The 55,707-nt window shown below is 65.1% G+C and carries 53 protein-coding genes, 2 tRNA genes and 1 pseudogene (2 of these 56 cut by a window edge); 49 read left to right on the top strand and 7 right to left on the bottom strand.

Annotated elements, in window-relative coordinates:
* The 21 genes and pseudogenes from aroC to P7F68_RS03795 form a co-directional block, all read left to right on the top strand.
* On the top strand, nucleotides 1-338 hold the 3' portion of the coding sequence (gene aroC / locus P7F68_RS03695; protein WP_277830811.1) for a chorismate synthase. The gene continues 793 nt to the left of window position 1, outside the view; 338 of the gene's 1,131 nt are visible here — the last part of the coding sequence; the start codon falls outside the window, past its left edge; its stop codon occupies nucleotides 336-338.
* A 27-nt stretch (nucleotides 339-365) separates the two neighbouring features.
* Entirely contained in the window at nucleotides 366-1,526 is a 1,161-nt protein-coding gene (locus P7F68_RS03700; RefSeq protein ID WP_277830813.1) for an MFS transporter, read from the top strand.
* Nucleotides 1,527-1,539: 13 nt separating this feature from the next.
* Complete coding sequence (locus P7F68_RS03705) at nucleotides 1,540-2,355, top strand: M48 family metallopeptidase (protein WP_002923776.1); 816 nt, start codon at nucleotides 1,540-1,542, stop codon at nucleotides 2,353-2,355.
* 85 nt (nucleotides 2,356-2,440) lie between these two features.
* Nucleotides 2,441-3,850, top strand: coding sequence for a 3-isopropylmalate dehydratase large subunit (leuC, locus tag P7F68_RS03710; RefSeq protein ID WP_277830815.1), 1,410 nt, complete (start codon nucleotides 2,441-2,443; stop codon nucleotides 3,848-3,850).
* Between the two features lie 27 nt (nucleotides 3,851-3,877).
* Nucleotides 3,878-4,009: an entericidin A/B family lipoprotein gene (locus tag P7F68_RS03715; protein ID WP_002923779.1), complete on the top strand. Its 132-nt coding sequence runs from the start codon at nucleotides 3,878-3,880 to the stop codon at nucleotides 4,007-4,009.
* The gene (gene leuD / locus P7F68_RS03720; RefSeq protein ID WP_277830819.1) at nucleotides 4,009-4,647 is read left to right on the top strand and encodes a 3-isopropylmalate dehydratase small subunit; all 639 of its coding nucleotides are present in this window, start codon (nucleotides 4,009-4,011) and stop codon (nucleotides 4,645-4,647) included. The genes P7F68_RS03715 and leuD overlap by 1 nt, the downstream gene beginning before the upstream one ends.
* A 51-nt stretch (nucleotides 4,648-4,698) precedes the next feature.
* The gene (gene leuB / locus P7F68_RS03725; protein WP_002935761.1) at nucleotides 4,699-5,763 is read left to right on the top strand and encodes a 3-isopropylmalate dehydrogenase; all 1,065 of its coding nucleotides are present in this window, start codon (nucleotides 4,699-4,701) and stop codon (nucleotides 5,761-5,763) included.
* A 53-nt stretch (nucleotides 5,764-5,816) separates the two neighbouring features.
* Complete coding sequence (asd, locus tag P7F68_RS03730) at nucleotides 5,817-6,950, top strand: aspartate-semialdehyde dehydrogenase (RefSeq protein ID WP_002923783.1); 1,134 nt, start codon at nucleotides 5,817-5,819, stop codon at nucleotides 6,948-6,950.
* A gap of 259 nt (nucleotides 6,951-7,209) precedes the next feature.
* A pseudogene (locus P7F68_RS20010) lies at nucleotides 7,210-7,896 on the top strand (type IV pilus assembly protein FimV); the annotation flags it as partial.
* A gap of 2,229 nt (nucleotides 7,897-10,125) precedes the next feature.
* Nucleotides 10,126-10,392 carry a FimV C-terminal domain-containing protein gene (locus P7F68_RS20015; RefSeq protein WP_479683681.1) on the top strand — a complete coding sequence of 89 codons (267 nt, stop codon included), beginning with the start codon at nucleotides 10,126-10,128 and terminating at the stop codon, nucleotides 10,390-10,392.
* Between the two features lie 61 nt (nucleotides 10,393-10,453).
* Entirely contained in the window at nucleotides 10,454-11,098 is a 645-nt protein-coding gene (locus tag P7F68_RS03745) for a CbiQ family ECF transporter T component (protein WP_277830825.1), read from the top strand.
* Nucleotides 11,095-11,892 (top strand): tRNA pseudouridine(38-40) synthase TruA, encoded by a 798-nt coding sequence (gene truA / locus P7F68_RS03750; protein WP_277830827.1) that lies wholly within the window; start codon nucleotides 11,095-11,097, stop codon nucleotides 11,890-11,892. The genes P7F68_RS03745 and truA overlap by 4 nt, the downstream gene beginning before the upstream one ends.
* Entirely contained in the window at nucleotides 11,893-12,516 is a 624-nt protein-coding gene (locus P7F68_RS03755; RefSeq protein WP_002935756.1) for a phosphoribosylanthranilate isomerase, read from the top strand.
* Complete coding sequence (gene trpB, locus P7F68_RS03760) at nucleotides 12,503-13,714, top strand: tryptophan synthase subunit beta (protein ID WP_277830831.1); 1,212 nt, start codon at nucleotides 12,503-12,505, stop codon at nucleotides 13,712-13,714. Before P7F68_RS03755 ends, trpB begins: the two co-directional genes overlap by 14 nt.
* Before the next feature lie 42 nt (nucleotides 13,715-13,756).
* Entirely contained in the window at nucleotides 13,757-14,578 is an 822-nt protein-coding gene (trpA, locus tag P7F68_RS03765; protein ID WP_002923795.1) for a tryptophan synthase subunit alpha, read from the top strand.
* A complete protein-coding gene (gene accD, locus P7F68_RS03770; protein ID WP_002935755.1) occupies nucleotides 14,575-15,453 on the top strand; it encodes an acetyl-CoA carboxylase, carboxyltransferase subunit beta in 879 nt (292 codons plus the stop codon). The genes trpA and accD overlap by 4 nt, the downstream gene beginning before the upstream one ends.
* 8 nt (nucleotides 15,454-15,461) lie before the next feature.
* Entirely contained in the window at nucleotides 15,462-16,775 is a 1,314-nt protein-coding gene (gene folC, locus P7F68_RS03775) for a bifunctional tetrahydrofolate synthase/dihydrofolate synthase (protein WP_002923797.1), read from the top strand.
* Between the two features lie 10 nt (nucleotides 16,776-16,785).
* Complete coding sequence (locus P7F68_RS03780) at nucleotides 16,786-17,496, top strand: SPOR domain-containing protein (RefSeq protein ID WP_002935750.1); 711 nt, start codon at nucleotides 16,786-16,788, stop codon at nucleotides 17,494-17,496.
* A 9-nt stretch (nucleotides 17,497-17,505) separates the two neighbouring features.
* Entirely contained in the window at nucleotides 17,506-17,997 is a 492-nt protein-coding gene (locus P7F68_RS03785; RefSeq protein WP_002923799.1) for a CvpA family protein, read from the top strand.
* 10 nt (nucleotides 17,998-18,007) lie between these two features.
* Complete coding sequence (purF, locus tag P7F68_RS03790) at nucleotides 18,008-19,564, top strand: amidophosphoribosyltransferase (RefSeq protein ID WP_002923800.1); 1,557 nt, start codon at nucleotides 18,008-18,010, stop codon at nucleotides 19,562-19,564.
* Between the two features lie 51 nt (nucleotides 19,565-19,615).
* A complete protein-coding gene (locus tag P7F68_RS03795; RefSeq protein WP_002935748.1) occupies nucleotides 19,616-20,800 on the top strand; it encodes an O-succinylhomoserine sulfhydrylase in 1,185 nt (394 codons plus the stop codon).
* Between the two features lie 17 nt (nucleotides 20,801-20,817).
* Here the strand turns inward: P7F68_RS03795 and P7F68_RS03800 are convergent, their stop codons facing one another.
* From P7F68_RS03800 to P7F68_RS03810, 3 genes are all read right to left on the bottom strand, one after another.
* Entirely contained in the window at nucleotides 20,818-21,585 is a 768-nt protein-coding gene (locus P7F68_RS03800; protein ID WP_277831221.1) for a UDP-2,3-diacylglucosamine diphosphatase, read from the bottom strand.
* A gap of 68 nt (nucleotides 21,586-21,653) precedes the next feature.
* Nucleotides 21,654-22,148 (bottom strand): peptidylprolyl isomerase, encoded by a 495-nt coding sequence (locus P7F68_RS03805; RefSeq protein ID WP_002923803.1) that lies wholly within the window; start codon nucleotides 22,146-22,148, stop codon nucleotides 21,654-21,656.
* A 72-nt stretch (nucleotides 22,149-22,220) separates the two neighbouring features.
* Nucleotides 22,221-22,802: a peptidylprolyl isomerase gene (locus tag P7F68_RS03810; RefSeq protein WP_277830842.1), complete on the bottom strand. Its 582-nt coding sequence runs from the start codon at nucleotides 22,800-22,802 to the stop codon at nucleotides 22,221-22,223.
* A gap of 250 nt (nucleotides 22,803-23,052) precedes the next feature.
* Here P7F68_RS03810 and cysS point away from each other — a divergent pair, with 250 nt between their 5' ends.
* Nucleotides 23,053-24,438, top strand: a complete 1,386-nt coding sequence (cysS, locus tag P7F68_RS03815; RefSeq protein WP_002935743.1) for a cysteine--tRNA ligase — start codon at nucleotides 23,053-23,055, stop codon at nucleotides 24,436-24,438.
* Between the two features lie 113 nt (nucleotides 24,439-24,551).
* Here cysS and dnaJ read toward each other — a convergent pair whose 3' ends face one another.
* The 3 genes from dnaJ to grpE all read right to left on the bottom strand — a co-directional run bounded on the left by dnaJ (nucleotide 24,552) and on the right by grpE (nucleotide 28,380).
* Nucleotides 24,552-25,673, bottom strand: coding sequence for a molecular chaperone DnaJ (gene dnaJ / locus P7F68_RS03820; RefSeq protein WP_277830844.1), 1,122 nt, complete (start codon nucleotides 25,671-25,673; stop codon nucleotides 24,552-24,554).
* A gap of 96 nt (nucleotides 25,674-25,769) precedes the next feature.
* Nucleotides 25,770-27,698, bottom strand: a complete 1,929-nt coding sequence (dnaK, locus tag P7F68_RS03825) for a molecular chaperone DnaK (protein ID WP_277830846.1) — start codon at nucleotides 27,696-27,698, stop codon at nucleotides 25,770-25,772.
* Nucleotides 27,699-27,813: 115 nt separating this feature from the next.
* Nucleotides 27,814-28,380, bottom strand: a complete 567-nt coding sequence (grpE, locus tag P7F68_RS03830; RefSeq protein WP_002935740.1) for a nucleotide exchange factor GrpE — start codon at nucleotides 28,378-28,380, stop codon at nucleotides 27,814-27,816.
* Nucleotides 28,381-28,477: 97 nt separating this feature from the next.
* Here grpE and P7F68_RS03835 point away from each other — a divergent pair, with 97 nt between their 5' ends.
* The 27 genes from P7F68_RS03835 (at nucleotide 28,478) to P7F68_RS03965 (ending at nucleotide 54,203) form a co-directional block, all read left to right on the top strand.
* A complete protein-coding gene (locus tag P7F68_RS03835; RefSeq protein WP_002923814.1) occupies nucleotides 28,478-28,702 on the top strand; it encodes an oxidoreductase-like domain-containing protein in 225 nt (74 codons plus the stop codon).
* Nucleotides 28,703-28,801: 99 nt separating this feature from the next.
* The gene (gyrA, locus tag P7F68_RS03840) at nucleotides 28,802-31,465 is read left to right on the top strand and encodes a DNA gyrase subunit A (RefSeq protein ID WP_002935739.1); all 2,664 of its coding nucleotides are present in this window, start codon (nucleotides 28,802-28,804) and stop codon (nucleotides 31,463-31,465) included.
* Nucleotides 31,465-32,562: a 3-phosphoserine/phosphohydroxythreonine transaminase gene (gene serC / locus P7F68_RS03845; protein ID WP_277830854.1), complete on the top strand. Its 1,098-nt coding sequence runs from the start codon at nucleotides 31,465-31,467 to the stop codon at nucleotides 32,560-32,562. The genes gyrA and serC overlap by 1 nt, the downstream gene beginning before the upstream one ends.
* A 63-nt stretch (nucleotides 32,563-32,625) precedes the next feature.
* The gene (gene pheA / locus P7F68_RS03850) at nucleotides 32,626-33,693 is read left to right on the top strand and encodes a prephenate dehydratase (RefSeq protein ID WP_002923817.1); all 1,068 of its coding nucleotides are present in this window, start codon (nucleotides 32,626-32,628) and stop codon (nucleotides 33,691-33,693) included.
* A gap of 86 nt (nucleotides 33,694-33,779) precedes the next feature.
* Nucleotides 33,780-34,877, top strand: a complete 1,098-nt coding sequence (gene hisC / locus P7F68_RS03855) for a histidinol-phosphate transaminase (RefSeq protein WP_277831223.1) — start codon at nucleotides 33,780-33,782, stop codon at nucleotides 34,875-34,877.
* A gap of 14 nt (nucleotides 34,878-34,891) precedes the next feature.
* Nucleotides 34,892-35,779 (top strand): prephenate dehydrogenase, encoded by an 888-nt coding sequence (locus P7F68_RS03860; protein ID WP_002923819.1) that lies wholly within the window; start codon nucleotides 34,892-34,894, stop codon nucleotides 35,777-35,779.
* 130 nt (nucleotides 35,780-35,909) lie between these two features.
* A complete protein-coding gene (locus tag P7F68_RS03865) occupies nucleotides 35,910-37,850 on the top strand; it encodes a bifunctional 3-phosphoshikimate 1-carboxyvinyltransferase/cytidylate kinase (protein ID WP_277830859.1) in 1,941 nt (646 codons plus the stop codon).
* Nucleotides 37,851-37,952: 102 nt separating this feature from the next.
* Nucleotides 37,953-39,656: a 30S ribosomal protein S1 gene (gene rpsA / locus P7F68_RS03870; protein WP_277830861.1), complete on the top strand. Its 1,704-nt coding sequence runs from the start codon at nucleotides 37,953-37,955 to the stop codon at nucleotides 39,654-39,656.
* 11 nt (nucleotides 39,657-39,667) lie between these two features.
* Nucleotides 39,668-39,955 carry an integration host factor subunit beta gene (locus P7F68_RS03875; RefSeq protein WP_002923822.1) on the top strand — a complete coding sequence of 96 codons (288 nt, stop codon included), beginning with the start codon at nucleotides 39,668-39,670 and terminating at the stop codon, nucleotides 39,953-39,955.
* A gap of 87 nt (nucleotides 39,956-40,042) precedes the next feature.
* The gene (locus tag P7F68_RS03880) at nucleotides 40,043-40,351 is read left to right on the top strand and encodes a LapA family protein (RefSeq protein ID WP_002923824.1); all 309 of its coding nucleotides are present in this window, start codon (nucleotides 40,043-40,045) and stop codon (nucleotides 40,349-40,351) included.
* Nucleotides 40,352-40,357: 6 nt separating this feature from the next.
* Nucleotides 40,358-41,533, top strand: coding sequence for a lipopolysaccharide assembly protein LapB (gene lapB, locus P7F68_RS03885; protein ID WP_277830866.1), 1,176 nt, complete (start codon nucleotides 40,358-40,360; stop codon nucleotides 41,531-41,533).
* Nucleotides 41,534-41,603: 70 nt separating this feature from the next.
* Nucleotides 41,604-42,494 (top strand): cysteine synthase CysM, encoded by an 891-nt coding sequence (gene cysM / locus P7F68_RS03890; RefSeq protein ID WP_002935735.1) that lies wholly within the window; start codon nucleotides 41,604-41,606, stop codon nucleotides 42,492-42,494.
* Entirely contained in the window at nucleotides 42,478-44,541 is a 2,064-nt protein-coding gene (locus tag P7F68_RS03895; RefSeq protein ID WP_277830868.1) for a translocation/assembly module TamB domain-containing protein, read from the top strand. Before cysM ends, P7F68_RS03895 begins: the two co-directional genes overlap by 17 nt.
* Nucleotides 44,542-44,574: 33 nt before the next feature.
* Nucleotides 44,575-44,808, top strand: coding sequence for a hypothetical protein (locus P7F68_RS03900; protein WP_002935733.1), 234 nt, complete (start codon nucleotides 44,575-44,577; stop codon nucleotides 44,806-44,808).
* On the top strand, nucleotides 44,805-45,233 hold the full coding sequence (locus P7F68_RS03905; protein WP_277830871.1) for a YdbL family probable chaperone protein: 429 nt from the start codon (nucleotides 44,805-44,807) through the stop codon (nucleotides 45,231-45,233). Before P7F68_RS03900 ends, P7F68_RS03905 begins: the two co-directional genes overlap by 4 nt.
* On the top strand, nucleotides 45,233-46,021 hold the full coding sequence (locus P7F68_RS03910; protein ID WP_277830873.1) for a 3'-5' exonuclease: 789 nt from the start codon (nucleotides 45,233-45,235) through the stop codon (nucleotides 46,019-46,021). The genes P7F68_RS03905 and P7F68_RS03910 overlap by 1 nt, the downstream gene beginning before the upstream one ends.
* Before the next feature lie 40 nt (nucleotides 46,022-46,061).
* Nucleotides 46,062-46,304, top strand: coding sequence for a GlsB/YeaQ/YmgE family stress response membrane protein (locus tag P7F68_RS03915; protein ID WP_002935731.1), 243 nt, complete (start codon nucleotides 46,062-46,064; stop codon nucleotides 46,302-46,304).
* 78 nt (nucleotides 46,305-46,382) lie between these two features.
* A tRNA-Val gene (locus P7F68_RS03920) sits at nucleotides 46,383-46,459 on the top strand.
* 175 nt (nucleotides 46,460-46,634) lie between these two features.
* On the top strand, nucleotides 46,635-48,551 hold the full coding sequence (gene thrS / locus P7F68_RS03925) for a threonine--tRNA ligase (protein WP_277830876.1): 1,917 nt from the start codon (nucleotides 46,635-46,637) through the stop codon (nucleotides 48,549-48,551).
* Nucleotides 48,552-48,577: 26 nt separating this feature from the next.
* Nucleotides 48,578-49,099: a translation initiation factor IF-3 gene (gene infC, locus P7F68_RS03930; RefSeq protein ID WP_277831225.1), complete on the top strand. Its 522-nt coding sequence runs from the start codon at nucleotides 48,578-48,580 to the stop codon at nucleotides 49,097-49,099.
* Between the two features lie 155 nt (nucleotides 49,100-49,254).
* Nucleotides 49,255-49,452 (top strand): 50S ribosomal protein L35, encoded by a 198-nt coding sequence (gene rpmI, locus P7F68_RS03935; protein ID WP_002923845.1) that lies wholly within the window; start codon nucleotides 49,255-49,257, stop codon nucleotides 49,450-49,452.
* Nucleotides 49,453-49,464: 12 nt separating this feature from the next.
* Nucleotides 49,465-49,824, top strand: a complete 360-nt coding sequence (gene rplT / locus P7F68_RS03940) for a 50S ribosomal protein L20 (protein ID WP_002923846.1) — start codon at nucleotides 49,465-49,467, stop codon at nucleotides 49,822-49,824.
* A gap of 96 nt (nucleotides 49,825-49,920) precedes the next feature.
* Nucleotides 49,921-50,952, top strand: coding sequence for a phenylalanine--tRNA ligase subunit alpha (pheS, locus tag P7F68_RS03945; RefSeq protein ID WP_002923847.1), 1,032 nt, complete (start codon nucleotides 49,921-49,923; stop codon nucleotides 50,950-50,952).
* A gap of 53 nt (nucleotides 50,953-51,005) precedes the next feature.
* Nucleotides 51,006-53,396 (top strand): phenylalanine--tRNA ligase subunit beta, encoded by a 2,391-nt coding sequence (pheT, locus tag P7F68_RS03950; RefSeq protein ID WP_277830881.1) that lies wholly within the window; start codon nucleotides 51,006-51,008, stop codon nucleotides 53,394-53,396.
* A gap of 1 nt (nucleotide 53,397) precedes the next feature.
* Nucleotides 53,398-53,703 carry an integration host factor subunit alpha gene (locus P7F68_RS03955; protein ID WP_002923852.1) on the top strand — a complete coding sequence of 102 codons (306 nt, stop codon included), beginning with the start codon at nucleotides 53,398-53,400 and terminating at the stop codon, nucleotides 53,701-53,703.
* Complete coding sequence (locus tag P7F68_RS03960) at nucleotides 53,684-54,064, top strand: MerR family transcriptional regulator (RefSeq protein ID WP_002923855.1); 381 nt, start codon at nucleotides 53,684-53,686, stop codon at nucleotides 54,062-54,064. Before P7F68_RS03955 ends, P7F68_RS03960 begins: the two co-directional genes overlap by 20 nt.
* A 62-nt stretch (nucleotides 54,065-54,126) precedes the next feature.
* Nucleotides 54,127-54,203 (top strand) — tRNA-Pro (locus P7F68_RS03965).
* A 552-nt stretch (nucleotides 54,204-54,755) separates the two neighbouring features.
* Here P7F68_RS03965 and P7F68_RS03970 read toward each other — a convergent pair.
* A protein-coding gene (locus P7F68_RS03970) for a hypothetical protein (protein WP_277830882.1) crosses the window boundary here: on the bottom strand, nucleotides 54,756-55,707 show its 3' portion. Its footprint extends 509 nt past the window's final position; 952 of the gene's 1,461 nt are visible here — the last part of the coding sequence; its start codon lies off the right edge, out of view; it ends in the stop codon at nucleotides 54,756-54,758.

Here is a 55,707-nt window from a genome sequence, read left to right on the forward strand (position 1 = left end):
CCGAGGGCTTCCTGTCCAACCACGCCGGCGGCGTGCTGGGGGGCATCTCCACCGGCCAGGACATCGTCGCCAGCATCGCGATCAAGCCGACCTCGAGCATCCGCCTCGACCGCCGCTCCATCGACCGCGCCGGCAACCCGGTCATCGTCAATACGCACGGGCGCCACGATCCCTGTGTCGGTATCCGCGCCACGCCGATCGCCGAGTCGATGCTCGCGCTGGTCCTGATCGACCACGCGCTGCGCCACCGCGCGCAGTGCGGCGACGTCAGTACCGACACGCCGCGGATTGCCGCACTCGCGCCCCAGGGGCTCCAGCGCCTGCCTTCGCCGCGCTGACGCGCGGCTGTTGCGGACTTCGTCGGCATGGTCCCTTACTGGCGCCTGTCCGCCTACTATTTCTTCTACTTCGCCTTCGTCGGCGCGTTCTCGCCTTACTTCACGCTCTACCTGCAGTCGGTCAGCCTGTCGGCCACGGACATCGCCATCCTGATGTCGCTGACGCAGCTGATGCGGGTGCTGGCGCCGAACCTGTGGGGCTGGCTCGCCGAAAAGCTGGGCGCACGCGTTGCCATCGTGCGCCTGTCGGCGATCGCGGCACTGGCGGGGTTCGCTGGCTTCTTCCTAACCACCGAGTTCGCCGGCCTGTTCGCGGCCATGGCGCTGATGGCCTTCTTCTGGAGCGCGGCGCTGCCGCTGGTGGAGGGCCTGACCTTCTCCCACCTCGGGACGGCCGCGCACCGCTACGGCAGCATCCGTGTGTGGGGATCGGTCGGCTTCATCGCAGCCGTGCTCGGGCTCGGCTACCTGCTCGACCATCTGCCGATCGACGCCGTGCTGTGGGTGACCGCAGCCATCCTCGCCGGCATCCTCGTGTGCGCTTTGGTGGTGCCGGAGGCTGCGCGCGCTCCCGAGCCGCGCGCGGCGGCCAGCATGGGCGAGACCCTGCGCCGGCCCGAGGTGCGTGCGCTGCTCGGCGCCTGTTTCCTGATGTCCGCTGCGCACGGCGCGCTCTACGTGTTCTACTCGATCTTCCTGGTCGAGCATGGCTATGACACATCCCTGGTGGGCTGGATGTGGACGCTGGGTGTGCTTGCCGAGATTGTCGTCTTCATGTTGATGCCGCGTCTGGTGCGCTACTTCCGGCTGCGAACGATCCTGCTCTTTGCCTTTGTCTGTGCGGTGCTGCGCTTTGCGATGATCGGCTGGGGGGCGGACAGCCTCGCTCTGCTGGTACTCGCCCAGCTGTTGCACGGTGCCACCTTCGGCGCCTACCACGCGGCAGCGATCGCCGTGGTGAACCTCTGGTTCCCGGGACGGCTCCAATCGCGTGGGCAGGCCTTGTACGGCAGCATCTCCTTCGGTGCCGGCGGCATGCTCGGTGGCCTGCTGAGCGGTTACACCTGGGAAACGCTGGGTGCGGCCTGGACCTATACGATGGGCTCGGTGTTCGCGTTGGCCGGCCTGGTCTGGCTGCTGGCTGGCTGGCGGGTAGCTGCCGATGCGGACGAAGGACGAGCGGGTTGAGGAGCTTGGAGCGATGAAAGGACTTGTGAGGGGCGTTTTGCCCGTGGTCATCGTGGCGACGATGACGGTTGCGTGTCAGACGGTGCAAACCACGGGCGGCGGCGCCGTGGGTGTGCAACGCTCGCAAATGATGATGGTGTCCGCCAAGGAGGTCGAGCAGGCTTCGCGGCAGCAGTACCAGCAGATGCTTGCCGAGGCGCGGCAGAAGAATGCGCTCAATCGTGATCCGGCCATGGTCCAGCGCGTGCGCACCATCGTCGCACGACTGACTGCGCAGACGGGCGTGTTCCGCGCCGATGCGCCGGCGTGGCAGTGGGAGGTGAATGTGTTCTCCTCCAACGAGCTCAACGCCTGGTGCATGGCGGGCGGCAAGATGGCCATCTACACCGGTTTGATCGAGCGCTTGAGGCTGACTGATGACGAGATCGCCGCCGTGATGGGGCACGAGATCGCGCATGCGCTGCGCGAGCATTCCCGCGAGCAGGTGTCGAAATCGATGGCCACCGGGCTGGGGGTCTCAGTGGCTGGTGCCCTGCTTGGCGTCGGCCAGGTTGGGCAGGATCTGATGAGCACGGTGGCAAAAGTGACCTTCGAGCTCCCCAACTCGCGCGAGCATGAGATCGAGGCCGACCGAATCGGCGTCGAGCTTGCCGCGCGCGCGGGCTATGACCCGCGTGCCGCGGTGAGCTTGTGGAACAAGATGTCCACCCAGTCGGCAGGGGCGCCGCCGCAGTGGTTGTCGACCCACCCCTCGCACGCCAGTCGCCAGCGCGACCTGGCTGAGTACGCCGCCCGCGTCATGCCGCTGTACCAGGCTGCGCGGCGCTGAGCCCGATGGTGCTGAGTCGGGCGGCTGTTCAGTCTCGCAGCCTTTGTGAAATAATCGATATTTTTCTTGACGCGGAATCCCCGGGATGCAAGCTCAAACCTTGTACGAAAAGCTCTGGTCCAGTCACGTCGTCCATCAGGAGGCTGACGGTACGGCGCTGATCTACATCGATCGCCACCTTGTCCATGAGGTGACCAGCCCGCAGGCTTTCGAAGGCCTCAAGCTGGCCGGGCGCACGCCATGGCGGATCAGCTCGATCGTGGCCACGGCGGACCACAACACGCCGACCGACCATTGGGATCTGGGCATCCAGGATCCGGTGTCGCGCCAGCAGGTCGAGACGCTCGATGCCAACATTCGCGAGGTGGGCTCGCTTGCCTACTTCCCATTCAAGGACGAGCGCCAGGGCATCGTGCACGTGATCGGGCCCGAGAACGGCGCCACGCTGCCTGGCATGACCGTGGTGTGCGGCGACTCGCACACCTCCACGCATGGCGCTTTCGGCTGTCTGGCGCACGGCATCGGCACCTCCGAGGTGGAGCATGTCATGGCCACCCAATGCCTGCTGCAGAAGAAGTCGAAGACCATGCTGGTCAGGGTCGACGGCCAACTTGGCGCCGGTGTCACGGCCAAGGACGTGGTGCTCGCCATCATCGGCAAGATCGGCACGGCCGGTGGCACCGGCTACGCGATGGAGTTCGGCGGCAGTGCGATTCGTGCGCTGTCGATGGAAGGTCGCATGACGATCTGCAACATGGCGATCGAGGCGGGTGCGCGCGCCGGCATGGTCGGCGTGGACGAAACCACCATCGACTACCTCAAGGACCGTCCGTTCTCGCCCAAGGGCGAGGCCTGGGACAAGGCGGTCGATTACTGGCGCAGTCTGCACAGCGACGAGGGCGCGGAGTTCGACAAGGTCGTCGAGCTCAAGGCCGAGGACATCCTGCCGCAGGTGACCTGGGGTACCTCGCCCGAGATGGTCACCACAGTCGATGGCTGCGTGCCGGATCCCGCTGCGGTTGCAGACCCCGTACGCCGCGAGGGTGTCGAGCGCGCGCTCAAGTACATGGGGTTGGAGGCCAACACCCCGATCACCGAGATCAAGGTCGACCAGGTCTTCATCGGCTCTTGCACCAATTCGCGCATCGAGGATCTGCGCGAGGCCGCTGCGGTTGCCAAGGGGCGCAGGAAGGCCGCCAACGTCAAGCGCGTGCTGGTGGTGCCGGGCTCCGGTCTGGTCAAGCGTCAGGCCGAAGCCGAGGGCTTGCACGAGGTCTTCCTCGCCGCTGGTTTCGAGTGGCGCGAGCCGGGCTGTTCGATGTGCCTGGCGATGAACGCCGACCGCCTCGAGCCGGGCGAGCGTTGTGCCTCGACCTCGAACCGTAACTTCGAGGGCCGCCAGGGCGCAGGCGGGCGCACCCATCTCGTGAGCCCGGCCATGGCCGCCGCCGCCGCGGTGACCGGCCACTTCACCGACGTGCGCACGCTCGCCTGAGCGCGCGCTTCCCGAGGAGCGTTTCCGATGAAGAGAACCATCGCAAGCCTCTGCGCCGCCGTGTTCGCCGTGCTTGCGCTCGGCGCCTGCAACACCGTGCAGGGCATCGGCAAGGACATCGAAAAGGGTGGCGAGGCCATCCAGAGGGCAGTCAAATAATGAAGCCGTTTACCACGCTCGACGGTCTGGTTGCGCCGTTCGACCGCGCCAACGTCGACACCGACGCGATCATCCCCAAGCAGTTCCTGAAGTCGATCAAGCGCAGCGGCTTCGGCCCCAACGCTTTCGACGAGTGGCGCTATCTCGATGTCGGCCAGCCCGGCCAGGACAACAGCAAGCGCCCGCTCAACCCCGACTTCGTGCTCAACCAGGCACGTTACACGGGCGCGCAGATCCTGCTCACGCGCGACAATTTCGGTTGCGGCAGTTCGCGCGAGCACGCCCCCTGGGCGCTCGAGGACTATGGCTTCCGCGTCCTGATCGGGCCGAGCTTCGCGGACATCTTCTTCAACAACAGCTTCAAGAACGGCCTGCTGCCGATCAAACTCGACGCCGCCGAGGTCGACGAGCTGTTCCGCCAGTGCGAGGCCGCAGAAGGGTATCGTCTTCGTGTCGATCTGGCCGCCCAGACGATCACCCGCCCGGATGGCAAGTCGATCGCCTTCGACATCGACCCCTTCCGCAAGGAATGCCTGCTCAACGGCTGGGACGACATCGGTCTGACCCTGCGTCATGCCGACAAGATCCGCGCCTTCGAAGACAAGCGCCGTACCGAACATCCCTATTACTTTGCCTGAGCGTGCGGCTTCGAAGCTGCAGCGCTTAGTGAAACCAAGGAAAACACTTCGATGAAGATTTGCGTGCTGCCGGGTGACGGCATCGGTCCCGAAATCATGGCGCAGGCCGTGCGCGTGCTGAAGGCGCTCGATCTCAAGATGGAGATGGAAGAGGCGCTGATCGGCGGTTGCGCGGTCGATGCCACCGGAAACCCCTATCCGGAAGCCACGCAAAAGCTCGCGCGCGCGGCCGATGCGCTGCTGCTCGGCGCAGTCGGTGGTCCGAAGTGGGATACGCTGCCGCGCGACCAGCGCCCGGAGCGCGGCCTGCTGGGCATCCGCAAGGACCTCGGGCTGTTCGCCAACCTGCGCCCGGCGATTCTGTACCCCGAACTCGCCAACGCCTCCTCGCTCAAGCCCGAAATCGTCGCTGGCCTGGACATCCTGATCGTGCGCGAGCTGACGGGCGACATCTACTTCGGCCAGCCGCGCGGCATCGAGGTGCGCGAGGTCGAGGGCACGCAGCAGCGCGTGGGCTGGAACACCATGATCTATGCCGAGTACGAGATCCGCCGCATCCTCAAGGTGGCCTTCGAGGCGGCGCAGAAGCGTGGCAAGCGCCTGTGCTCTGTCGACAAGATGAATGTGCTCGAGACGACACAGCTGTGGCGCGATATCGCCGAGGAGCTCGCCAAGGACTACCCGGACGTCGAGCTCAGCCACATGCTGGTCGACAACGCTGCCATGCAGCTCGTGCGTGCGCCCAAGCAATTCGACGTGATGGTCACCGGCAACATGTTCGGCGACATCCTGTCGGATGAAGCCTCGATGCTCACCGGCTCGATCGGCATGCTGCCCTCCGCCTCGCTCGACGCCAACAACAAGGGCCTGTACGAACCCTCGCACGGTTCCGCGCCGGATATCGCCGGCAAGGACCTTGCCAACCCGCTCGCCACCATCCTGTCGGCGGCGATGATGCTGCGCTATACCTTCAATCAGGAGGAGTCTGCCCGGCGAGTCGAGAGCGCGGTCAAGAAGGTGCTCGCCCAAGGTTATCGTACCGGCGACATCCATGAACCGGGTACGAAGCGGGTCGGCACGCGCGAGATGGGCGACGCGGTGCTCGCTGCGCTGTAAGCTGTTGCTTCGCGGTTGGATTTCAGAAAACGTCTTAGCTGAGAGTGATGAACATGAATCGAGTTGGTCTGGTTGGCTGGCGCGGCATGGTGGGTTCCGTGCTGATGCAGCGCATGGTGGAAGAGGGCGACTTCGCCTTCATCGAGCCGGTTTATTTCTCCACCTCCAACGCTGGCGGCAAGGCGCCGTCCTTCGGCGGCAAGGAGGCGGCTGCGCCGCTGCAGGACGCGACCGACATCGACGCGCTCAAGGCCTGCGACATCGTGATCACCTGCCAGGGCGGCGATTACACCAAGGACGTTTTCCCCAGGCTGCGCGCCACGGGCTGGAATGGCCACTGGATCGATGCGGCCTCCGCGCTGCGCATGAATGACGACGCGGTGATCATTCTCGACCCGGTCAACCGCAACGTCATCGATGCTGCACTTGCCAAGGGCGGGCGCAACTGGATCGGCGGTAACTGCACCGTGTCGTTGATGCTGATGGGCCTGGGCGGCCTGTTCAAGCATGGTCTGGTGGAGTGGATCTCGGCGATGACCTACCAGGCGGCCTCGGGTGCCGGCGCGCAGAACATGCGCGAACTCATCAGCCAGATGGGCACCATTCATGACTCGGTCAAGGATCTGCTCGCCGATCCGGCCTCGGCCATCCTCGAGATCGACCGCAAGGTCGCCGAGACCATGCGCTCGGACGCTTTCCCCAAGAAGAACTTCCGCAATACCCCGCTCGCCGGTAGCCTGATCCCCTGGATCGATGTACCGGTCGAGCATGGCCAGAGCAAGGAAGAGTGGAAGGGCGGCGCCGAGTGCAACAAGATCCTGGGCAACCCGGCCTTCCGCAGCCCGGGCTCGATCCCGATCGACGGCCTGTGCGTGCGCATCGGCGCGATGCGCTGCCATTCGCAGGCACTGACCATCAAGCTCAAGAAGGACGTGCCGCTCGACGAGATCACCGACATCATCGCGGGTGCCAACCCGTGGGTGAAGGTGGTGCCCAACGATCGCGAGACCACCGAGCGCGAGCTCACCCCGACCGCCGTCACCGGTACGCTGGGCATTCCGGTCGGCCGCCTGCACAAGATGGCGATGGGGCCCGAGTACCTTGGCGCCTTCACTGTTGGCGACCAGTTGCTGTGGGGCGCGGCAGAGCCGCTGCGCCGCATGCTGCGCATCCTGCTCGAGCGTTAAGATTTGCTCGTCAGTGACGTTAAGAAAGGGGGCGCTTGCCCCCTTTTTGTTTGTGAGGGGGCGCGGGAATGAGGTATTCGGTCACGTCTGTTTCGTCGAAGTGCGGCCCCGGCATGCGGGAAGTCGCGGAAAATGCTAAATTCCTAGGCAATTCCATGGCGCTATTGACCGTCGACTTCAGCTTCGGGGGAAACGCGGTTTGAAACACACTATGACAAAGTCGCTCCGGGCGTCCCTGATTGCCCTCTCGATCGCAGCCATGCCGTTTGCCGCCCAGGCTGCGGGGCTTGGGCAAATCAACGTGTACAGCGGCCTAGGGCAGCCGCTACGGGCCGAGATCCAGGTCAGCGCGACTGCAGAGGAGTTGCAGACCCTCAATGCACGTATCGCTTGAGCCGATGCGTTCCGCCAGGCCAATCTGACCTATGGCAGTGCGGTGAGCGCGATTCGTGTCAGTGTCGATACGCGTGGCGGGCGGCCGGTGCTGCGACTGACCAGTGATCAGCCGGTCAACGACCCATTCGTGGATCTGCTGGTCGAGCTCGACTGGGGGGCCGGGCGGCTCGTACGCGAGTACACCTTCCTGCTCGATCCGGTCGATATCGCTGCGCCGCGCCCGTTGGCGGCGAGCGTGGACACGCCGGCAGCAGCGCCAGTGCCGCGCCCGCAAGCAGCCCCAGCGCCCGCTCAAAGGGCGGCTGCGGTACGCGCGCCTTCCGGTACCTATACCGTGCGCCGCGGCGACACGATGCACCGTATCGCGACCGCTTACGCCCAGCCGGGATCGACGCTGGACCAGATGCTCGTTGCCTTGCTGCGTGCCAATCCCCAGGCCTTCGATGACGGCAACATCAACCGCCTGCGCAGCGGTGCCGTGCTGACCCTGCCGGGGGCGGATGCGGTGCGCGCGATCGACGCTGCCGAGGCAAGGCGCGAGATCCGTGCCCAGTCCGCCGATTTCGAGGCCTACCGGCGCGGACTTGCGCGCTCGGCCGCCCAGCAGGCGCCCGTGACGGCTCGTACCGAACAAGAGAGCGTGGGCCGGATCACGCCGCGCGTGGAGGAGGCCGCCCGGGTCGAGCAGGCTGGCGACCAGGTGCGTGTGTCACGGACGCAGACCGGTGGTGGAGACAGTGACGCCCAGGCCCGCCTGTCTGCGCTCGAGGAAGAGCTCGGGTCTCGCGAGCGTGCGCTGGAAGAGGCAAATCAGCGGCTGGCGCAACTGGAGAAGAGTATTCGCGATCTGCAGCAGCTGCTCGAACTGCAGAGCGGTACGATGGGGCAGCTGCAGCAGCAGGCCGAGGCTGCGCCCGCGGCCGAGTCGGCGACTGCGCCGGGTGCCGTCACCGAGACCTTGCCGGCAACCGTCCAGGACGAAGCCGAGGCGAAGGGCGAGACTGCGCCTGTGAGCGACGAGGAAGGGGCTGCGCCCGCCGAGCCGGTGGCGCAGGAGGCGGCACCCGCACCCGCGCCTGCACCCGCACCCGCGCCCGCAGCCGTCTCGGACCAGCCCGACCAGGCGCCGGTCTCCGCGCCGGCTGCAGCCGAACGCCCCGCACCTGCCGTCGTGCCGGCAGCGCCTGCGCCGCAGCCCAGTCTTGTCGACAGCCTGATGGCTGATCCCGCGGTGCTCGCAGGGGGTGGTGGCGTACTCGCACTGTTGCTGGCGCTGCTCGGCTTGAAGCTTCGTCAGCGGCGCAAGGAGGCGGAAATCCAGGCTGCTTCCTCGGCGCTCGACGCCGATGCCCTGGGTGGCAACAGCCAGGTCGTCTTCGGTAGCGGCGGGCAGAGCGTGGATACGGGCGCCACGAGCATCATGCACACGGATTTCAGCCAATCCGGACTATCCGCGATCGACGCCGACGAGGGGGTCGATCCAGTGGCGGAGGCTGACGTCTACATGGCCTACGGTCGCGATGCTCAGGCGGAGGAGATTCTGCTTGACGCGCTCAAGGCCGATCCGGCTCGCACGGCGATTCATCTCAAGCTGTTGGAAATCTACGCGCAGCGACGCAGCGCGCGCCAGTTCGAGACCGTGGCGACCGAGCTGTACGCGCAGAGCGCTGGCAACGGCCGCGATTGGGAGAAGGCCGCGGCGATGGGGCGCAAGCTCGATCCCGATAATCCGCTTTACACTGCCACAGCGGCACCGGCAGCAGCGTCGGCACCTGCACCTGCGACGGCGCTGGATGATGCGCCCACTCAGCACGGCGGTGCGCGCGCGCCGGTCGACCAGGGCGTCGCGCTGGCAGCAGCAGGAGCGGCTCTGGCGACGGCTGCGGTCAAGGCAGAAGAGGTGCCGTCTGCCGCTGCTGGCGATCAGCAGGAGCAGGCCGCGCAGGAGTTGTCCGCGCTCGATTTCACCATCTCGTCTCCAGTTGAGCCCAGTCAGTCCCAGCTGCGCGACACCTGGACGGTTCCGGGCGACTTGAGTCGTCTCACCAATGCCGAAGGTGAGCTGCCCGACACCCTGCCGCCGCAAGCCTCCGTCGAGGAGGATCAGGCCGCGCTCCAGATCGACGATGAGGTGATCGATTTCGAACTCGATCTTGACGAGGTGCAGGACGTCGCTTCGCTCGATCTGGCGGTGTCCGGTGAGCCTGCGGCAGAGGCTGCGGCGGTCGAGGCTCGCCAGGAGGAGGACGGTGGGCTGGTGTTCGACTTGGATATCGGCGATTTTGAAGTGCCCGCAGCGGCAGCCGAGCCGCCCGCTGGTGCTGCTGACGCGCTTGAGGTGGAGGAGGAGCCCGAGCTTGGCGATCTCCCCGAGCCGACTGCCAGCGATGCCACCGCGACCCAGTTCGAGAGCACCGATGGCTTGGTCAGCGGGCTCGAGTTCGAGTTGCCTGACATGGAGTCCGAGCCGCCCGCATCCGGCTTGCTCGACCTGAACGCCACCGTCGTCGCTTCTAGCCTCCCGGCATCCGGTGACGGCGATGAGGCGTTCCCGGCGGATGCCGAGGGTGTCTCGAGTGTCGAGGGGCGCGAGGTGCAGGGCGACGAGCGCATCGTCGATCTCGAGAAGACGAGTTTCGACAGCAGCCTGCTCGAGTTCGACTTCGATATCGATACGCCTTCTGCAACCGATATCCCGGCAACCATGGGGCCAGCTGGGCTGGACCTGACCTCGATCGACCTCGATCTGGAGAATTTCGACGATCAGGGTGTGCCGGAGATGACAGCGGTGCCTTTCGAGGCAGAATCCACCGACATCGGCCAACCGCGCCCGCAGGCGGTCGAAGACGAACCGCTGCCCGAGGTCGTCGAGGCGGCGGCTGATGAAGCCGATAACGAGGAGGCCGAGACCAAGCTTGAGCTCGCGCGTGCCTACGAAGAGATGGGCGACAACGAAGGCGCGCTCGAACTGCTCCAGGAGGTGCTCGGCGAGGGGTCGTCCAGGCAACAGCGGACGGCGCAGGAGATGATCGCCCGCCTCGGCTGAGGCTGGCTCATGTGACGGGCCGCTGCGGGCCAGCCTGCAGCGGCCCGGTTCGTTTACGAAGATGCATTCAGGCCTGATCCTTCTTCTCTGGCTGGCCGCGGTTGCTTCGGTGCAGTTGTTGCCGATATCCGCGCTCGGCCTTGCCGTCCTTGCCTGTGCGTGCGCTGCACTGCTGTGGGCGCGCGTACGTGCATGGAGGCTGGTGCGGCGTGTCCGCATCCTGCTCCTCGCCATCGTGGTCCTGTTTGCCTGGTTCACCCCTGGTGAGGCCTTGTGGGTCGACTGGCCGAGACTGGGGCCCAGCCGTGAAGGTGCGATGCTCGCCTTGCTTCATGCGGGGCGCCTGCTCGCAGTCGTGTGTGCGGTCGCGTTGCTGCTCGAGCGGTTGCCGATCGAGCGCCTGGTCAGTGGCCTGCATGCGCTTGCCTCGCCCCTGCGTGTGCTCGGCGTGCCGCCCGAGCGGCTCGCCTTGCGGCTGCTGCTCGTCCTGCGCCTGGTCGAGGCGAGTCCGCGCGGCACTCAGCACGGTGACTGGAGGCACTGGCTGGAAGACGAGTGCGAGCGTGGGCGAGCGGATACGACTGCGCGTGACGAGGGCGGAGGCGACAGCGAATCGGTGCGTATCCTGCGAGAACACCTGGGGTTGGTCGATGGGTTGGTTGCGATCGCTGTGTTCGCGGCGCTGATCTGGTGGAGTGTGGCATGAAGCGAATTGCGCTCGGCGTGGAGTACGCCGGCGATGCCTTCTGTGGTTGGCAGAGTCAGGCGCACGGGCGTACCGTGCAGGACGTGCTGGAGTCTGCGCTTGGCCAGATTGCGGCGCAGCGGGTGCGGCTGCACTGTGCCGGCCGTACCGATACCGGGGTGCACGCCAGCGTGCAGGTTGCGCATTTCGACACCGATGCGCATCGTCCGGCGAGCGCTTGGGTCCGCGGCGTCAATGCCTTGCTGCCAGCGGCGGTGGTGGTGCGCTGGGCAGTGGAGGTCGACGACACCTTTCATGCGCGCTTTCTCGCCACCGACCGGCGCTATCGTTACATCCTGCACAACACGCCGACGCGCCCGGCGCTACTTGCGGGCAGGGTAGGCTGGTTCCACCTGCCGCTTGATGAGGCTCGTATGGCCGCCGCCGCGGAGTGCCTGGTGGGCGTGCATGATTTCAGCGCTTTCCGCGCCGCCGGCTGCCAGGCGAAGACGCCCGTGCGGCTGATGCATGAGGCGGCGGTTTCCCGGCAAGGCGATTACCTGCTGTTCGATTTTCGTGCCAATGGCTTCCTGCACCATATGATCCGCAATCTTGTCGGTGCGCTTGTGTACGTTGGCAAGGGGCGCTATCCCGTGCCCTGGATGCGTGAGTTGCTCGAGTCCTGCGATCGTCGGGGGGCTGCGCCCACCTTTGCGCCTGACGGGCTTTACCTGTGCGGCGTGAGCTACCCGTCGCGCTGGCCGCTGCCGGACGATGGGCGTATCATCGCGCTGCCCCAGCTACCCCTCGCCTGAATGCCCCGTACCCGAATCAAGATCTGCGGCCTGACAAGGCCGGAAGACGTGCGCGCCGCCGTCGACGCGGGGGCTGACGCCATCGGCTTCGTGTTCTATCCGCCCAGTCCGCGTGCAGTCGGCATCGAACAGGCGGCCGAACTGGTTGCCCTGTTGCCGCCCTTCGTGAGTTCCGTCGGTCTGTTCGTCAATGCAGCGGCGGCGGACGTCGAAGCCGTGCTGGCGCGCGTGCCTTTGCAGTTGCTGCAGTTCCATGGCGATGAGGCGCAGGCCGAGTGTGCGCGTTTCGGGCGGGCCTGGATCAAGGCCGCGCGGATGCGCCCCGGGGTCGATCTGGTAGAATTCTCAGCTTCGTATCCCGGCGCCAGTGGCATTCTGGTCGACGCGTTCGTCGATGGCTATGGTGGCGGCGGGAAGACTTTCGACTGGTCGCTGATCCCTCCCGGGTTCGGCGGCCGGCTTGTGCTGTCCGGCGGTCTGGATGCGGACAACGTCGGCGACGCGGTGCGCAGACTGCGCCCGTGGGCGGTCGATGTGTCGAGCGGGGTCGAGAGTGAAAAGGGAATCAAGGATGCGGCGAAGATCGCTGCCTTCATAGCCGGAGTTCGACATGCAGATGGCTGACACGCCTTACGAGTTTCCCGACGCGAGCGGGCATTTCGGCCCGTACGGGGGCGTCTTCGTTTCAGAAACGCTGATGCCCGCACTGGCCGAGCTGCGCGAAGCCTACGCAGCCTGCCAGGCCGATCCGGAGTTCATCGCCGAGTTCGAATACGAACTCAAGCACTACGTCGGTCGTCCGAGTCCGATCTACCACGCCAAGCGCTGGTCGGGTCTGCTCGGCGGCGCACAGATCTACCTCAAGCGCGAGGACCTCAACCATACCGGCGCGCACAAGGTGAACAACTGCATCGGCCAGGCCCTGGTGGCCCGCCGCATGGGCAAGCCGCGCGTGATCGCCGAGACCGGCGCCGGCCAGCACGGTGTCGCCACCGCCACCGTGGCCGCGCGCTACGGCATGGAGTGTGTGGTGTACATGGGCGCCGAGGACGTCAAGCGCCAGGCGGCCAACGTCTATCGCATGAAGCTGCTCGGTGCCACCGTGGTGCCGGTCGAGTCCGGCTCGAAGACCCTCAAGGATGCGCTCAACGAGGCCATGCGCGACTGGGTCACCAACGTCGCCGACACGTTCTACATCATCGGCACGGTTGCGGGGCCGCATCCGTATCCGATGATGGTGCGCGACTTCCAGTCGGTGATCGGCAAGGAGTGTATCGAGCAGATGCCGGAGATGGCGGGGCGCCAGCCCGACTACGTCATCGCCTGCGTCGGTGGCGGCTCGAACGCGATGGGCATCTTTCATCCTTACCTCGACGTCCCCGGCGTCAAGCTCGTGGGTGTCGAGGCGGCGGGCGACGGTCTCGACAGTGGTCGCCACTCGGCCTCGCTCACGGCTGGTCGGCCGGGTGTGCTGCACGGCAATCGTACCTACCTGCTGCAGGACGAGGACGGACAGATCATCGAGACGCACTCGGTGTCGGCAGGGCTCGACTATCCTGGCGTCGGTCCCGAGCATGCCTGGCTCAAGGACAGCGCCCGTGCCGCCTATGTCGGCATCACCGACAACGAGGCACTCAAGGCCTTTCACGATCTTTGCCGGCTCGAGGGCATCATTCCTGCGCTCGAGTCCTCGCATGCGCTGGCTTATGCCGCGAAGCTGGCGCCGACCCTGCCCAAGGACCGGGTCCTGCTCGTCAATCTGTCCGGCCGTGGCGACAAGGACATGCACACCGTCGCCGAGCGTTCCGGTATCGAGTTCTGAACCAACGCGGGCCGCCATGGTGGCCCGCTGTGTGATCGAGACATGTCAAGAATCCAGACCGTATTCCAGCGCCTGCAGGCCGAAGGCCGCAAGGCGCTGATCCCCTTCGTCACTGCCGGCTTCCCGAGTCCTGAGTTGAGCCTGCCGCTGATGCAGGCCCTCGTCGACGGGGGCGCCGACATCATCGAGCTTGGTGTTCCGTTCTCCGACCCCATGGCCGATGGCCCGACCATCCAGCGCGCATCCGAGCGTGCCCTGGCTCAGGGCATGAGCCTGCGCAAGGTGCTCGAGATCGTACGGGCGTTCCGCGCAACCGATGCCGCCACGCCGGTGGTGCTCATGGGCTATGCCAATCCGATCGAGGCCATGGGGGCCGAGCGCTTCGTCAGTGCCGCGGCCGAAGCCGGGGTCGATGGCGTGCTGGTGGTCGACTACCCGCCAGAGGAGTGCGTCGGCTTTGCCGCCACGGCCAAGGCCGGTGGCCTCGATCCGATCTTCCTGCTCGCGCCGACCTCGTCCGAGCAGCGCTATGCGGACGTCGCGTCTGCCGGCAGCGGCTACATCTACTACGTTTCGCTCAAGGGCGTCACCGGTAGCGCAAAGCTGGACGTCGAGGAGGTTGCGCGCCGCATTCCGGACATCCGCGCGGCCGTCGGCATGCCGGTGGGCGTCGGTTTCGGCATCCGCGATGCGGAGAGTGCGCGCGCGGTTGGCGCAGTGGCCGACGCGGTGGTGATCGGCAGCCGCATCATCGAAGAGATCGAGAACAACCCTGGCGAGGAGGTTGCACGCGTTGCCGCCTTCATGCGCGACATCCGCTGCGCGCTTGACGACCTCGCCACCGGTAAAGGAGTGACTCAATGAGTTGGTTGCAAAAGCTGCTGCCGCCCAAGATCAAGCGCGGCGAAGTGTCCGCGCGCAGCAAGTCGATTCCCGAGGGGTTGTGGAGCAAGTGCGAAGGCTGCGAGTCGGTGCTTTACCGTTCGGACCTCGACAGCAGCCTGGGCGTTTGCCCCAAGTGCGGGCATCACCATCGCCTGCGCGCGCGCAGGCGGCTCGACGTGCTGCTCGACGCCGAGGGGCGGGTCGAGATCGGTGCCGAGGTGACGCCGGTCGATGCGCTCAAGTTCAAGGATTCGCGCAAGTATCCGGAGCGCTTGTCGACCGCGACCGCCGACACGGGCGAAGCAGACGCGATGGTGGTGATGCAGGGCGCAATCAAGAGCCTGCCGGTGGTCGTGGCCTGCTTCGAATTCGAGTTCCTGGGCGGCTCGATGGGTTCGGTCGTGGGTGAGCGCTTCGTGCGCGGCGCCAGGCGTGCCTACGAGCAGCGCATCCCCTTCATCTGCATTACCGCCTCGGGCGGTGCTCGCATGCAGGAGGGGCTGCTGTCGCTGATGCAGATGGCCAAGACCACGGCTGCGATCACGCGTCTTGCCGAGCGCAGGCTGCCCTTCGTCACCGTGCTGACCGACCCCACAATGGGGGGGGTGTCCGCCAGTTTTGCCTTCATGGGCGACGTGGTGATCGCAGAGCCGAACGCGCTCATCGGTTTTGCCGGCCCGCGCGTCATCGAGCAAACGGTGCGCGAGAAGCTGCCAGAAGGCTTCCAGCGCGCCGAGTTCCTGCTCGACAAAGGGGCGATCGATCTGATCGTGGATCGACGCGAGATGCGCGACGAGATCGCAGGCGTGCTTGCCATGCTGACGCGCCAGCCTGCGGACGCGGTTTCGGCGTGAGGCCTGCGGTGGTTGCGGATCCGGGGCTGCCAGCCAGCCTCGAGGGCTGGCTGGCCTTGCTCGAGCAGCGCCATGGGCAACGCATCGAGCTCGGTCTCGAGCGTGTGCGCAAGGTCCAGCAGGCGATGGCTGCAGGCAGCGAGGCCTTGGTCATCACCGTCGGCGGTACCAACGGCAAGGGCTCGTGCTGTGCGATGCTCGAGGGCATTCTGCTGGCGGCAGGTTATCGCGTCGGTTGCTACACATCGCCCCACCTGTTGCGCTACAACGAGCGTGTTCGCATCGACGGCAGGGATGTCGACGACGAGCGCCTGGTGCAAGGCTTTGCCGCCGTCGAGGCGGTGCGCGGCGACACGCCGCTGACCTATTTCGAGCATGGCACGCTCGCGGCGTGGTCGGTGCTGGCGGGCGAAGGGCTCGATGTGATCGTCCTGGAGGTCGGTCTGGGTGGCCGGCTCGATGCGGTCAACCTTTTCGATTCCGACTGCGCGATCGTGACCAGCGTGGCAATGGACCACATGGAGTTCCTCGGCGATTCGCGCGAGGCGATTGGCTACGAGAAGGCGGGTATCTTCCGCACGGGTTGTCCGGCCGTGTGCGGAGACCCCCAACCACCTGCGACCTTGGTGGACCATGCAGCGGCCATTGGGGCAGAGCTGTGGATCAGCGGTCGGGATTTCGGTTTTGGTGGTGACCGCCAGCAGTGGGGCTACTGGCGTTACGAGCGGCCGCGTGCCCAGGGCGGTCTCGTAAAGCGTGGCGGGCTGGCATATCCGGCCTTGCGCGGTGCCAACCAGTTGCTCAACGCCTCTGCGGTCATCACCGCGCTCGAGTTGTTGCGTGCGCGGCTGCCCGTGTCCATGCAGCATGTGCGTCAGGGACTGATGCTGGTCGAGGTGCCCGGGCGCTTTCAGGTGCTGCCGGGGCGCCCGGCGGTGGTGCTCGACGTCGCGCACAATCCGCAGGCAGCGGGTGTGCTGGCGGAGAACCTCGGCAGCATGGGTTTCTTTCCGGAAACATGGGCCGTGCTCGGCATGTTGGCAGACAAGGACGTCGAGGGGGTGGTCGAGCGTCTGGCTGGGCGCGTCGACCACTGGCTGCTCGCCGACCTGCCCGGCGCGCGCGGCCTTTCGGCACAAGACCTTGCCGCACGTGTGCGCGCGGCTGGCGGTGCGGGCGATATCCGTTGCTACGAACAGCCGGCTGCTGCGTTTGCTGCAGCGCAAGATGCTGCAGCCGAGGGTGATAGAATCGTCGTCTTTGGCTCGTTCCTGACAGTGGCCGATGTGCTTGCGGCGATCAAGGCCGCACGCCAGCGATGAGGTTCTCCCGGTGAGTGACGCTGACAACCTGGATATCAAGAAGCGCGCGCGCCGACGTCTGGTCGGCGCGGTTGCGCTCGCCTTGCTGGCTGCCATCGTGTTGCCCATGATGATGGACCCGGAGCCGCACCCTTCGGTGCAGGACATCCAGATCACGATCCCCGATCGGGCCGCAGCCCCTGCGCTGAAGCGGCCGGCTGCTCCCGCGGAGTCTGTGGCGGCCGTGCCACCTGCCGTATCCGAGGATGACGATGTGGCCGCCGATGGCCCGCAGTTGGTTGCGGTCGATCCGGTCGAGCCGCCCCCTGCAGAGAAAACGCCTGCGGCTCCGCCGCCTGCGCCTGCCACGACAGCGCGGCCGCCTGCGGTAGCGCCTCAGGCGCCGCCGGTGCGCCAGGAGGCATCGCCGGCGGCAAAGCCGGCGCCAAGCCGAGCGGCAACCGATGCCGACGAGGAGGCGAGGGTGCGTGCGATCCTTTCGGGCCAGCCCGTGCCGCCACGTGGCGAGGCCTTCGTGATCCAGGTCGGCGCCTTCAGCGATGCCGCCAAGGCTGCCCGCCTTGCCGATGAACTCAAGGCGCAGGGCTTCCAGGCCTTCACCGAGCGCTCGGGCAGCGTGACACGAGTACGCGTCGGCCCGATCACGGGCCGGCAGGCAGCCGACTCGGTGGCCGCGCGCCTGAAGGCGTCGGGCCATCAGGCCGTCCTGCAGCCGCGTTGAGCCGCAGCCATGACAGTGTTCGACTACGTCTTCCTGGGTGTGCTCGGCTTTTCGGCTGCGATCGGCATGTGGCGAGGGCTGGTGAGCGAGGTTGTCGCCCTGCTGGCCTGGGTGGCAGCACTTTTTGCGGCCTGGCGCTATAACGAACAGGCAGCGGCGTTCTTCACCGGCATGATCGTGGAGCCGGTGTGGAGGCAGGTTGCGGGCGGCGCGCTGGTGGTGGTTGCAGTGCTGCTGATCGCGGCCTTGCTGCGCTACCTGCTGCGGGAGCTGTTGCGCGCTGCCGGCCTGGGGGCGACGGACCGCTTCTTCGGTGCATTGTTCGGCGTTGCACGCGGGCTTGCGGTCGCGTTCGTCGTCGTCCTGGTCGGCGGTATCGCGGGCGTGGCGCGCGAGCCCTGGTGGTCGCAGGCGCTGTTTTCGGCGCCGATGGAATCGGCCGTGATTGCTGCAAAACCCTGGCTGCCCGACGAGGTGGCCGACAAGATTCGATTCAGATAGGCATACCTCCATGTGTGGAATTCTCGGTGTCGTCGCGACTTCTCCGGTCAACCAGCTTCTTTATGATGGACTGCAGGTCCTGCAGCACCGCGGCCAGGATGCGGCGGGCATTGCTACCTCGGAGGGCGGGCGCTTTCACATGCACAAGGGCTCGGGCCTCGTGCGCGACGTCTTTCGTACGCGCAACATGCGCAACCTGACCGGTAACTGGGGAATCGGCCATGTGCGTTATCCGACCGCGGGCTCGGCCTACAACGCGGCCGAGGCACAGCCTTTCTACGTCAACTCGCCGTTCGGGCTGCTGCTCGCGCACAACGGCAACCTGACCAATGCGGACGAACTCAAGCGCGAGATGTACCTCTCGGACCTGCGCCACATCAACACCAGCAGCGATTCCGAAGTGCTGCTGAATGTGCTGGCACATGAACTGCAGGCAGCGAGCAAGGGGCTCAAGCTCGACGAGGACGCGATCTTCACCGCAGTGGCCGGCGTGCATCGGCGCTGCCGTGGTGCCTATGCGGTCGTTGCCATGATCGCCGGCTACGGGCTGCTGGCGTTCCGCGATCCTTACGGGATCCGACCGCTGGTCATCGGCCGCAACGACACGGCTGCGGGCAGCGAGTGGCTGGTCGCCTCCGAGTCGGTCGCCCTCGATGTGCTGGGCTTCCGCTTGTTGCGTGACGTCGCGCCGGGCGAGGCCGTGCTGGTCGATATCGAGGGGCGCTTCCACAGCCGCCAGTGCGCAGCCAAGACGGTGCACGCACCATGCATGTTCGAGTTCGTCTACCTGGCGCGACCCGATTCGATCATCGACGGCGTGTCGGTCTATGAGTCGCGCATGAAGATGGGCGAGTTCCTGGCCGACAAGATGAAGCGGACCATGCCCAAGGTGCACATCGACGTGGTGATCCCGATCCCGGACTCGAGCCGGCCGTCGGCCATGCAGATGGCGCATCGCCTGGGCTTGCCCTTCCGCGAGGGTTTCGTCAAGAACCGCTACATCGGGCGCACCTTCATCATGCCGGGCCAGGCGACGCGCAAGAAGTCTGTGCGCCAGAAGCTCAACACGATTCACCAGGAGTTCAAGGGCAAGAGCGTGTTGCTGGTTGACGACTCGATCGTCCGTGGCACCACGAGCAAGGAGATCGTGAATATGGCGCGCGAAGCTGGCGCGACCCAGGTCTACCTCGCGTCTGCGGCGCCTCCCGTGCGCTATGCCAATGTGTATGGGATCGACATGCCCACGCGCGGTGAGCTGATCGCCTCGGATCGCAACGATGAGGAGATTTGCCGCGAGATCGGGGCTGACGGCCTCATCTACCAGGATCTCGACGATCTGAAGGCTTCCGTGCGGGCGCTCAATCCCGCCCTTAGCTTCTTCGAGACGTCCTGTTTCGATGGCAGCTACATTACCGGCGACATCACGGCCGAGTATTTGAACGGCGTCGAGAATCAGCGTAGCGAGCCCGCGGCGGGCAAGGGTGATGCCGGCGACCATGGCGACGACGGCGAGGGCGGCGAGGGTGGCCAGCTCGACCTCAATCTCGCCTCCGCTGGCGACCACTGAGCCTGCTGACGCCCTGCACGCAAGCCTCCTGAACATCCCATTGCAGCGAACATGAGCCTTCCAGATCCGCATTCTCTTCACCCCGACACGCTCGCCGTGCGTTCGGGCATCGAGCGCAGCCAGTTCGGAGAACATGGGGAGGCGATGTACCTGACCTCCAGCTTCGTGTTCGAGAACGCAGCACAGGCGGCGGCGCGCTTCTCGGGTGAGGAGGAGGGCTATGTCTATGCCCGTTTCTCGAACCCGACAGTGAGTGCGCTGCAGACCCGGCTTGCTGCGCTTGAAGGCGCAGAGGGCTGTGTAGCGACTGCCTCCGGAATGTCGGCGATTCTTGCACTCGCAATGGCGACGCTGCAGGCGGGCGACCATGTGGTCGCGTCCAATGGTTTGTTCGGGGCCACGCAGCAATTGTTTGGCGGCATCCTTTCCAGGTTCGGCATTCAAACGACCTTCGTCCCGACCACCGACCTCGATGCCTGGCGCGATGCCACGCAGCCGAGGACACGGCTATTCTTTACCGAGACGCCCTCGAATCCGCTGACCGAAGTGGTCGATATTGCGGCCGTGGCCGACATCGCACACGAGGCCGGGGCGCTGCTGGCCGTCGATAACTGCTTCTGCTCACCGGCCTTGCAGCGTCCGCTCGACTTCGGTGCGGATGTCGTCGTGCATTCGGCGACGAAGTATCTGGACGGCCAGGGCAGGGTACTGGGCGGGGCCGTGGCGGGCCGCAAGCTCGTTACCGATGAGGTGTTCAAGTTCCTGCGCACAGCCGGGCCGACGCTGTCGCCCTTCAATGCCTGGGTGATCTTCAAGGGTCTTGAAACCTTGCGCGTACGCATGGAGGCGCAGTCGGCGAGCGCGCTGGAGTTGGCGAAATGGCTCGAAGCCCAGCCTGGTGTGGCGCGGGTGTACTACCCTGGCTTGCGCTCTCACCCCCAGCACGAACTGGCAATGCGCCAACAGAAGACGGGTGGAGCAATCGTCAGTTTCGACGTCGAGGGCGGTCGCGATGCCGCCTGGAAGGTGGTCGACTCGACCCGGCTGATCTCGATCACGGCCAATCTGGGCGACACCAAGACCACGATCACGCATCCTGCGACCACCACTCACGGCCGCATCAGCGCCGAGGCGCGAGCCAGCGCGGGGATCGGCGACGGCCTGCTGCGCGTGGCGGTCGGTCTCGAGCACGTCGACGACATCAAGGAAGACCTGGCGCGCGGCCTGGCGCGCTGAGCGCGCAGCCGGATTGCTCAGCCGGCGCTTGTGCCGGTGTGGGCGCTGAACCGGCTGCCGTCGAAGGCTAGCCAACAGGCGGCGCCCCGCCAGTCGGAGAGCACGTGGCGCGCGCACTCGCGGCCATCGACCTTCAGCGCGTGGTGGTCCGGGCGGTGGGTGTGGCCGTGGACAAAGATTGGGTAGTCGTGGCTGCGGAGCAGGGCTGCGACCGCCTCCGCGTTGACGTCCATGATCTCCATCGATTTTCCGGCCTTGGCGGTTTCGCTCTTCTGGCGCAGGCTGGCGATGAAGGCCTTGCGCGCAGCCAGGGGTTCAGCGAGGAAGCCGGCTTGCCAGGCAGGGTCCCGTACCTGGCGGCGGTAGGCCTGGTAGGCGAGGTCGTCTGTGCACAGGGCGTCGCCGTGTGAGAGCAGGAGCACGGGGGCGTTTGCCGCGTCACCGAAGCGCACGCATGCGGGGTCATCGAGCAGGGTCGCGCCGATCGCGGTCGCAAAGGCCGGGCCGGCAAGCAGGTCGCGGTTGCCGGTCATGAAGTGCACTGCGGTGCCACTGCACGAGAGCGTGCGGATTGCTTCTGCAATGCGCGCATTGAAGGGCGTGGCAAGATCGTCGTCACCCGCCCAGTATTCGAACAGGTCGCCGAGGATGAACAGGCTCGCCGCCTCGCGTGCCGGGCCCTCCAGGAAGGCGAGGAAGGCCTCGACGTTGGCTGGTTCGTCTTCGCTCAGGTGCAGGTCGGAGATGAACAATGCCGGAAGGGCCGCGCGTGCGGCCTCCGGCATCGGCGCGCCAGACCCGTCCGGAACCGCCGGCTGCGGGCTGGCTTGCGAGGCGCTGCGCGTGGTCACGATCAGGCGACTTCGGCGCGCTCGATGACCACGTCCTCCTTGGGCACGTCCTGGTGGAAGCCGCTGGAGCCGGTCTTGACCTTGCGGATCGAGTCGACCACATCCAGGCCCTCGGTGACACGGCCGAACACGCAGTAGCCCCAGCCCTGGGTGTCGGGCGAGCGGTGGTTGAGGAAGTCGTTATCGGCAACGTTGATGAAGAACTGCGCGGTGGCGGAGTGGGGCGCCTGGGTGCGCGCCATGGCGATGGTGCCGCGTTCGTTCTTCAGGCCGTTGTCGGCTTCGTTCTTGATCTGTTCGCCGGTGGGCTTCTGGTTCATGCCGGGCTCGAAACCGCCGCCCTGGATCATGAAGCCGTCAATGACCCGGTGGAAGATGGTGTTGTCGTAGTGGCCGGCTTCCACATAGGCGAGGAAGTTGGCGACCGTGACCGGTGCCTTGTCGGCGTCGAGTTCGAGGGTGATGACGCCGTGGTTGGTGTGCAACTTGACTGCCATGTGGTGCTCTCCTGGGGAGGTTGTTGTCGTCCGGGCAGTGCGTGCGCTCGCCCGTCCATTGAAGGGCCCTTCTTACTTGCCGGCCTTGCCTGCCGGAGTGTCGAGCAGGCGGGCGCTTTCCACGACCACGGGCTCGACCGGCACGTTCTGGTGGAAACCGCGGTTCGCGGTCGGGACCTTGGCGATCCTGTCGACCACGTCCATGCCCTTCACCACCTTGCCGAACACGGCGTAGCCCCAGCCGTCGCGCGAAGGGTAGTCGAGGAAGGTGTTGGGGACGAGGTTGATGAAGAACTGTGCCGAGGCCGAGTGTGGGTCGGCGGTGCGCGCCATGGCCAGGGTGCCGGGTTCGTTCCTGAGGCCGTTCTTCGCTTCGTTCTCGATCGGGGCGCGGGTGCTCTTTTGCTTCATGTCGGCGTCGAAGCCACCGCCCTGGACCATGAAGCCATCGATCACACGGTGAAAGATGGTGCCGTTGTAGTGACCGTCCTTGACGTACTGGACGAAGTTCTCTGCCGACTTCGGCGCCTTGTCGGCGAACAGTTCGACCACGATCTCGCCTTGGTTGGTCTTGAGTTCGACCATCGGGTTGGCGGCCAGCGTGCTCAAGGCACTCGCTGCGAGCACTGCAAAGGCGATCAATTGCTTTTTCATGGGGTCTCCGGTGCTTGGCCGCATGGCCACGGGCGTGAAGGCATCTCAGGACTGGCGCAGGCTCTCGCACAGATGTCGCGAACCTTCCTTGCAGGCAGGGATGACGAAAGGGCGAGGTCCGCTGCCGTGGTATATTTGCGCCCTGCCGATGCGGGCCTGGAGCCCGCTGGACGCAAGATTCTAGCAACAAGCCCCACCCCTCACAATCGCGCTCACAGCGTGCTTCATCTTCGGTATTTCCGTCATCCCGATGCTCAACATCTACAACACCCTGTCGCGCAACAAGGAAGTCTTCACGCCCATCGAACCTGGCAAGGTCCGCATGTACGTTTGCGGCATGACGGTGTACGACTTCTGTCACCTCGGGCATGCACGCGTGATGGTGGTGTTCGACATGGTGGCGCGCTGGCTGCGTGCGAGCGGGCTGGACGTCACCTACGTGCGCAACATTACCGACATCGATGACAAGATCATCCGTCGCGCGCAGGAGAATGGCGAGACCATCCGCGCGCTCACCGACCGCTTCATCGCAGCGATGCACGAGGACGCCGATGCACTGGGCGTGCTGCGCCCCGACCACGAGCCGCGCGCCACCGACTACGTTGCCCAGATGCAGTCGCTGATCTCGCGCCTCGAGCACAAAGGCCTCGCCTACGTCGCCGCCAACCGCGACGTGTGCTACGCGGTGCGCAAGTTCGAGGGCTACGGCAAGCTGTCGGGCAAGTCGCTCGACGAGTTGCGCGCCGGTGAGCGTGTCGACGTGGCGCAGGACAAGAACGACCCGCTCGACTTCGTGCTGTGGAAGCACGCCAAGACCGAAGAGCCTGGCGAGGTGAAGTGGGCGTCGCCGTGGGGCGAGGGCCGGCCCGGCTGGCACATCGAGTGCTCGGCAATGAGCTCGGATCTGCTCGGCGACCACTTCGACATCCACGGTGGTGGCATGGACCTGCAGTTCCCGCACCACGAGAACGAGATCGCCCAGTCCGAGGGCGCGCACGGCCACGCCTTCGTCAATTACTGGATGCACAACGGCTTCGTGCGCGTCGATGACGAGAAGATGTCGAAGTCGCTCGGCAACTTCTTCACCATCCGCGAGGTGCTGCAGAAGTACGACCCCGAGGTGGTGCGCTTCTTCATCCTGCGTGCGCACTACCGTAGCGCGCTCAACTACTCCGACACCCACCTCGAGGACGCCCGCAACGCGCTCACGCGCCTTTATACCGCGCTGAAGAACGTGCCGGTGCAGGGCGATGCCGAGGTGGATTGGGAAGAGGCTCACGCCCGGCGTTTCCGCGCGGCGATGGACGACGACTTCAACACCGCAGAGGCGGTCGCGGCGCTGTTCGAACTGGCGAACGAGGTCAACCGCAGTGCGTCGCCCGCTCTGGCGCGGCAACTCAAGGCCCTGGCAGGCGTGCTGGGCCTGCTTCAGCGCGACCCGCGGGCCTTCTTGCAGGCTGGCGCTGCGGATGCGGCGGGCCTTGATGCCGGTGAGATCGAAGCCCGCATTGCGGCGCGCGCCGCAGCCAAGAAGGCAAAGGATTACGCCGAGGCTGATCGGATCCGGACCGAGCTGACCGCGGCCGGCATCGTCCTGGAGGACGGGCCTGGCGGCACCACCTGGCGCCGCGCCTGACGCCTGAGGTAGTGCGCATCGGCGCACGAGGCCCAGGCCACGGACTGCAAGAGATGTAAAAACGCCCGCTCCTGCATTGCAGGGCGGGCGTTCTTCCGATGGGTAGCCCGGGCTCAGTTGCCGAAGAAGTCGCGCACCTTGTCCATCCAGCCTTTGGCTTTGGGGTTGTGGCGGTCGGCGTTACCGCTGGAGATCTCTTCGAACTCGCGCAGCAACTCCTTCTGGCGATCGGTGAGACTGACCGGCGTCTCGACTACGACGTGGCACATCAGGTCGCCATGCGCATGGCTGCGTACGTTCTTGATGCCCTTGCCGCGCAGGCGGAAGACCTTGCCGCTCTGGGTTTCGGCCGGGATCTTCAGGCGCGCCATGCCTTCGAGAGTCGGAATCTCGATCTCGCCGCCGAGGGCTGCCGTGGTGATGCTGATCGGCATCTCGCAGTGCAGGTCGTCGTGGTCGCGCTCGAACACCGCGTGCTTGCGGATGTGGATCTCGACGTAGAGGTCGCCCGGCGGGCCACCGTTGACGCCGGGTTCGCCATGGCCGGCGTGGCGCAGGCGCATGCCTTCGTCGATACCGGCGGGAATCTTCACCTCCAGCGTCTTCTGCTTCTTCACCCTGCCGGCACCGCCGCAGTCGCGGCAGGGGTCGGGGATGATCCTGCCGCTGCCATGGCACTTCGGGCAGGTCTGCTGGATCGAGAAGAAACCCTGCTGCACGCGCACCTGGCCGTGGCCGTTACAGGTCGGGCAGGTCTTGGGCTGGGTGCCGGGCTTGGCGCCGCTGCCGTGGCAGGTGCCGCATTCCTCGACGGTGGGGATGCGGATGGTCTTCTCCGCGCCACGCGCAGCCTCCTCGAGCGTGATCTCGAGGTTGTAGCGCAGGTCGGCGCCGCGATAGACGTTGGAGCGGCCGCCGCGGCCTCCGCCGCCGAACAGGTCGCCGAAGATGTCGCCGAAGGCATCGGCGAAGCCGCTTTCGAAGCCCTGACCGCCGCCACCCATCGACGGGTCGACACCGGCGTGGCCGTAGCGGTCGTAGGCCGCCTTCTTCTGCGGGTCGGAGAGCATCTCGTAGGCCTCCTTGGCCTCCTTGAACTTCTCTTCCGCTTCCTTGTTGTCCGGATTGCGGTCCGGGTGGAACTTCATGGCCAGCTTGCGGTAGGCCTTCTTGATCTCATCGTCGCCGGCGTCGCGGTTGACGCCGAGGACTTCGTAGTAATCCCTTTTGGACATGGTGCGTCGCTCAGTCTGGTCTCAAGCAAAGGCCGAGCCGACGCCAGAGCAGGGCTCCGGCGGGGCTCGGCCGCGAAGGGGTCGCCAGAGTGACGATTACTTCTTGTCCTTCACTTCGGTGAATTCGGCATCCACCACGTCGGCATCCTCGGCCTTGCCGCCAGCCTGCTGGCCACCGGCTGCGCCCTGGGCACCGCCTTCGGTCTGGGCCTGGGCGTACATCTGCTCGCCGAGCTTCTGCGCTGCCATGGCCAGGGCCTGGCTCTTGGCTTCGATGGTGTCCTTGTCGCCGCTCTTGATGGCCTCTTCGGCGTCCTTGATCGCGGCTTCGATCTTGGCCTTCTCGTCGTCGGAGAGCTTGTCGCCGTACTCGCCCAGCGCCTTCTTGGTCGAGTGGATCAGCGCGTCGCACTGGTTGCGGGCGTCGACCAGTTCGTGGGCCTTCTTGTCTTCCTCGGCGTGTGCCTCGGCGTCGCGCACCATGCGCTCGACTTCCTCGTCCGACAGACCGGAGTTGGCCTGGATCTTGATCTTGTTCTCCTTGCCGGTGGCCTTGTCCTTGGCCGACACGTGCAGGATGCCGTTGGCGTCGATGTCGAAGGTGACCTCGATTTGCGGCATGCCGCGCGGCGCCGGCGGGATGTCGGAGAGGTTGAACTGGCCCAGGCTCTTGTTGCCCGAGGCCATCTCGCGCTCGCCCTGCAGCACGTGGATGGTCACCGCGCTCTGGTTGTCGTCGGCGGTGGAGAATACCTGGCTGGCCTTGGTCGGGATCGTGGTGTTCTTCTGGATCAGCTTGGTCATCACGCCGCCCAGGGTCTCGATGCCCAGCGACAGCGGGGTGACGTCGAGCAGCAGTACGTCCTTGACCTCGCCCTGCAGCACGCCGCCCTGGATGGAGGCGCCCACGGCGACGGCCTCGTCCGGGTTCACGTCACGGCGCGGTTCCTTGCCGAAGAATTCCTTCACCTTGTCGATGACCTTGGGCATGCGGGTCTGGCCGCCGACCAGGATCACGTCGTCGATGTCCGACACCTTGAGGCCGGCGTCCTTGAGGGCGATGCGGCAGGGCGCGATCGAGCGCTCGATCAGGTCTTCGACCAGCGACTCGAACTTGGCGCGGGTGATCTTGATCGCCAGGTGCTTCGGGCCCGAGGCGTCGGCAGTGATGTAGGGCAGGTTGATCTCGGTCTGCTGGCCCGAGGACAGCTCGATCTTGGCCTTCTCGGCCGCTTCCTTCAGGCGCTGCAGTGCGAGCACGTCGTTCTTGAGATCGACGCCCTGTTCCTTTTTGAACTCGGTGACGATGTAGTCGATGATGCGCTGGTCGAAGTCCTCGCCACCCAGGAAGGTGTCGCCGTTGGTCGCCAGCACTTCGAACTGGTGCTCGCCGTCGAGGTCGGCGATCTCGATGATCGAGATGTCGAAGGTGCCGCCGCCGAGGTCATACACGGCGATCTTGGAGTCGCCCGGCTTCTTGTCCATGCCGAAGGCGAGCGCGGCCGCGGTCGGCTCGTTGATGATGCGCTTGACCTCGAGGCCGGCGATGCGGCCGGCGTCCTTGGTGGCCTGGCGCTGGCTGTCGTTGAAGTAAGCCGGCACGGTGATGACTGCTTCGGTCACTTCCTCGCCGAGGTAGTCCTCGGCGGTCTTCTTCATCTTGCGAAGGATCTCGGCGGAAACCTGCGGCGGTGCGATCTTCTTGCCACGCACTTCAACCCAGGCGTCGCCGTTGTCGGCCTTGGCGATGGTGAAGGGCATCATGGCGATGTCCTTCTGGACTTCCTTCTCTTCGAAGCGACGGCCGATCAGGCGCTTGATTGCGAACAGGGTGTTCTTGGCGTTGGTGACGGCCTGGCGCTTGGCCGGCGCGCCGCACAGGATTTCACCGTCCTCGGCGTAGGCCACCACCGACGGGGTGGTGCGTGCGCCTTCGGAGTTTTCGATGACCTTCGGCTTGCCGCCTTCCATCACGGAGACGCAGCTGTTGGTGGTGCCGAGGTCGATGCCGATGATCTTGCCCATGAGTGTTCCTTCTCAGTCAGTTCAGTCTTTATTTGGAGGCGCGGCTCGTAGCGCGCCGGTCTGGATCGAATATGGGGGGGCGCGCAACGGTTTCAAGCCGCCGCGCGCAGATTCCTTACTGGCCCTTGGCCTTTGCCACCATGACCAGTGCCGGGCGGAGGACGCGCTCGTTGAGCAGATAGCCCTTCTGCAGCACCGTGACCACGGTGTTGGGTTCGGCGTCCGACTCGACCGCGCTGATCGCCTGATGCTTGTTCGGATCGAACTTCTGGCCAACGGGGTTCTCTTCGGCCAGGCTCGCGCCTTCGAAAGCGGCGACAAGTTGCTTGAGCGTCAACTCGACGCCTTCGCGCAGCTTCTCGACGGTCTGGTTGTCCACCGCGAGGGCTGCCTCCAGGCTGTCCTTGACCGGCAGCATCGCGCTGGCGAACTTCTCGGCGGCAAACTTGGCGGCCTTGCCGATGTCTTCCTGCGCGCGGCGACGCACATTCTCGGTCTCGGCCTTGGCGCGCAGCCAGGCGTCGTGATGCTCGGCGGCCTTCAGTTCGGCCTGTCGCAGGCTCTCCTCGAGGCTGGGCATGCTGTCGATCGCGTTGGATGCATCGCTGGCGGCGTGTTCGGCGGTGGCAGCCTGGACTTCCAGTTCATCGGCGGGCGTCGTCGAAGGGTTCTGTTCCTGCATGGATAAGGCTCCCGTAAATTCCTGACGCTGGTAAATTGGGGTCGGTCTGGTCATTTCAAGGGCTGGAGCCGCATTTTTTCGGCCGAGGATCTGAAACATGCGAACGAGCGATCTGGTTGCGCTGCCGATGCGCAATCTTGCCGAGGCGCAAGCGCTGGTGAGTCTGGTGCAGCTCGCGCTGCAGGCGCGCGGCCTTGCCCTGCGCGCGCCACCGCCAGTGCCCGACAGCTGCTGCGGGCGCGGTTGCAACGGCTGCGTGTGGGAGGGGTATTACGCGGCGCTACGTTTCTGGCGCGAGGATGCCATCGCCGCGCTGGAGTGATCGTGCCTTGAGCATGCGCCGATGCCCAAGGCGGGGCGGGCGGAGGGCGCGCGTGTTAATATTTCGCGTTTTGGTAAACGCGGTACGCCCGCTCCCAGCATGACTCAGTTCGCCAAGGAAACTCTGCCGATCAGCCTTGAAGAGGAGATGCGGCACTCCTACCTCGATTACGCAATGAGCGTGATCGTGGGTCGGGCACTCCCGGATGCGCGCGACGGCCTCAAGCCGGTGCATCGGCGCGTGTTGTTCGCAATGCACGAGCTGTCCAACGACTGGAACCGCGCCTACAAGAAGTCAGCGCGTATCGTCGGTGACGTCATTGGTAAGTACCACCCGCACGGCGATACGGCGGTGTACGACACCATCGTGCGCATGGCGCAGGATTTCTCGCTGCGCTACATGCTGGTCGATGGACAGGGTAACTTCGGCTCGGTCGACGGCGACAACGCGGCGGCGATGCGTTACACCGAAATCCGCATGGCGCGCATCGGCCACGAGCTGCTGGCCGACATCGACAAGGAAACGGTGGACTTCGGCCCGAACTACGACGGCTCGGAGAAGGAGCCGCTGGTCATGCCGGCGCGCATTCCGAACCTGCTGATCAACGGTTCGAGCGGCATCGCGGTCGGCATGGCGACCAACATCCCGCCGCATAACCTCGGTGAGGTGGTCGACGCCTGCCTGAAGCTGCTCGAGGATCCCGACACCGATATCGAGGCGCTGATCGACATCGTCCAGGCGCCGGACTTCCCGACCGCGGGCCTCATCTACGGCCTTGCTGGCGTGCGCGAGGGCTACCGCACCGGCCGCGGTCGCGTGATCATGCGTGCGCGCACCCACTTCGAGCCCATCGGCAAGACCGACCGCCAGGCCATCATCGTTGACGAGCTGCCCTACCAGGTGAACAAGCGCACCTTGCAGGAGCGCATGGCCGAGCTGGTCAACGAGAAGAAGATCGAGGGCATCAGCGAGATCCGCGATGAGTCCGACAAGTCGGGCATGCGCCTGGTGATCGAGTTGAAGCGCGGCGAGATGCCCGAGGTGGTGCTCAACAAGCTGTTCAAGCACACCCAGCTGCAGGACAGCTTCGGCATGAACATGGTGGCGCTGGTCGACGGCAAGCCGCGCCTGCTCAACCTCAAGCAGATGCTGGTGTGCTTCCTCGAGCATCGTCGCGAGGTCGTCACCCGCCGCACCATCTTCGAACTGCGCAAGGCGCGTGACCGCGGTCACATCCTCGAAGGTCTGGCGGTGGCGCTGTCCAACGTCGACGAGATCATTGCGCTGATCAAGGCTGCGCCCACGCCTTCCGACGCCAAGCGCGAACTGATGGCGCGCGAGTGGCGCTCGGCGCTGGTCGAAGAGATGCTGTCGCGCGCGCTCGCCGACAGCTACCGGCCGGAAGGGCTGGATCCGCAGTACGGCCTGCAGGCGCAGGGCTACCGTCTGTCCGAAACCCAGGCCCAGGCGATTCTCGAACTGCGCCTGCAGCGTCTGACCGGCCTCGAGCAGGACAAGATCGTCGGCGAATACCGCGAGGTGATGGACGTCATCACCGACCTGCTCGACATCCTGGCGCGCCCCGAGCGCATCACTGCGATCATCGTCGACGAGCTCGGTGCGATCCGCAATCAGTTTGGGGACCCGCGCCGCTCGGAGCTGGTGATGAACACCGCCGAGATCAACATCGAGGACTTGATCACGCCGGAAGACATGGTCGTGACCCTGTCGCACACCGGCTACTTCAAGCGCCAGCCGCTGGCCGACTACCGTGCCCAGCGTCGCGGCGGCCGCGGCAAGCAGGCCACCTCGATGAAGGACGAGGACTTCATCGACCATCTCTTCGTCGCCAACACCCACGACACCGTGCTGTGCTTCTCCAGCCGCGGGCGCTGCTACTGGCTCAAGGTGTACGAGGTGCCCGAAGGTACGCGCAACTCGCGCGGCAAGCCCATCGTCAATCTCTTCCCGCTGATCGAAGGTGAGAAGATCACTGCGGTGCTGCCGATCAAGGAGTTCGACGAGGAGCACTTCGTGTTCATGGCGACCTCGGAAGGCACGGTCAAGAAGACGGCGCTCACCGCCTTCTCCAACCCGCGCAAGGCCGGCATCATCGCCGTCAATCTGGACGACGGCGACCACCTGATCGGGGTGGCGATCACCGACGGCCAGTGCGACGTGATGTTGTTCTCCGACGCCGGCAAGGCGGTGCGCTTTGCCGAGACCGACGTGCGCCCGATGGGGCGCGATGCGCGCGGCGTGCGTGGCATGATGCTCGAGGACGGCCAGTCGGTGATCGCCATGCTGGTGGCCAAGGACGAGTCGCAGTCAGTGCTGACTGCGACCGAAAACGGCTACGGCAAGCGCACGCCGGTGGCCGAATACACCCGCCATGGCCGCGGCACCAAGGGCATGATCGCGATCCAGACCAGCGACCGCAACGGCAAGCTGGTGGCTGCGGTGCTGGTCGAGCCCAGCGACGAAATCATGCTGATCTCGACCGGCGGCGTGCTCATCCGAACTGGTGTGGAGAGCATCCGCGAGATGGGTCGTTCGACCCAGGGCGTGACGCTGATCAGCCTCGATGAAGGCACCTGGCTTGCCAGCGTCGAGAAGGTGGCCGAGTCCGAGTCGGACGAGAGCATGCGTGTCAATGGCGAAGGTGAGACCGAGGAGGAGGCAGCCGCCTCGGTGCAGAGGCCTGCGGGCGAGGCGGGCGATGCTGCTGACGGATCTGCCGATGGCGAGGAGGGTGGCGCCTGATGAGTCGCGTATGGAACTTCAGCGCGGGTCCAGCGGCGCTGCCCGAAGAGGTGCTGCGCCAGGCCGCCGACGAGATGCTCGACTGGCAAGGCAGCGGTATGGGCGTGATGGAAATGAGCCATCGCGGCAAGGAGTTCACCGCCATTGCCGCCCAGGCTGAGGCGGACCTGCGCGAGCTGCTGGCGGTGCCGGCGAACTACCGCATCCTCTTCATGCAGGGCGGCGCGATCGCCGAGAACGCGATCATCCCGATGAACCTGATGGGCGGCAGGCGCGTGGCCGACTATGTGGTCACCGGCGCGTGGTCGCAGAAGTCGCAGAAGGAGGCGCGCAAGTACGCCGAGGTGAACATCGTGGCCACCTCCGAGGCGAGCGGCTTCGCGACCGTGCCGCCGATGACGGACTGGAGGCTGTCTGCCGATCCGGCGTATGTGTTCACCTGCACCAACGAGACCATCGGCGGCGTCGAGTACCCCTTCGAGCCCGATCTGACGCAGATCGGCTGCGGCGAGGTGCCGGTGGTGGCCGACATGTCCTCGCACATCCTGTCGCGCGCGATCGACGTGGCCAAGTACGGCTTGATCTTCGGCGGCGCACAGAAGAACATCGGCCCGGCGGGCCTGACCATCGTGATCGTGCGCGAGGACCTGCTCGGGCGCGCGATGCCGCACTGCCCGAGCGCCTTCGATTACAAGACCGTGGCCGACAACGGCTCGATGTACAACACGCCGCCCACCTACGCGATCTACATCGCCGGCCTGGTCTTCCAGTGGCTCAAGCGCGAGGGCGGTTTGGCGGCGGTCGAGGCGCACAACATTGCCAAGGCGAAGCTGCTGTACGACTTCCTCGATGCCAGCGACTTCTACGAGAATCGCATCGACCCGGCTTGCCGTTCGCGCATGAACGTGCCCTTCTTCCTGAAGGATGAGTCCTTGAACGAGGCCTTCCTGGCAGAGTCGAGAGCGGCCGGCCTGGTGCAGCTGAAGGGGCACAAGTCGGTCGGCGGCATGCGGGCATCGATCTACAACGCGATGCCGATCGCAGGCGTGCAGGCGCTGGTCGATTTCATGCGCGACTTCGCTGCTCGCCGCGGCTGAGCGCGCCGGGCAGCACACGAACGAGAACCACACGCGGAACTTGAAGGGGGCCATGGGCCGAGCATGAGCGACGAACTGCTGAAACTGCGCAACGAGATCGACCGCCTCGATGAGGAAATCCTCGCCCGCCTGTCCGAGCGCGCGCGCTGCGCGCAACGGGTCGGGGAGATCAAACGCGGCGTCATGTACTACCGCCCCGAGCGTGAGGCCCAGGTGCTGCGCCGCTTGGCCGAACTCAACCCCGGGCCCTTGTCACCCGATGCGGTGAAGACCATCTTCCGCGAGGTCATGTCGGCCTGCCTGGGCTTGGAGCAGCCGCTGCGCGTGGCCTATCTCGGCCCGGCCGGGACCTTCTCCGAAAGTGCCAGCCGCAAGCATTTCGGCTCCGCGCCCAATTTCATGGCCATGGCGGCGATCGACGACGTCTTTCGAGCGGTCGAGGCAGGCAATGCCGACTACGGCGTGGTGCCGGTCGAGAACTCTACCGAGGGGGCGGTGGGCGGCACGCTTGACTTGCTCCTCGCCAATCCGCTCAAGGTGTGCGGCGAGGTGCGCTTGCGCATCCACCAGCAGCTGATGTCGCGCGCCGACGGCATCGGCGCGGCCCGCCGTGTCTACTCGCATGCCCAGTCGCTGGCGCAGTGCCACGAGTGGCTGAACCGCAACCTGCCGCATCTGCCGCGCATCCCGGTGGCGAGCAATGCCGAGGCCGCGCGCATGGCCTCAGAGGATCCGGAGTCCTGCGCCATCGCCGGTGAGGCGGCCGCGCAACTCTACGGCCTCAACATTCTCGCCCCCAACATCGAGGATGATCCCAACAACACGACGCGCTTCCTGGTCATCGCCGACCATGACGCGGGCCCCTCCGGCCAGGATCGCACCTCGTTGGTGTTCTCGGCACCGAACCGTCCCGGCGCCATCCATGGCCTGCTCGAACCCATGGCCCGCCATGGGGTCGACATGACCAAGCTGCAGTCGCGGCCGGCGCGCTCGGGGCTGTGGGAGTATGTGTTCTACGCGGACATCAATGGACACCGCGACGATCCCGAGGTGGCGGCTGCGCTTGCCGAACTCAACGATCGCGCAGCGTTCGTCAAGGTCATCGGCTCGTATCCGGTGGCGGCAATCTGACACAGCGCGAGCGCGCGCGGCTGGCGCCGGTGCGCGACGCTTGATGCTGCAGCCCGACCGGCATGCAGAACAAACAGGAGAAGACGATGAGCATCGCCTCGATGGCACCCGACTACATCCGCTCGATCATGGCCTACCAGCCGGGCAAGCCCATCTCGGAGCTCGCTCGCGAGATGGGGCTGGCCGAATCGAGCATCGTCAAGCTCGCATCGAACGAGAATCCGCTCGGCATGAGCCCTGCGGCGCGCGACGCCGCACGCGATGCGATAGGCGATGTGGCGCGCTACCCGGACGGTGGCGCTTTCGCACTCAAGAGCGCGTTGTGCAACAAGTTTGGCCTGGCCCCTGAGCAGATCGTGGTCGGCAACGGCTCCAACGACATCCTGGAACTGGTGTCGCAGGCTTTTCTGGCGCCGGGGTTGTCGGCGGTCTATTCGCAGCACGCGTTCGCGGTCTATCCGCTGGCGACGCATGCGCGCGGCGCGCGTGGAATCGAGGTGCCTGCGCGCAACTTCGGTCATGATCTGGCGGCGATGTTGGCTGCGATCCGGCCGCAGACGCGTGTGGTTTTCGTCGCCAATCCGAATAATCCCACCGGCACCTTCGTTCCGGGGGGCGAGCTGGAGGCGTTCATCAGTGCGGTGCCCAAACATGTGCTGGTGGTGCTCGACGAGGCTTACACCGAATACCTTGCGCCCGAGCAGCGCTACGACGCGATGGCCTGGGTAGGGCGCTATCCGAACCTGCTCGTTTCGCGCACCTTCTCCAAGGCTTATGGCCTGGCCGGGCTGCGCGTCGGCTACGCAGTGACGCATCCCGAGGTGGCCGATCTGATGAACCGGGTTCGCCAGCCGTTCAACGTGACCAGCGTCGGTCTGGCGGCGGCCGAGGCGGCGCTGGGCGACGAAGAGTTCATCGCCCGCAGTGCCGAGATCAACCGACGCGGCATGGTCCAACTTACCCAGGCCTTTGCCGAACTGGGGCTGGAGTGGATTCCGTCGTTTGGAAACTTCGTCACCTTCAAGGTCGGTGATGCGATCGGTATCAACCAGGCACTGCTCAAGCAGGGCGTCATCGTGCGTCCGATTGCAGCCTATGGCATGCCGCACTGGCTGCGTGTCTCGATCGGCCTGCCCGAAGAGAACGCCCGTTTCATCGCTGCGCTTCGCCGCGCCCTGTCCTGAGTGGAGGGTGCAGGATGGCCCTGATCGGCAAGCTCGTCATCTGCGGCGTCGGCCTCATCGGCGGCTCCTTTGCCCTTGCCTTGCGCCGTGCCGGGCAGGTGGGGCGGGTTGTCGGCGTAGGGCGGCGCCCCGAGCCCCTGCAGCGGGCACTCGCGCTGGGTGTGATCGACGAGGTCGCGGCCGGCTGGGCGGATGCGCTCGACGGCGCCGACCTGGTCCTGCTTGCAGCGCCCGTTGGCCAGATGGACGCGATCATGGCGGCGATGGCGCCTCACCTGCGGCCAGGTACGGTAGTCACGGATGCGGGCAGCACCAAGCGTGACGTGATCGAGGCGGTGCACCGCCACCTCTCCGGCGCACTTGCCGATGTCGTGCCTGCGCACCCGATTGCAGGTGCGGAAAAGAGCGGCGTCGAAGCCGCGTTTGCCGAGCTCTACATCGGACGCAAGGCAGTGCTGACCCCGCTGCCCGAGAGTCGCGCAGCGGCGGTCGAGCTCGTGCGTGCCGCCTGGGAAGCCTGTGGTGCACGCGTGGTGGACATGAGCCCCGGCGAGCACGACCGGGTCTTTGCGGCGGTCAGTCATCTGCCGCACCTGTTGGCGTTCGGCCTGGTCGATGACTTCGCACGCAGACCCAACGCGCCCTTGCTGTTTTCCCATGCGGCGGGCGGCTTCCGCGACTTCACCCGCATCGCGGGCAGTCATCCCGAGATGTGGCGCGATATCTGCATCGCCAACCGGGTCGCCTTGCTCGACGAGCTTGACGCTTATCTCGGTGAGCTCGCCCACCTGCGTGGGCTGCTTGAGGCCGGTGATGGCGCCGGTCTCGAGGCGGTGTTCGAGCGTGCACGCCGGGCGCGCAATGCATGGGCAGAGGGCTTGCCGGTACAGGCCGCAGAATAGCGCGGCGGTGCCGCCGCATCGGCTGCAGTCCTGGCTGGCCCGAGAGTGGCGCTGTGACCGCCGTGCTCGCCGCTGGAGCCGCTCCCGTTCTTCCCGCCCCGCATCTTGGGGCGATCCCTGAGAGGTGATGATGGAATTTCTCGATTTGCCGCCGATGCTCGGTGCAGCCGGTACGGTTCGCCTGCCGGGCTCGAAGAGCATTTCCAACCGGGTCCTGCTGCTTGCTGCGCTTGCCGAGGGCGAGACCGAGATTCGCGATCTGCTGCTGTCGGACGATGTCGAGCGCATGCTCGACGCCCTGCAGACGCTTGGCGTGTGCTGGGAGCGCAATGGCGACTCGCTCGACTACCGCGTGCGGGGCGTTGGCGGACCGTTTCCGGTCAAGCATGCCGAGCTCTTCCTTGGCAATGCCGGTACCGCCTTCCGGCCGTTGACCGCAGCCCTGGCCTTGTCGGGGGGCGAGTACCGCCTCTCGGGTGTGCCGCGCATGCATGAGCGCCCGATCGGCGACCTCGTCGACGCGCTGCGTGCACTCGGTGCCGACATCATGTGCACCGCCAACGAGGGCTATCCGCCGCTGCACCTGCGACCGGCAAGCATCCGCTCGGGCGGTGTGGTCAGGGTGCGGGGCGACGTGTCTAGCCAGTTCCTTACCGCTCTGCTGATGGCGCTCCCGCTGACGGGAGTGGAAACTACGGTCGAGGTCGTCGGCGAACTCATCTCCAAACCCTACATCCGCATCACGCTCGAATTGATGGCGCGCTTCGGCGTGCAGGTCGAGCAGCATGGCTGGGAGCGCTTCGTCGTGCCCGGCGGCGCCCGCTATCGAAGCCCGGGAACGGTGTTCGTCGAAGGCGACGCGTCGTCGGCCTCTTACTTTCTGGCGGCGGGGGCGATCGGCGGTGGCCCGCTGCGGGTCGAAGGGGTGGGGCGGGCGAGCATCCAGGGCGATGTACGCTTTGCCGAAGCGCTCGAGCAACTCGGCGCCCGCATCACCATGGGAGACAACTGGATCGAGGCCGCGGCGCCGGCCGAGGGAGGCCTCAAGGCCTTCGATCTGGACCTCAACCACATCCCGGACGCGGCGATGACGCTGGCGGTGGCAGCGTTGTTTGCCGACGGTCCCTGCCGGCTGCGCAATATCGCCAGCTGGCGCGTCAAGGAGACTGACCGCATCGCGGCGATGGCGATCGAGCTGCGCAAGGTCGGGGCGCAGATCGAGGAGGGCGAGGACTACCTCGTGGTGACGCCGCCGGCGCGCCTGCAGCCGGCAGCGATCGATACCTACGACGATCATCGTATGGCCATGTGCTTCTCGCTCGTCACGCTGGGCGGATGCCGGCTCCGCATCAACGATCCGCGCTGCGTCAACAAGACCTTCCCGGGCTATTTCGACGTGTTCGGGCAGGTGGCGCGAGCCGTGCCGGTCGTCGCCATCGATGGGCCGTCGGCTTCGGGCAAGGGGACGGTGGCGGCGCGCGTGGCGGAGGCGCTGGGCTGGCATTGTCTGGACAGCGGCTCGCTGTACCGGCTGGTTGCGCTTGCGGCCATGCGTGCAGGCATTGCGCTGGATGACGAGGCGGGCGTCGCAGCGATTGCCGCGGACCTCCCGGCACGTTTCGAGAACGGCCTTATCCTGCTCGCAGGCGAGGATGTCAGCGATGCGATCCGCTCCGAGACCTGCTCGGTCGGGGCGTCGAAGGTGGCGGTGTTGGGGCAGGTGCGCGAGGCCCTGCTCGACCGCCAGCGCGACTATCGCATCGGCCCCGGCCTGGTGGCCGAGGGGCGCGATATCGGCTCAGTGGTGTTCCCCGACGCCGGGGTGAAGGTGTTCCTGACCGCCAGCGCTGAGTCGCGTGCCGAGCGCCGCTATAAGCAGTTGATGGAAAAGGGAATGCCTGCTAATATCCAAAGTCTTCTGAAGGACCTTCAGGAACGGGATGCGCGCGATGCCGCCCGGCCTGTCGCGCCCCTCGTGAAACTGCCGGATGCGGTGCTGCTCGATACCACCGAGAGGTCCGTCGACGAGGCCGTGGCCTTCGTGCTCGACCTCGTTCGGGCGGGTGGCTAGGCGTCCGGCCTGAAACCGTCGCGCAGAAGCGTGGGCTTCGGCGCGTTTTTTCTTGAACCAACCATGTTTGCCGTCCCACGGCGGTGCCGGATCCTTATCCCTATGTCCAACGCCACCCCCTCCTTCGAAGAAAGCTTTGCCGCCCTCTTCGAGGAAAGCCTCGCCCTCCAGGAAATGCGCGCCGGTGAAGTCATCACCGCCGAAGTCGTGCGCATCGACCAGAACTTCGTCGTCGTCAACGCCGGCCTGAAGTCCGAAAGCTACGTGCCCATCGAGGAGTTCCGCAACGATCGCGGCGAACTCGAGGTCAACGTCGGTGACTTCGTCCATGTGGCCATCGACGCGCTCGAAGACGGCTACGGCGAAACCCGCCTGTCGCGCGAGAAGGCCAAGCGCATCGCCGCCTGGAACGACCTCGAAAAGGCGCTCAACGAAGGCTCCCTGGTCAAGGGCGTCATCACTGGCCGCGTCAAGGGTGGCCTGACCGTCATGACCAACAGCATCCGCGCCTTCCTGCCGGGCTCGCTGGTCGACATGCGTCCGGTCAAGGACACCACGCCGTACGAAGGCAAGGAATACGAGTTCAAGGTCATCAAGCTCGACCGCAAGCGCAATAACGTCGTGGTGTCGCGTCGTGCCGTGCTGGAAGAGTCGATGGGCGAAGAGCGCGAGAAGCTGCTCTCGAACCTCAAGGAAGGCACCGTCATCAAGGGTATCGTCAAGAACATCACCGACTACGGTGCGTTCGTCGACCTGGGTGGCATCGATGGCCTGCTGCACATTACCGATCTGGCCTGGCGCCGCGTCCGTCACCCGAGCGAAGTGCTCAACGTCGGTGACGAGATCGAAGCCAAGGTGCTCAAGTTCGACCAGGAAAAGAACCGCGTCTCGCTCGGTCTCAAGCAGCTCGGCGAAGATCCGTGGGTCGGCATCTCGCGTCGTTACCCGCAGGGCACCCGTCTGTTCGGCAAGGTCACCAACATCACCGACTACGGCGCCTTCGTCGAAGTCGAGCAGGGCATCGAGGGCCTGGTGCACGTGTCCGAAATGGACTGGACCAACAAGAACATCCACCCGACCAAGGTCGTCCAGCTGGGCGACGAGGTCGAAGTGATGATCCTCGAGATCGACGAAGACCGTCGCCGCATCTCTCTGGGCATGAAGCAGTGCATGTCGAACCCGTGGGACGATTTCGCCATCAACCACAAGAAGGGTGACAAGGTCCGTGGCCAGATCAAGTCGATCACCGACTTCGGCGTGTTCATCGGCCTGGAAGGCGGCATCGATGGTCTGGTGCACCTGTCCGACCTGTCCTGGAGCGAGTCCGGCGAAGACGCCGTGCGCAAGTTCAAGAAGGGCGACGAGGTCGAGGCCGTGGTGCTGGCGATCGACGTCGAGCGCGAGCGTATCTCGCTCGGCATCAAGCAGCTCGAAGGCGACCCCTACACCAACTTCATTGCCACCCACGAGAAGAACAGCCTCGTGCGCGGCACCGTGAAGTCGGTCGAGGCCCGCGGTGCGGTGATCTCGCTGGGTGACGATGTCGAAGGCTACCTGCGCGCTTCCGAAGCGGCTGCCCATCGCGTTGATGACCTGACCACCGTCTTCAAGGAAGGTGACGAGGTCGAGGCGCTGGTGATCAACGTCGATCGCAAGACCCGCTCGATCAGTCTGTCGATCCGCGCCAAGGATCAGGCCGAGCAGTCCGAAGCCATGAACAAGCTCGCCTCGGAAGGTTCGGGCTCGGCTGGCACGACCAACCTGGGTGCCCTGCTCAAGGCAAAGCTGAACGAGCAGAAGCAGTAAGCTGACCGATCATGACCAAATCGGAGCTGATCGCCCAGCTGGCGGAGCGTTTTCCCCAGCTGGTCGCAAAGGACGCCGATTACGCGGTCAAGATGATCCTCGATGCGATGACTGACGCGCTGGCGCGCGGTGATCGCATCGAGATCCGCGGGTTTGGCAGCTTTGCGCTGAACTACCGTCCCCCCCGTACCGGGCGCAACCCGAAATCCGGCGAGAAGGTGCATGTGCCGGAAAAATACGTCCCGCATTTCAAGGCGGGCAAGGAGTTGCGCGAGCGGGTGGACCTCAGCGGCACGTGACCGCGCGGCGATCGGATTTACAGGCAATAATGGAAGGCGGCTGCGGCCGCCTTCTTTTTTGTTCATTGCTCGGGGATAATGCCGGCCATGCGCGCAATCATCTGGTTCATCCGCCTGGTGCTGTTCTTTCTGCTGTTCGGGTTCGCGATCAAGAACGATCATCTTGTGACCCTGAGCTTTTTCTTCGGCAGTCAGTGGCAGCTTCCCCTGGTATTCGTCATTCTCCTGACTTTCGCGGCAGGGGCCCTGCTGGGCGTGACGGCGACCCTTGCGTCGCTTATGCGTCAGCGTCGGGAGATCTCCCGCCTGCGCCGTCAGCTCGAGCAAGCCGAGCGCGACAGGGCGCAACCTCAGGTCGGCCCGGCAGCGGGCGAAGCCCAGTTGCCCATGCCTTGAGGCCTCATGGAAATCGAGTTCTGGTGGCTTCTGGCCCTGCCGCTGTTCTTCGCGCTCGGCTGGTTGGCTGCGCGCATTGATATTCGCCAGGTCGTCAAGGAGTCGCGCTCCCTGCCGCGCTCCTATCTGAGCGGACTCAACTTCCTGCTCAACGAGCAGCCCGACAAGGCGATCGACGCCTTCGTCGAGGCAGTACGCATCGACCCGCACACGGTTGAGCTCCATTTTGCGCTCGGCAGCCTGTTCCGGCGTCGTGGAGAGACCGACCGCGCGATCCGTATCCACCAGCTGCTCGTCGATCGCGAAGACCTCAGCGAGGAGCAGCGCCTGCAGGCCCTGGGCGAGCTTGGCCAGGATTTCCTCAAGGCGGGACTGCTCGATCGCGCCGAGGCCGTCTTCGTGCGGCTGCGCGGCACGCCGGCGAACGACGTCGCGCTGCGTTACCTGCTGGAGATTTACCAGCAGGAGAAGGATTGGGCCAAGGCGATCGATGTCGCGCAGGCCCTGCCTCAACACGAGAGTCACCTGTGGCGCACCGAGGTCGCCAACTTTCACTGCGAGCTTGCTGCGGCCGCGATGGCCAACTCCCGCCCCGATGAGGCTGGCGGGCACCTGGAGCGGGCGTTTGTGGTCAATCCACGTAGTGTACGGGCCAGTCTGCTGCTTGGTGATCTGCACGCCGCGAACGGCGACGATGAGGCAGCACTCGAAGCCTGGAAGCGGGTGGAGAACCAGAACCCGATCTACCTTTCGCTGGTCGCCGAGCGTGTCATGGAGGCCTATGGCAGGCGCGGCCTGGTGGAGCAGGGGCATCAGCTGCTGAGCGCCTGGCTGTCGTCCCATGCCTCGCTGGATTTGCTCGACGAGCTCTTTCATTGGGAGATGGAGCGCGAAGGGCCGAAGGCGGCATACGAGCTGGTGCGTGAGGAGTTGCGGCGCAATCCGACCCTGCTCGGTCTGGACAAACTGCTCGAGGCAGCCCTGCTTGCCGCTCCCGTCGAGCAGCGTGGCGATATCGAACTGGTCAAGCAGTTGATCCATGGCCACACCCGGCGCGTGGCCCGTTATCGGTGCGACGCGTGTGGTTTCAAGGCACGCCAGTTCCACTGGCGTTGCCCTGCCTGCGGTGGCTGGGAAACCTACCCGCCGCGACGAACGGAAGAGTTCGATCTCGTGCCCTGAGCATCGTCTCCGCGTTCGATCGCGGTAAACATCCAGTGTCTCCCCTTTCCAACGAGCGCGAATGAACACAATGGACTTCAGGACCCTAGAAGACTACGTCGGCCACACTCCGCTGGTGCGCCTCAAGCGCATCAACGCCGGCCGCAACAATGTGATCCTCGCCAAGCTCGAGGGCAACAACCCGGCGGGCTCGGTCAAGGACCGTCCGGCGCTGTCGATGGTGATGCGGGCGGAGGCTCGCGGAGACATCAAGCCCGGCGATACGCTGATCGAAGCCACCAGTGGCAATACCGGGATCGCGCTGGCGATGGCTGCCGCGATGCGCGGTTACCGCATGATCCTGGTGATGCCCGAGAACCAGAGCGTGGAAAGGCGCCAGACCATGCGCGCGTTCGGCGCAGAGCTCGTGCTCACGCCGACCTCGGGCGGGATGGAGATGGCGCGCGATATCGCCGAGCGTATGCGCGACGAGGGCAAGGGCATCATCCTTGATCAGTTTGCCAATCCGGACAACCCGCTCGCCCATTACGAGGGCACGGGGCCCGAGATCTGGGAGCAGACCGCTGGTACGGTGACGCACTTCGTCAGCTCGATGGGCACGACGGGCACCATCATGGGTACCTCCCGGTTCCTCAAGGAGAAGAATCCGGCGGTTTGCATCATCGGTTGCGAGCCCGAGGAGGGTTCGCAGATTCCCGGTATCCGCAAGTGGCCGGAGGCCTATCTGCCGCGGATCTTCGAGCGTCCACGCGTCGATCGGGTCGAGCGTGTGAGTCAGGCCGAGGCCGAGGAGATGACGCGCCGGCTGGCGCGCGAGGAAGGCATCTTCGCAGGCATCTCGTCGGGCGGGTCGCTGCATGTCGCGCTGCGCGTAGCAGCGCAGGTCGAGAACGCGGTGATCGTCTCGATTGTCTGCGACCGTGGCGACCGTTACCTGTCGACGGGTGTCTTCCCCGCCTGAGCTCTCGCGGCGCGGCACGGTCTGCCGGGGCCGGCTGCTCATTCTGTTCCTGCTGTCGGCGGCTGTGCTGTGGTCACTTGCGCCCGCGGCTGCCGTCGACCGCCTGGCGCTGCGCCTGGGCGACCTCGCCAGCCCGATGCTGGCCCTGCAGCGGCTAAGCCTGGAATACGAGTCTGGCGCGGCGGTGTTGCGCGTGGACCGGCTGCGCCTGGGGCAGCGACAGTGGCGCGACCTGGCGTTGCGCTGCAGCCATGCCACCCTGACGTTCGATGCGGTGCACTGCGGCGCTGCGCGCCTGAGCGTCGCCGGCAGGGTTTTGCCGCTGGTGGCCGAGCTTGAGCTGGCTGGTGATGGTCGAGGCGAGCTCGGTCTGACCTTCGCCGATGGCGGGCGACTCGGACTCACCTTCGAGGGTGGCGGCCTGCGGGCGAGGGCGGATCGGCTTGCTCTGGACAAGCTGCACGCGGTGCTGGCGGGTCTGGACGCCGACATCGACACACTCTTCGAGCGTTTCCGCCCTGTTGCTACCCTGGATGGGGAATTGCGCTGGGGTGCAGACGGCAATTCGCCTGCGCGCGTCAGCATCGATGTGCGCCTGTTCGATGCCGGCTTCGGTAGCGCGGACGGTTTGCAGGCGGGCGAGTCGCTCGAGCTCGCAATCTCAGGCACGGCACGGGCGCTCGACGACGGCTGGGCGTGGCAGGGCGAGGTCGAGTGGCGACATGGGGCCGCCTATCTGCACCCGCTGTACCTCGAGGCTGGCCCGAGCGTGCGTGCGCAGGGGCGCCTGCAGGGCGGGGTCGTCGTCGTGGAGCGCGGCGAGGTGGCGCTGGAGGGGGTGGGCAGGCTGGATGCGAGTGCGCGTGTCGAGCTCGACACGGCAGCCGTACTCGAGCTTGAACTCGAACTGACCAACGCTGACCTCGGTGTGCTTGGGCCGCGCTGGATCGCGCCCTTGATTGCGCCGGCGAGTGCCGACCGCATGTACTTCGGCGGACAACTGGACGGGTTGTTACGGCTGCAGGACGGGGAATTGGCCCAAATCGATGCCCGGCTGGAAGGTGCTGGGTTCGGTTTCGTCGGCGCTGCGGGCGGGGGCGGCTTCGCGCTTGGGCCTGTCGGTGGCACCCTCGCGTGGCAGGCAGGTGCGAGCACTTCAAGCCGGCTGCGGATTGGTGGTGGGCAATGGGAGCGGATCGCGCTGGGCAGTTTCGAGCTCGAGGCCAGCCTCTACGGGCGCTCGCTGAGCCTGGCGCCCGCCCGTTTGCCTGTGCTCGACGGCGCCCTCGTCATCGAACACCTCACGCTCGCGCACACGGATGCCGGTTGGCAGGGCGTGGGGGGCGTGGTGATCGAGCCGGTGTCGATGCCGCTTCTGACCGAGGCCCTCGAGATGCCACGGATGGGGGGCGTGCTCGCGGCTTCCCTGCCCGATGTACGGGTCAGTCCGGGTGAAATTACGTTGAATGGTGCGCTCGTCGTATCGGTGTTCGGTGGCTATCTTCAGGCCACCGGCCTGCGTCTTGTCGAGCCCTTCGGGGTTGCTTCGCATTTGAGCGCGGACATCGAGGGGCGCCGTCTCGACCTTTCCCAATTGACCGATACCTTCAGTTTCGGCAGCGTCACGGGCTTCGTGGACCTGAGCCTCGCAGGCCTGGAGTTGGTGCGTTGGCGTCCGGTGGCTTTCGATGCCCGTATCAGCAGCAGCCCGGGGCGCTATCCGCGGCGCATCAGCCAGCGTGCAGTGCAGAACATCAGCGCCCTGGGCGGTGGCGGGGCGATGGCGGCCGTTCAGCGCAGCCTGCTGGGCATCTTCGATACTTTCGGCTACCGCGAGCTCGGGCTGACATGCAGGTTGCGCGCCGGTGTATGCATGATGGATGGTGTGGAGGGCGGCGCGCGCGCGGATGGCGGCTTCGTGATCGTGCGTGGCGGGGGCGTCCCGGCGCTGGATGTCATCGGCTACAATCGACGCGTCAATTGGAACGAGTTGGTTGAACGCCTGCAGCGCGTCATGGCCGACAACGTCTCTCCCGAACTGCGCTGAGCGCCGGCTTCCGAACCCATGCAGGAGGATCCCGTGGCATCCAATTCCGTTTCGTCCGCCGTGCCCATGCCGTCCCAGGCTGCGCCGTGGCTGCGTCGCCTAGCCGTCACGGTGCTCGCCGTCGCGGCCTCGGCCTGTGTCACCATCAACATCTATTTTCCTGCCGCAGCGGCCGAGAAGGCGGCCGATCGCATCATCGACGAGGTGTGGCAGCTGCGCGAGGGTGCTGCAGCCGAGACGCCCGCCGCACAAGGAGATTCCAAATGAACCTGTCGATGGTACTCACACGCTGGTGCGTGCTGCTGTGTCTGGCGCTCGGAGGCATGGGCGCCGTTCATGCCCAGGGTAACCTCGAGATCGATACGCCTGCAGTCTCGGCGCTACGGCAGTCGATGCAGCAGCGTCACGCCCAGCTTGCGCCGCTTTACGCGGCGGGGGCAATCGGTCTTGCCGCCGATGGCAGTGTCGCGCTGCGCGACGCCAGCGCGATCCCGCTGGCGCAGCGCGCGCAAGCGAATAGCCTGCTCGCCGCAGAGAACGCCGATCGTGCGGCGCTGTATCGCGAGATCGCGCGCGCCAATGGCCGTCCCGAGTGGGAGGCCGATGTCCGGCGGACTTTTGCGCAACGCTGGATCGACCGCGCGCAGCCCGGCTGGTACGTCCAGCAGGGCGGCAACTGGGTCCGCAAGTGATGCCCGTTCTCGTTTTTGACATCGAGACCATTCCGGATGTCGACGGCATTCGCGCGCTCGGTGACCTGCCCGCCGCACTGTCGGATTTCGAGGTCGCGGAGTGGGCCTTCCAGCAGCGCCGGGCGAGCCATGGCACGGATTTCCTGCCTCACCACCTGCAGCGCGTGGTGACGATTTCCTGTGTGCTGCGCGACGCACAGCACTTCCGCGTGTTCTCGCTGTCCGAACCGGATGTGGGCGAGGGCGAGATCATCCAGCGTTTTTTCGATGGGATCGAGCGCTACACGCCGCAGATCGTGTCGTGGAACGGCGGCGGCTTCGACCTCCCGGTGCTGCATTACCGTGGCCTGCTCCATGGTGTCTGTGCGCCGCGCTACTGGGATCAGGGTGAGGGTGACTACCACGACTCGCGCGATTTCAAGTGGAACAACTACATCGGGCGCTACCACAGCCGCCATCTCGATCTCATGGACCTGCTCGCCATGTATCAGCCGCGCGCCAATGCGCCGCTGGATGACCTGGCCAAGCTGATGGGGTATCCGGGCAAGCTCGGCATGGACGGTTCAGCAGTCTGGCAGGCCTTCCAGGACGGACGGGTTGCCGAGATCCGCGACTATTGCGAGACGGATGTGGTCAATACTTATCTGGTATATCTGCGGTTCGAACGCATGCGCGGCCACCTCGACGCCAAGGCGTGGGCCGACGAGGTCGAGGTCGTGCGCAGCGCGTTGGCGCGGCTGGATGCACCGCACTGGCGGCAGTTTTTGGAGGCCTGGCCGACGGCGTGAGCGCCTGGGCCGGCGAAGGGTACTTCGGAAGGGGCACTTCATGGACATCCTCGGCACCATTCTCATCGGCCTCATTGTGGGCCTCATCGCACGCCTGCTGCATCCCGGAAAGGACGGGCTGGGGCTCATCATGACGGCCTTGTTGGGTATTGGCGGCTCGATGCTCGCCACCTATGGGGGGCAGTTCCTCGGGATCTACCATGCCGGAGAGGCTGCCGGCTTCGTTGGTGCGGTCGTGGGCGCAGTAGTGATCCTGTTCGTGGTGCGCCGGCTCAAAGCCTGAGGACAATCCAGCTTGTAGCGATTCTTCAAAAAAGTCTTTGACAACGCTGAAGAGCTGTCTATAATGCGTGTCTTCAGCAGGCGCGTAGCTCAGTTGGTTAGAGCACCACCTTGACATGGTGGGGGTCGTTGGTTCGAATCCAATCGCGCCTACCAAGATTTTGGAGTCGATTCATGTTCCGAACTACCACTCAGGCCGGAAACTGATCAGGTCGGCTCCGCTTGTCTGCTAGAGAAAAAAGCGCGCCTAGACCGCGCTTTTTTTTCGTCCACAATTTTGCATCGCATCCCGGTCGTTGGTCGGGACTGAATCCGGATCGAGGCTCAAGTCATGCCCAACATCACGCTCCCTGACGGTTCTGTACGCAGCTTCGATCACCCCGTGACGGTGGGGGAAGTGGCTGCCTCGATCGGCGCGGGTCTGGCCAAGGCGGCCTTGGCGGGCCGGGTTGGTGATCGTCTCGTCGATCTCTCTCATCGTTTGGAGACAGATGCGGCGCTGGCGATCGTTACCGACAAGTCCGAGGACGGGCTGGAGATCATTCGCCACTCCACGGCGCACCTGCTTGCGCACGCGGTGAAGGAGCTCTTCCCGGAGGCGCAGGTCACGATCGGCCCGGTCATCGATAACGGCTTTTACTACGACTTCTCTTACAAGCGCCCGTTTACGCCTGAGGATATCGCCGCGATCGAGGCTCGCATGAACGAGATCGCCAGGCGCGAGATCCAGGTGCATCGCGAGGTATGGTCGCGCGACAAGGCGGTGGAGTTCTTCAAGGGTATCGGCGAACACTACAAGGCGGAGATCATTGCCTCGATTCCGGCCAATGAGGATGTCTCGCTCTATCGACAGGGCGATTTCATCGACCTGTGTCGCGGGCCGCATGTGCCGTCGACCGGTAAGCTCAAGGTTTTCAAGCTAACCAAGCTGGCCGGAGCCTATTGGCGGGGCGACTCGAAGAACGAGATGCTGCAGCGTGTGTATGGCACGGCATGGGCAAAGAAGGACGAGCTCGACGCCTACCTGCACATGATCGAGGAGGCTGAGAAGCGCGACCACCGCAAGCTCGGTCGCCAGCTCGATCTCTTCCATATCCAGGACGAGGCGCCGGGCATGGTGTTCTGGCATGCCAAGGGTTGGACGCTGTGGCAGCAGGTCGAGCAGTACATGCGCAGGATCATCTGCGAGCATGGCTACCAGGAAGTGAAGACGCCGCAGATTGTCGATCGCTCGCTGTGGGAGAAGTCGGGTCACTGGGGCATGTACTCGGACCTGATGTTCACCACGCAGTCCGAGAAGCGCGACTATGCCGTCAAGCCGATGAACTGCCCTTGTCACATCCAGATCTTCAACCAGGGTCTGAAGAGCTATCGTGACCTGCCGCTGCGCATGGCCGAGTTCGGCTCCTGCCATCGCAATGAGCCCTCTGGGTCGCTGCACGGCATCATGCGCGTGCGCAACTTCGTGCAGGACGACGCACACATCTTCTGTGCCGAGGGTCAGGTGCAGGCCGAGTCGGCCGAGTTCATTCGCCTGCTGCAGAAGGTCTATTCCGATTTTGGTTTCACCGACGTGCTGGTCAAGCTGTCCACGCGGCCGGAGAAGCGTGTCGGTACCGACGAGCAGTGGGATGCCGCCGAGGCGGCGCTCGCGGCGGCGCTCGACGCACAGGGGCTCAGCTACGACCTGCAGCCGGGCGAGGGGGCCTTCTATGGACCCAAGATCGAGTTCTCGCTCAAGGATAGCCTGGGGCGCGTGTGGCAGTGCGGTACCTTGCAGCTCGATTTCAACCTGCCGGTGCGGCTTGGTGCCGAGTACGTGGACGAGGACAACACCAAGAAGGTGCCGGTCATGCTGCACCGCGCCATCCTCGGTTCGCTCGAGCGCTTCATCGGCATCCTGATCGAGAACCACGCCGGCGCCATGCCGCTGTGGCTTGCGCCGGTGCAGGCCGTGGTGATGAACATTTCCGAAGCCCAGGGTGAGTATGCGGCTGACGTCGTTGCCAGGCTCAGGAAAGCGGGCTTCCGCGTCGAGGCGGATTTGCGCAACGAGAAGATTAACTATAAAATCCGAGAACATAGCGTGCAGAAGCTGCCTTACCAGATCGTCATTGGCGACAAGGAAAAGGCAGCGGGCCTGGTGGCCGTACGTGCGCGGGGTGGCCAAGATCTTGGCCAAATGTCCCTCGATTCGCTGATCGAACGCTGGCTTCGCGAGGTTGAAGCGAAGGCTGGTGCGGTCTGATTTTGGTTTTCGTGGAGAGTTGAACCATCGCTCAAGATAAGAAGCAGCGCGTAAATAGGGAGATCAACGCGCCCGAGGTCCGGCTGGTTGGCGAAGAAGGCGAACAGCTCGGAATCGTGTCCCTGAACGCAGCCCTGAACATGGCCGAAGAGGCCGGGCTGGACCTTGTCGAAATTGCTCCCATGGCTGCACCGCCGGTGTGCAAGCTGATGGATTTCGGCAAGTTCAAGTATCAGGAACAGAAAAAGGCCCACGAAGCCCGACTCAAGCAGAAACAGGTTCAGGTCAAGGAGGTCAAGCTCCGTCCCGGAACCGACGAAAACGACTACCAGATCAAGCTGCGCAACCTCAAGCGCTTCCTGGATGAGGGCGACAAGTGCAAGGTGACCTTGCGCTTCCGCGGCCGCGAGATGGCCCACCAGGAGTTCGGTCTGCGTCAGCTCGAGCGCATCAAGGCGGACCTTGAAGAACAGGGTCAGGTCGAACAGATGCCGAAGATGGAAGGGCGCCAGATGATCATGATCATCGCGCCAAAGAAGAAGTACTGAGCCGCGCGGCTCGGTTGTGACGAAATTGCCTCGCAAGGGGTGAGACCGCTGGCTGGAATGGTCCTGCCGGCGGAAAACAAGTGGTGCCGGGTAACAAAATGCGTCGGGGCTCATCGGCGCTACCTGGTGTCATCCAAAAACATGGAGTCTCAGCAATGCCCAAGATGAAGACCAAGAGCGGCGCCAAGAAGCGCTTCAAGGTCCGCTCCAGCGGTGGGATCAAGCGGTCCCAGGCGTTCAAGCGCCACATCCTGACCAAGAAAACGACCAAGGCGAAGCGTCAGCTGCGCGGCATGACCGAAGTTCATGCTGCCGATGAAAAGCTGATTCGTGCCATGCTTCCGTACGCTTGATAGGAGACCGCAATGCCTCGCGTTAAACGTGGTGTAACCGCCCGCGCTCGTCACAAGAAAGTCCTCGTTCAGGCCAAGGGTTATCGTGGCCGTCGCAAGAACGTCTATCGCATCGCCAAGCAGGCGGTGATGAAGGCTGGCCAGTACGCCTACCGCGACCGTCGTCAGCGCAAGCGTCAGTTCCGTGCCCTGTGGATCGCCCGTATCAACGCGGCTGCCCGCGAGATCGGCCTGACCTACAGCACCTTCATGAATGGCCTGAAGAAGGCTGCGATCGAGATCGACCGCAAGGTGCTGGCCGACCTGGCTGTGTTCGACAAGCCGGCTTTTGCCGCGATTGCCGAACAAGCCCGGGCCAAACTCGCTGCGTAATCGAACGCAGTCCGAAAAAAGGAGGCCTGGCCTCCTTTTTTTTTCTGAACTTTGCACGACTTTCCAAGCAACACCGCATTCGGCCAGGGCAGGAACATGGAACAGCTCGATCAACTCGTACAACAGGCGACGCTCGATTTCGCCGCCGCCGCCGATGGCGCGCAGCTCGAACAGGCCAAGGCGCGCTACCTGGGCAAGGCGGGTTCGCTCACCGAGCGCCTGAAGTCGCTCGGCAAGCTCGAGCCCGAGGCCAGGCGCGAAGCGGGTGCCGCGATCAATGCCGCCAAGGTGGCCATCGAGGGGGCGCTCGAGGCCAGGCGCAATGCGCTGCGCGAGGCGTCGCTGCTGGCCCAGCTCGCTGCCGAGGCGCTCGACGTGACCCTGCCGGGGCGCGGTGGCGTCCAGGGCGGGCTGCATCCGGTGAGTCGTACGCTGGAGCGCATCGAGCAGCTGTTCGCGTCGATCGGCTTCGTCGTTGCCGACGGCCCCGAGATCGAGACCGACTGGCACAACTTTACCGCGCTCAACACCCCTGAGAACCATCCGGCGCGCTCCATGCACGACACCTTCTACCTCGAAGGGCACGACGACGTGCTGCTGCGCACGCACACCAGTCCTGTGCAGATCCGTGCGATGCAGGCGCATGTCGAGCGTTGCAAGGATCTCGACACCATGCCCGATCTGCGCGTCATTGCGCCCGGACGGGTGTTCCGGGTGGATTCCGATGCCACGCATTCGCCGATGTTCCATCAGGTCGAAGGCCTGTGGGTGGGCGAGAAGGTGAGCTTTGCCGATCTCAAGGGCGTGGTGGCCGACTTCCTGCGTCGCTTCTTCGAGACCGATGACCTGCAGGTCCGTTTTCGCCCCTCCTTCTTCCCGTTTACCGAGCCCTCGGCCGAGATCGACGTCGCTTTCATGAGCGGCGCACTGGAAGGTCGTTGGCTGGAGATCGCGGGTTGCGGCGTGGTGCATCCGAACGTACTGCGTTTCGGTGGCATTGACCCCGAGCGCTACACCGGCTTTGCGTTCGGGATGGGGCCGGATCGCCTGACCATGCTGCGCTACGGTGTCAACGACCTGCGCCTGTTCTTCGAGGGTGACCTGCGCTTCCTGGGCCAGTTCCGCTGAGCCTGCGCTGCCCCCTCGCATCGCCCAATTCACGCAATCCGGGTTAAGGAATCATGCAATTCTCTGAACAGTGGCTGCGGACCTTCGTCGATCCGCAACTCGATAGCGCCCAACTTGGCCACCTGCTGACGATGGCGGGCCTTGAGGTCGAGGAGGCCGAGCCGGCGGCACCCGCTTTCAGCGGCGTGGTGGTTGCGCGCATTGTCGAGGCCGACAAGCACCCCAACGCGGACAAGCTCAAGCTGTGCAAGGTCGATGCCGGTGGCGCCGAGCTGTTGCAGATCGTTTGCGGGGCGCCCAATGCCGCGGCCGGCATGAAGGTGCCGTGCGCCCGCGTGGGTGCCGTGCTGCCGGGCGATTTCGCCATCAAGGCTGCCAAGCTGCGTGGAGTGGAGTCCTTCGGCATGCTGTGTTCGGCGCGCGAGCTTGGGCTCTCGGAAGATCATGGCGGCCTTTATGCCCTGCCCGATGACGCCCCTGTGGGCGCGGACATCCGCGATTACCTGGGGCTGGACGACACCCTGTTCACCATCAAGCTCACCCCCAACCGCGCCGACTGCCTGAGCCTGTCGGGCGTCGCACGCGAGGGGGCGGCGGTGACCGGTGTCGAGTTGCGCCCCGTGGCGGTCATCCCGGTCGCACCGAGCTTCGAGGCCCGTCGCGGCATCGTGCTCGATGCACCGCAGGCCTGCCCGCGTTACTGTGGTCGCATCCTGCGCAGCGTCGATGCGCGCGCACGCACGCCGGAATGGATGGTGCGCCGACTGGCACGCAGTGGCATCCGTGCGATCAGCGCGCTGGTCGATGTCACCAACTACGTCATGCTCGAGCTCGGCCAGCCGCTGCATGCCTTTGACAACACCCGACTGCAGGGCGCGATCCACGTTCGCTTGCCGCAGGAGGGCGAAACGGTCCTGCTGCTCAATGAGCAAACCGTGACGCCCGCGGTTGACACGCTGCTCATCGCCGACGAATCGCGCGCGCTTGCGCTGGCCGGCATCATGGGCGGTGAGGAGAGCGGCATCACGCTCGACACCACCGAGGTCTTTCTCGAGAGCGCGTTCTTCGCCCCCGATGCCATCGCCGGGCGCGCGCGCAGCTACGGCTTCAGTTCGGATGCCTCGCACCGCTTCGAGCGCGGCGTCGATTTCGAGCTGGCGCGCATTGCCATCGAGCGTGCGACCCGCCTCATCCTCGACATCTGCGGCGGCGAGGCCGGACCGGTTGAAGAGGCTGTCGCTGCCGACGCATTGCCGGCGCGCGCGCCGGTACGCTTGCGGCCGGCGCGCGCACGCCGTGTGCTCGGCATCACGCTGGACGACCAGGCGATGCTCGAACTCCTGCGGCGCGTTCACCTTGCAGTCGAGCGCAGCGGTGATGACTTCCTTGTGACGCCGCCGTCGTGGCGTTTCGATATCGAGATCGAGGAAGATCTTATCGAGGAGCTCGCGCGTCTTCACGGCTACGACAACATTCCCGCGGTTGCACCGCAGGGCAGCCTGATGATGCTGCCGCGCTCTGAGCGCAGCCGTCCGGTATGGGCGCTGCGCCATCTGGTGGCGGCGCGCGGCTATCAGGAGGTGATCAATTTTGCCTTCGTCGAGGAGGCCTGGGAGCGCGACTTCTGCGCCAACGAAGAGCCGATCCGCCTCGCCAACCCGATCGCCAGCCAGCTCAGCGTCATGCGCTCGAGCCTGATCGGTGGCCTCATCGGCAACCTCGCCACCAACCGCAAGCGCCAGACCGACCGTGTGCGCGTGTTCGAGATCGCTCGCACCTTCGAGCGCAAAGCTGACGGCGAGCCGGTTGCCGGTTTTCATCAGGTCATGAAGCTCGCCGCACTGGCGGCGGGCACGGTAGTGCCCGAGCAATGGGGCGAGAAGGCGCGCAACGTCGATTTCTACGATGTGAAGGGCGACCTTGAAGCGCTGTTCGCCCCGCGCCGGCTCGACTTCGAGCGCCTGTCGCATCCAGCCCTGCACCCCGGGCGCGCTGCAAGCGTCCGTCTCGACGGGCGCAGCATCGGCATCCTCGGCGAGCTGCACCCGGTCTGGGTGCAGCGCTATGAGCTCGGCAGTGCGCCGGTCGTATTCGAGATCGAGCTCGATGCACTGCTCGCTGCAGAGATGCCGGCCTGCGCCGAGATTTCCCGCATGCCCGCAGTGACTCGTGACCTCGCCCTTGTGGTGGGCGTGGAGGTCAATGCCGGCAAGGTCGTGGAGGTGCTGCGTGCCGCTGCGCCGGCCATCGTGCGCGAGATCGAGCTGTTCGATGTCTATCATGGCAAGGGCATCGACCCGGACAAGAAGAGTCTTGCCTTCAGGGTATCGATGCAAGATACTCAGCGCACACTCGAAGAGGGCGAAGTTGAGGCAGTCGTCACACTACTTGTCAGGCAGGCCGAAGCGGTACTCGGCGCACGCCTGCGTGGAGCAGGGGACTGACATGACTTTGACGAAGGCCGAACTCGCCGATCTGCTGTTCGATCAGGTCGGGCTGAACAAGCGCGAAGCCAAGGACATGGTCGAGGGCTTTTTCGAGGAGATCCGGATGGCGCTCGAGCGGGGCGACAGCGTGAAGCTGTCGGGCTTCGGCAACTTCCAGTTGCGTGACAAGCCCCAGCGCCCCGGGCGCAATCCCAAGACTGGCGAAGAGATCCCGATCACCGCCCGGCGGGTGGTCACCTTCCATGCCAGCCAGAAACTGAAGGCCGCGGTGGAGCAACTCAGCGATGCAAGCAAGCAGCCCTGAAATCGGCGTCGAAGCGCTGCCGCCAATTCCGGCGAAGCGTTATTTCACGATCGGAGAGGTCAGCGACCTTTGCTGCGTGAAGCCTCACGTCCTGCGCTATTGGGAGCAGGAGTTCACCCAGCTCAAGCCGGTCAAGCGGGGCGGCAACCGCCGTTACTACCAGCACCATGAGGTTCTGCTCATCCGGCGCATCCGGCAGCTGTTGTACCAGGAGGGTTTCACCATCTCCGGTGCGCGCAATCGCCTCGGCGAGTCTGCGATCCAGGAGCAGGAGAACGGGGTCGAGGTCGAGCGATACAAGGCGGTGGTGGCTGAGGTCCGTGCAGGCTTGGTCAAGGTGCTCGAGGTCTTGCGTGCATGAGCAATATTTCGGAAGCAGTTTCTGGTAATTTCTGAAAACGCTGCTATAATGGCGGCTTGTGTCGGGGCGTAGCGCAGCCTGGTAGCGCACTTGCATGGGGTGCAAGGGGTCGCGAGTTCGAATCCCGCCGCCCCGACCAATAGAATCAAGCACTTAGGCCAATCTTCGGATTGGCCTTTTTGTTGCCTGCTGCGTTTGGGTACAAGATTGGGTACAAGGCGGCGCGGGCTGGGTTGGTTGCGTTCGTGCGGTTCTGGCTGTTGGGGGCAGGCCGATTGCGCTTGCTTGGCGTGGTCGTGGTCGTGTGGTGGCCGGGTTGTTTGCGGTGATCCGTTGGTGATGACGCCTCACGGTGATGACGCTGCGGGCTTGGCCGGGTGTTCCGCTGATACTGCTGATGATGCTGGCGCTGCACCAGGGGCGCTACGAGCGGAGACCGTTAGCCGGATGGTCCTGGGTAGCTCCCACGCTGTTTGGGGTGATCCTGGGGCTTCTCTCGAAAGGCTGCTCTAGAGGCGCTTCCCTGGCGCGAAGGTATCGCGCATGTGGGGTGGCCTCACCTCGTCCGCGTTCGGGCTGTAACCTCGTCCTATGGCGCACGTATTGACCCTAGAAATCGATACCCTGTGCCGGGTGTGGTCTTCGATTCCCTGTGGCCGGGCTTGGGCGTTGCTGTGGGCTCGCCAGGACCCTACAAGCGCTTTTTCTGGCCGGGTGTGGTTCGGGGATTCCCGAGCCTCTGAAAGTCGATTCTGCGCCGCTGGGGTGCCTGTTTTTGGGGGTGGCTGGTGGGGGTGCTCGGGGCCGGGTGCGCTCTTGCTGGTGGTTGGTCATGGCGGCTGTGTAAGGGCAGGGTGGTCGGGTGGTGCGCGTTGGCTGGGTTGGTGGCGATGTGGGGCTGAGGTTCTAAGACTCTGGGTTTGGTGGTGGAATGCAACAATGTTGCATTTATGGAAAAAATGCGTTTGCGCAAAAGTAACAGAGAACGGGCGTTCGTCTGGGGTCGATTCGGCTGAACATTATTCGGCCCCCCCCCTGGGCTTGCTGCTGGGGCTGTGGGCTTGGGGTGCGCTCGCTGCGCTCGCAAAGGCAGCCCGCTACGCGGGCGGCGCTGCGCGCCATCTTGTTCAGTTGTTCCCTTGTAGGCTGTGTGTCCTGCTTCCCGGTGGTCTTGTGGTTGTTCAGTGGTTGGGTTAGGTGCTTGGCTTGTGGGTTGCTGATGCTGCTGTGGTTGGTTGCTGTGTTGCTGTGGTGATACTTGTTCTTGTTGTTCACTAGAAGTTATAAGCGGACTTCCAGTAACGGCGCGGGTTGCAGCTCGATTTTGTCCGCAATTTCCGCTTTTGTTGCCTCTTTTTTGTGCAATATCGGGCTGCGAGGTGGTGGGTTCGGTGGTGCGCTTCCAGCGTCGTGAGAGCGTCAGAAGGGCATCGCGATAGCGTCGGTTCAGGGCGCTGTCGGCTGTGGTCATTGGGCTGTACAGGCGCTTGGAGCCGGCGATGGTGCGAGGGGTGCGCTTGCCGACTGTGGTGCTGTGATCGGCAAGCAGTTGGCTGAAGCTGTCGAGGTCGTGTTTCAGTCGGCGGAACTTGAAGTAGTGCGCGAGGCTGCACCAATCGAAGGCGCGCAGTTCGTCGAGGGAT

The sequence above is a fragment of the Thauera mechernichensis genome, from assembly GCF_029588855.1.
In the GTDB taxonomy this organism is placed as follows: domain Bacteria; phylum Pseudomonadota; class Gammaproteobacteria; order Burkholderiales; family Rhodocyclaceae; genus Thauera; species Thauera mechernichensis.

What these genes read in the sequence shown, in the direction of transcription:
- P7F68_RS03700 (WP_277830813.1), top strand. Translation starts at nt 366, where the DNA reads ATGGTCCCTTACTGGCGCCTGTCCGCCTACTATTTCTTCTACTTCGCC.
- P7F68_RS03705 (WP_002923776.1), top strand. Translation starts at nt 1,540, where the DNA reads ATGAAAGGACTTGTGAGGGGCGTTTTGCCCGTGGTCATCGTGGCGACG.
- leuC (WP_277830815.1), top strand. Translation starts at nt 2,441, where the DNA reads ATGCAAGCTCAAACCTTGTACGAAAAGCTCTGGTCCAGTCACGTCGTC.
- P7F68_RS03715 (WP_002923779.1), top strand. Translation starts at nt 3,878, where the DNA reads ATGAAGAGAACCATCGCAAGCCTCTGCGCCGCCGTGTTCGCCGTGCTT.
- leuD (WP_277830819.1), top strand. Translation starts at nt 4,009, where the DNA reads ATGAAGCCGTTTACCACGCTCGACGGTCTGGTTGCGCCGTTCGACCGC.
- leuB (WP_002935761.1), top strand. Translation starts at nt 4,699, where the DNA reads ATGAAGATTTGCGTGCTGCCGGGTGACGGCATCGGTCCCGAAATCATG.
- asd (WP_002923783.1), top strand. Translation starts at nt 5,817, where the DNA reads ATGAATCGAGTTGGTCTGGTTGGCTGGCGCGGCATGGTGGGTTCCGTG.
- P7F68_RS20015 (WP_479683681.1), top strand. Translation starts at nt 10,126, where the DNA reads ATGACAGCGGTGCCTTTCGAGGCAGAATCCACCGACATCGGCCAACCG.
- P7F68_RS03745 (WP_277830825.1), top strand. Translation starts at nt 10,454, where the DNA reads ATGCATTCAGGCCTGATCCTTCTTCTCTGGCTGGCCGCGGTTGCTTCG.
- truA (WP_277830827.1), top strand. Translation starts at nt 11,095, where the DNA reads ATGAAGCGAATTGCGCTCGGCGTGGAGTACGCCGGCGATGCCTTCTGT.
- P7F68_RS03755 (WP_002935756.1), top strand. Translation starts at nt 11,893, where the DNA reads ATGCCCCGTACCCGAATCAAGATCTGCGGCCTGACAAGGCCGGAAGAC.
- trpB (WP_277830831.1), top strand. Translation starts at nt 12,503, where the DNA reads ATGCAGATGGCTGACACGCCTTACGAGTTTCCCGACGCGAGCGGGCAT.
- trpA (WP_002923795.1), top strand. Translation starts at nt 13,757, where the DNA reads ATGTCAAGAATCCAGACCGTATTCCAGCGCCTGCAGGCCGAAGGCCGC.
- accD (WP_002935755.1), top strand. Translation starts at nt 14,575, where the DNA reads ATGAGTTGGTTGCAAAAGCTGCTGCCGCCCAAGATCAAGCGCGGCGAA.
- P7F68_RS03785 (WP_002923799.1), top strand. Translation starts at nt 17,506, where the DNA reads ATGACAGTGTTCGACTACGTCTTCCTGGGTGTGCTCGGCTTTTCGGCT.
- purF (WP_002923800.1), top strand. Translation starts at nt 18,008, where the DNA reads ATGTGTGGAATTCTCGGTGTCGTCGCGACTTCTCCGGTCAACCAGCTT.
- P7F68_RS03795 (WP_002935748.1), top strand. Translation starts at nt 19,616, where the DNA reads ATGAGCCTTCCAGATCCGCATTCTCTTCACCCCGACACGCTCGCCGTG.
- P7F68_RS03800 (WP_277831221.1), bottom strand. Translation starts at nt 21,585, where the DNA reads ATGCCGGAGGCCGCACGCGCGGCCCTTCCGGCATTGTTCATCTCCGAC.
- P7F68_RS03805 (WP_002923803.1), bottom strand. Translation starts at nt 22,148, where the DNA reads ATGGCAGTCAAGTTGCACACCAACCACGGCGTCATCACCCTCGAACTC.
- P7F68_RS03810 (WP_277830842.1), bottom strand. Translation starts at nt 22,802, where the DNA reads ATGAAAAAGCAATTGATCGCCTTTGCAGTGCTCGCAGCGAGTGCCTTG.
- cysS (WP_002935743.1), top strand. Translation starts at nt 23,053, where the DNA reads ATGCTCAACATCTACAACACCCTGTCGCGCAACAAGGAAGTCTTCACG.
- dnaJ (WP_277830844.1), bottom strand. Translation starts at nt 25,673, where the DNA reads ATGTCCAAAAGGGATTACTACGAAGTCCTCGGCGTCAACCGCGACGCC.
- dnaK (WP_277830846.1), bottom strand. Translation starts at nt 27,698, where the DNA reads ATGGGCAAGATCATCGGCATCGACCTCGGCACCACCAACAGCTGCGTC.
- grpE (WP_002935740.1), bottom strand. Translation starts at nt 28,380, where the DNA reads ATGCAGGAACAGAACCCTTCGACGACGCCCGCCGATGAACTGGAAGTC.
- P7F68_RS03835 (WP_002923814.1), top strand. Translation starts at nt 28,478, where the DNA reads ATGCGAACGAGCGATCTGGTTGCGCTGCCGATGCGCAATCTTGCCGAG.
- gyrA (WP_002935739.1), top strand. Translation starts at nt 28,802, where the DNA reads ATGACTCAGTTCGCCAAGGAAACTCTGCCGATCAGCCTTGAAGAGGAG.
- serC (WP_277830854.1), top strand. Translation starts at nt 31,465, where the DNA reads ATGAGTCGCGTATGGAACTTCAGCGCGGGTCCAGCGGCGCTGCCCGAA.
- pheA (WP_002923817.1), top strand. Translation starts at nt 32,626, where the DNA reads ATGAGCGACGAACTGCTGAAACTGCGCAACGAGATCGACCGCCTCGAT.
- hisC (WP_277831223.1), top strand. Translation starts at nt 33,780, where the DNA reads ATGAGCATCGCCTCGATGGCACCCGACTACATCCGCTCGATCATGGCC.
- P7F68_RS03860 (WP_002923819.1), top strand. Translation starts at nt 34,892, where the DNA reads ATGGCCCTGATCGGCAAGCTCGTCATCTGCGGCGTCGGCCTCATCGGC.
- P7F68_RS03865 (WP_277830859.1), top strand. Translation starts at nt 35,910, where the DNA reads ATGGAATTTCTCGATTTGCCGCCGATGCTCGGTGCAGCCGGTACGGTT.
- rpsA (WP_277830861.1), top strand. Translation starts at nt 37,953, where the DNA reads ATGTCCAACGCCACCCCCTCCTTCGAAGAAAGCTTTGCCGCCCTCTTC.
- P7F68_RS03875 (WP_002923822.1), top strand. Translation starts at nt 39,668, where the DNA reads ATGACCAAATCGGAGCTGATCGCCCAGCTGGCGGAGCGTTTTCCCCAG.
- P7F68_RS03880 (WP_002923824.1), top strand. Translation starts at nt 40,043, where the DNA reads ATGCGCGCAATCATCTGGTTCATCCGCCTGGTGCTGTTCTTTCTGCTG.
- lapB (WP_277830866.1), top strand. Translation starts at nt 40,358, where the DNA reads ATGGAAATCGAGTTCTGGTGGCTTCTGGCCCTGCCGCTGTTCTTCGCG.
- cysM (WP_002935735.1), top strand. Translation starts at nt 41,604, where the DNA reads ATGGACTTCAGGACCCTAGAAGACTACGTCGGCCACACTCCGCTGGTG.
- P7F68_RS03905 (WP_277830871.1), top strand. Translation starts at nt 44,805, where the DNA reads ATGAACCTGTCGATGGTACTCACACGCTGGTGCGTGCTGCTGTGTCTG.
- P7F68_RS03910 (WP_277830873.1), top strand. Translation starts at nt 45,233, where the DNA reads ATGCCCGTTCTCGTTTTTGACATCGAGACCATTCCGGATGTCGACGGC.
- P7F68_RS03915 (WP_002935731.1), top strand. Translation starts at nt 46,062, where the DNA reads ATGGACATCCTCGGCACCATTCTCATCGGCCTCATTGTGGGCCTCATC.
- thrS (WP_277830876.1), top strand. Translation starts at nt 46,635, where the DNA reads ATGCCCAACATCACGCTCCCTGACGGTTCTGTACGCAGCTTCGATCAC.
- rpmI (WP_002923845.1), top strand. Translation starts at nt 49,255, where the DNA reads ATGCCCAAGATGAAGACCAAGAGCGGCGCCAAGAAGCGCTTCAAGGTC.
- rplT (WP_002923846.1), top strand. Translation starts at nt 49,465, where the DNA reads ATGCCTCGCGTTAAACGTGGTGTAACCGCCCGCGCTCGTCACAAGAAA.
- pheS (WP_002923847.1), top strand. Translation starts at nt 49,921, where the DNA reads ATGGAACAGCTCGATCAACTCGTACAACAGGCGACGCTCGATTTCGCC.
- pheT (WP_277830881.1), top strand. Translation starts at nt 51,006, where the DNA reads ATGCAATTCTCTGAACAGTGGCTGCGGACCTTCGTCGATCCGCAACTC.
- P7F68_RS03955 (WP_002923852.1), top strand. Translation starts at nt 53,398, where the DNA reads ATGACTTTGACGAAGGCCGAACTCGCCGATCTGCTGTTCGATCAGGTC.
- P7F68_RS03960 (WP_002923855.1), top strand. Translation starts at nt 53,684, where the DNA reads ATGCAAGCAAGCAGCCCTGAAATCGGCGTCGAAGCGCTGCCGCCAATT.